The following is a 57,671-nucleotide window of genomic DNA, read 5'->3' as shown; positions in this document are numbered from 1 at the left end:
CATTCTATTGAGATTCCTCGAGCGAGCGCGAGCGCATCCAACAATGCTTGATTCGCACCCTGTCCTTTAAACGGACTCATTGGGTGAGCTGCATCTCCAATCAGAGTTACTGGACCTCCTTTTTGCAGCAATTCTGATTGCAGTAAATCGCGGTCATATACGGGATAGCCAGAAATGTGGGCTTCCGGAGTTGCCACTAAAATCTGCGGGATGGGATCGTGCCACGGCGTTCTGCGACACGCTTCTTCCTTGAGTGCTTGTCGTCCTTGAGCACTTAACGCCTTAGCTTCTTCCTCGGGCAACGGGAAGCTAAGTTGCCACATCACAGAGTCTGATGTATAAGGCATTATGTAGATTCGCTCATTACCATTGGCGGTTTGAAATACAGTGGCCGAATCCAGTAGAGCATTGTTAACATTTACTACAGCATTCAAAGGACAAATACCCAAGATCACAATGCAACCTAAGTATCGTAAAGGGGTAATATCTTCACCAATCAGCAACGTTCGCACCGAACTGCGTATGCCATCGGCTCCAACCACGAGATCTGCTTTGCAGCTTTTCATCTTTCCATCTACTTGAAAGTTTAGTGCAACACTTTCATCCTCACATTTGTTAAAATCTATTAACTGGTGTCCCCATTGTACCGCATCATGTCCACCGAGTTGCTCCAGTAATGCTAATCGCAAAGATTGTCGTGCGATATGGACATTAGAATGTTTCGGAGACGTTTTCGCTACTGACGGCATCCACTTTCTCATTCCCCACTCCCCAATCACTTTTCCTTCTGCAGTATGCACCAAATGTCTTGTTGAAATCACTCCATCTTCTAATGAAAAAATACCAAATCCCTCAATCGCTTTGCTACCTTGTTGCAAAGTGAGTCCGTAGCCCTGAGATCGGGCATCGAAATTGCTGTCCCGCTCAAATAAGGTAAAAGGAATCTCGCGGTGCAAACAAGCCACAGCCAAAGCTATTCCGCCTATACCGCCACCTATAATAGCAACGTGAGGATAATTTTCTTTATCCGCTGTTGGAGAAATGATAGAAAGAACCAAACCGGATCCGGCACAGTTCAAGCAGGAGTAAAGATGGCCCTTCGGTTGCACAGGAGCTGTTCCTCTGCCTTCATTTTTATTAAATTGATCTAATGCCTGTTGGTAATGGAGTCGTACTTTCTTGCTGAGACCTCGACTCTTTTTGCCACGTCCCTGACAATCGGGACAAAATATCAAGCTTGCTTCTTCATTTTTCAATTTTTTCACTTCCTGTTTTATTTAAACTTTCTTTTGAGTGTTCATCGCCAAAAAAAACTCCACCGAAATAACTGATGCAGGATCTATTAGTAATGTAGTGATTATGATTTTCACTTCTTATATGTAATTTGTCGTATGAAATTTACATTTTTCGATGTTATGCAGCTTATGGAAATTACACAACTGTACTACAAAACGTAAAAGCGCAAAACTACTTTTTTCAAATAAAAATAAAAAGAATTGCGCATCGCTATTTTTTGAAATATTTTTTAAATCCTGAATAGAATAATTTGAGACTTGTTCTTTACAAATATAAAAACGGTAAATTATTAGAATATTTTTTAGTCTAAAGTGGCACTAATCCAATGTCAAAGCTCCTAAAATTTCTTCAGACATGAAAGGTCCGCCTGGATATTTCGCGGTGTAATCCAGATTCAACCATATTTGACCGCGTTCGTCCACGTGGTAATGAAGTTTGTTTTCATTGCTTTCATTTACAAATAGTATGTTTTTAATTAGAAAATTGACTTTTTCTAAATCAGTCAGAGATCCTATCAATATTTCTGGATAAATATGTCCAGTAGTATGAATTAATCTGGGAGTTCCACCAATAGATTTAATTGCGGCGGCCATTAGAATCGAATGATCATCACAATCTCCAGAGAAATAAAGTAAAGATTCCGTAGCCGTAGCGATATAATCACGTGCTTTTGGGTCACTTACATAGTTCCATCTGCTGTTGATTTCTTTAAAAACGGCAAAGCATTGTATTATGGTTCTATAATCCGAATATCCTTTTATGTCTTTAAAATGTTTGGTGGTGGCCATAACCGCAAAATTCCTGATTTTTGGATTTTGATATTCTATAGCATTGATAATTTTTGATTTATTGGGAAACGGAAGCAACTTTGCAATAATAATATCTTGCGGATATGGATTGTCTGACATGGTGTACATAATTGAATTGTAATCTTCAAAAACGCTGTTAAAGCCATAGTTACCAATTGTAGAACCGTAAACTAAAACCAAGAAATATAGAATGATACAAAATAAAATAATCGTTCTCAAGAAACGAAGGATGATTTGAATAACAACAATCATTGCCAAAAATAAAATTACTCTATCAATGTTCAGAAACCAATTGGGATTGATTAAATTCTGGTGAACAATGATAAATAATGGAATAGCAATTAATATGTTAAGGATAAAAATCATAACGTCATCCCAAGGTTTTTTAACCCGGAATCGCTGTTTAATACCCTGAAAATTAATTTCTTTTATTTTTATCATAGTAAAAATAAAAACAGTATTCTAGACTGTTTTCACAATGTCCTCAAAAGTACCTTTTTTATCGATAATTTTAAGTTGAAAAAGTTGATTTTGAACTTTGTTTAACATTTCAACTGATAATGATTTTTGTGACCAATGCGTTAACGACAACCATTCTTGGATATCTTCTATTTTTTGATGGTACCTTAAAGCCAAAGTTTTTTCAATACTGGGAATATCTTTGAATTCCTCTGTAGTTTGATTAATGATTGCTAAAATTTTTGAAATAAGGACTGGATTTTTTTCCAAAACTTCCTCACGAACCGCAATTACAAAACAAGGCCAAGGCGTTGGGCAATCAGCAATTCTTCTAAAAATGCCTTTATCGACTAATGGTTTGGTCATAAAACGTTCCCACATAAAATAATCGGCAGTTCCGTTTGTTAAAGCTTCAACAGCTCCATCTATGGTATTAACAATTTCGAATTGAAGATTATCTGTTTTCCAACCCTGATTATCGGCGTTGACATACGCCATTAATTGCGAACCGGAACCCAATCTGGAAATAGCCACTTTTTTATTTTCTAAATCAGATAATGTTTTGAAATTTGACTGTGCCGCCACGTGAATTCCCCAAATCAAGGGACTTTCTACATAAACTTGAACTATTTTACTTGGGTTTCCTGCAACGATATCTTTGACAATTCCTTCGGTTAAGATTACGGCAATATCTGTCTCTCCATCACGAAGCATTTGGCACATTTTGCCGGTTCCTTCTGGAACATCAGTCCATTGTAAATCAATATTGTCTTTTTCAAAATCTTCGTTCTCTATGGCTAAATGCCAAGGAAGATTGAAATGTTCCGGAACTCCGGCTATTTTTATAGTTGTCATTATAGGTTAGGATTTTTTAATTCATACCAATTCCAAGAAACGCCGTCCTCCATATATTGTTCGGTCATTTTCAGTCCAATTTTTTGTAATATTCTGTTTGAAGCGATATTTTCCGTATGCGCTGCTGCTTCCATAACTTTAATTTTCATTACATTAAAACCATAATTCAACCAAGCAAAACTGGCCTCACTAGCATATCCTTTGCCCCAGAATTTTTCGTTTAATCGATAACCAATATCGTAGAAATCAACTTTATTATTTACCATTTCGATGTTGTATTTTAACCCGGCCCAACCAATTAATTCATTAGTTTCTTTCAAAATAACAACAAATCGTCCAATGTTATTTTGAATGTATTGTGCTCTGACAAATTCAATGGAGGAATGTACTTCACTAATATCGGTTAATGGTTTGTTCCAAAGATATTGATGTACCTTAGGATTACTGTCCATTTTAAATAAAGCTTTAGCATCTAAAAGTAGCATTTCTCTCAAAATCAATCGGTCAGTTTCTAAAATAAGTTTCATGTTTTTACTAAAAATTTGATGGTTCACTAATTAGCCCTGATGGAAATCGGAAATCCTATTGTGCCGGGGTTCGGTGCAATAGATTGTAGTGTACAGCAGGAAATAGCTCCTAAAATTACACATTAATATCTTTGAAATTATTTAATCTCGCATACCGAATCATACTGGTGAACGCCTCCTGATCCAATTTTGGTATTTCCAGAATAGAGTTCAGCAAAGTGGTGTCATATTCATTGGCAGCTGTAGTGAAATATGGGTTTAAATGTTTTCCAATACTTTCATAATACAATTTTTCAATCGAATTTTTATATTTAAAATCTAACGAATTTTGTATTAAAGTGAAATTAGTATAACCAACTTCTTTCATAATCAACTTCAATCCATTCACCATATTGAAACTTTTATAATGTACAATATTAAGCTGTTCAATATCGTCTCTTTCGAATATATTTATTATCACTTTCGCCACATAATCTACTGGAATAATGTTCAAAACAGTGTCTTCATTGACGATAAAACGTACATTTTCTTGATCTCCTTTTCGTTGGGAAGTAAAGTGAAAGAATTTTGCCAAAAGATAAAAAACCATATATTTTGAAATAAAATACGGATTTTCTGTTCCTAACATTTTGCCTCCAATCACACTTGGACGCAGAATTTGGAACGGTAAACCAATTTTTTTGCATTCCTGAGCTATAAAATTTTCAGAATGAAATTTGGCATTCTCGTAGGCATTGCGATGCTCTGGTTTGAATCCTAAACGATGAAAATCATTGTCAATTAATCCTTTTCGGTTTCCAGATGAAAAAGCAGTTCCGATGTAAATAAACTTTTTTATGAAAGGATGAAACAGGTGGAAAAGGGATTTTGTGATTTTGGTATTTTCATCAAAAATCTTTTCGCGTTGTTCTTCATCGGTAGATAAATTCACGAATCCAGCAGAGTGAATTAAATAAGCATCTTTTATTTGGCTTGAAAATGTGTCCTGAATGACAGCCAAATCAACATCGATGATTTCAATGTATTCTTGCAGTTTTACTATGCCTTTGTCTTTTATGATTTTAGGCGTATAACTGCTGGATAAAAGTTCGTTTATTCGATCTAAAGCGGAATTTTTACCTTTATTTCGTGCAATAATAAAGAGTTTTCCATCAATTTTAGTGTTGATGAAAAGCTCCAGAATTTCATACATAATATGAGATCCCAAAACTCCTGTTGCACCTGTAAGTATTATTTTCATTATCAATTTGTTCTAAAAACAAATGTAGTTTTAAAAAAATTAAACAGCACTTTTTTAAAACTACAAATGGAAAAGATTTTGAAAATTATTTTCTCTATCCTAAAGCAATTTTTTCTAATGTATACCTAATCAATTCATCAACGGCTTTGTAAGGATCTTCACTAAAAGTTCCCGAAGCACGGTTGGCAATGATTGCGTTTAATGACAATGCTTGATGTCCTAAAAGGGCGGAAAGTCCGTAAATTGCTGCTGTTTCCATTTCTAAATTTGTGATTTGGTTGTCACCAAATGTAAAATTATCCATCTTAGAATTTAATGCTTCATCCTGAATATTTAAACGCAATACACGTCCTTGTGGACCGTAAAAACCACCTGCAGTTGCGGTAATTCCTTTTTGCATTTTGTCGCTCTCTATCATATTTTCCAGTTTTTCGGAACAAGCGATTACGTATGGTTTTCCTTTTTTTAAATCCCAATTGGTGTGTTTCACAAAGGCGTCTTCCATTTCAAGATCTGAGACTTCGTCAATCAAATAGGAGCGGAGCATGTTGTCCAGTCCCAGACCAAATTTTGACAGCACAAAACTGTCAACGGGAATATCTGCCTGTAAAGACCCCGAAGTTCCAATACGGATAATGTTCAAGGAAGTCAAATTTTCTTTTGGTTGACGGGTTGTAAAATCAATATTGACTAAAGCATCCAATTCGTTCATTACAATATCAATGTTATCTGGACCAATTCCTGTTGACAGCACCGTAATTCGTTTGCCTTTAAAAATACCGGTTTGGGTTTTGAATTCTCTTTTTTGAGTCGAAAATTCGATAGTTTCAAAGAATTGTGTGATTTTCTCCACGCGATTTTGATCTCCTACAAAGATGATATCGTGTGCAATATGTTCTGGTTTTAAATTCAAATGGTATACGCTTCCGTCTGGATTTAAGATTAATTCTGATGCTTGTATCATTGTTTTTTTGTTTAAGGTTTAATATTTCAAGTTGTTCAACTGAATACTAATTATTGAACATTGAACACTTTTTCTACCCGCCAACACGTTTTACTTTAAATCCTTTTTCTTTTAAAATAGTCATTATTTTATCTCGATAATCACCTTGAATGATAATAGAATCATCTTTAAAAGTTCCGCCAACACTCAATTTAGTTTTGATTTCCTTGGCAAGAATTTTAAAATCTTCGTCGGTTCCTTCATAACCTTCAACTATAGTGGTCGCTTTTCCTTTTCGTTTTTCAAATTTGCAAATCATAGGCTCTTTTTGAACGTATAATTCATGTGCCACTTCTTCAATTTGCTCTTGAGGCAATGGTTCGTGATCCGGAAAAAGGTTTTTTAATTGGTCTTGTAAGTCCATATTATATTTAAATTATTTTTTATCATATAGAATCATAGCCATATTTTATAGAATGAGGCGTTTTACTTTTTTAAAGTAAAACATTGCTATGTAAATCCAAAAATGGTCTTTATTGTTCTCTTCTATCTCTGTTTCTATGTGGTTAAAATTATGCTGTTTTCTTTACGTCTTTACCATTAAAAAAAAACAAAAGACATTAAGTATACACTTAATGTCTTTTGGTATCTGAAGTAAATTTAAGTTTATTTTTTAATAAGTCCCAAATCTACTAAACGCTCGTATAAATAAGCTCCTGCAGTTATATCTTCGAATTTTTTTGGATTTTCTGCATCAATACAGTTTTCCAAACAATCCAATTTCATGTCGCTCACCGGATGCATAAAAAACGGAATAGAATAACGTGAAGTTCCCCATAATTCTTTTGGTGGATTTACCACTTGATGAATGGTCGATTTCAATTTGTTATTAGTGTGACGCGATAACATATCACCCACATTGATAACTAATTCATCCGGTTCTGCAATGGCATCAATCCATTCTCCATCGTGATTTTGTACTTGCAACCCTTTTCCTTGCGCACCCATCAATAAAGTGATCAAGTTAATATCCCCGTGAGCCGCTGCACGAATGGCGTTTGCTGGTTCAGAGGTAATCGGTGGATAATGAATAGGTCGTAAGATTGAATTTCCGTCTTTTGCATATTGGTCAAAATAAAATTCATCCAAACCAAGGTGTAAAGCCAAAGCTCTCAAAACATAAACGCCGGTTTTTTCAAGCATTTGGTACGCTTGTTTACCTACAATATTAAAACGGGGAAGTTCTTTAACTTCGACGTTTTCAGGATACTCAGATGCGTATTTTGAATCTTTAGACACGTATTGTCCAAAGTGCCAAAACTCCTTTAAATCGCCTTCTTTTCTGCCTTTAGCATGCTCTGTTCCAAAAGAAACATAGCCTCTTTGTCCGCCAATGCCAGGAATTTCATAACTGTGTTTTGTTTCTAAAGGTAAAGCGAAAAAATTTCTGATTTCACCATACAATTCATCAACCAACTGGTCGTCTAAAAAATGCCCTTTGAGTGCCACGAAGCCAATATCTTCAAATGCACTTCCGATTTCATTTACAAATTTTTGTTTACGTTTCGGGTCGTCCGAAAGGAAATCACGCAAGTCAACACTGGGAATGTTTTGCATACTTTTTAAATATTTTTTAATAACTTGAAGGCCTAAAACCTTGCAGATACAAATGTAAAGAATAATTTTATATCTTAATTTTAAACTTAGGAGTAACATAAAAATATATAACAAAATATAGCTAAACTGTTATATTTTTTTATCTTTGAACCATACCATAAAACTGAAAAAATGACTTTTGACAGAAAAAATCTCACTGACAATCAATTATTAGATTTATACAAACGGTTACTAAAACCAAGACTTATAGAAGAAAAAATGTTGATTCTTATTCGTCAGGGAAAAGTATCAAAATGGTTCTCTGGAATTGGCCAAGAGGCTATTTCTGTTGGTGTCACGGCAGTTTTAGATTCGGATGAGTACATTTTGCCTATGCATAGAAATCTTGGTGTTTTCACCGGAAGAGACATTCCTTTGTACCGCCTTTTTTCGCAATGGCAAGGCAAAGCCACTGGTTTTACCAAAGGTCGTGATCGAAGTTTTCACTTTGGAACACAACAATACAAGATTATAGGGATGATTTCACATTTAGGCCCGCAATTAGGCGTTGCTGATGGAATCGCATTGGCCAATAAACTAAAGAAAAACGGAAAAGTTACGGCAGTTTTTACCGGTGAAGGAGCAACAAGCGAAGGAGATTTTCATGAAGCGTTGAACATTGCTTCGGTTTGGGAATTGCCGGTTATGTTTGTCATAGAAAATAACGGTTATGGACTATCGACTCCAACGAATGAACAATACCGTTGCGAAAACCTAGCCGATAAAGGAAAAGGCTACGGAATGGAAAGTCATATTGTGGATGGAAATAATATTCTGGAAGTATATAATTTGTTATCTGACTTGAAGGCTTCGATGAAAGTAAATCCGCGTCCCGTTTTATTGGAATTCAAAACCTTCAGAATGCGTGGGCATGAAGAGGCGAGTGGCACCAAATACGTACCGCAGGAGCTAATGGATGTGTGGGCGATTAAAGATCCTGTAGAAAATTACAGAAAATATTTGGCAGAAAACGGAGTTCTTACAGCTGATTTTGATGCGGCTTTGAATGCTGAAATAAAAAAGGAAATTGATGAAAGTTTGGCTATTGCCAACGCCGAACCTGAGATTGAAGCTTCTTTAAGTGAAGAGCTTAATGATGTTTACAAATCGTATGTTTTTGAGCAAGTTAATCCTTCAGAAGAGAATGAAAATATCCGTTTTGTAGATGCGATTTCTAGCAGTTTGAGACAATCGATGGAACGCCATGAAAACTCAGTAATCATGGGTCAGGATATTGCTGAATATGGCGGTGCTTTTAAAATTACAGATGGTTTTGTAGCGCAGTTTGGAAAAGAGCGTGTCATCAATACACCCATTTGTGAAAGCGCAGTGGTTTCAGCCGGAATGGGATTGTCTATTAATGGCTTTAAAGCGATTGTGGAAATGCAGTTTGCTGATTTTGTTTCGACTGGTTTTAATCCTATTGTGAATTTATTAGCCAAATCACATTACCGATGGTTGGAAAAAGCCGATGTTGTGGTTCGGATGCCTTGTGGCGGCGGAACACAAGCGGGACCTTTTCATTCGCAAACCAATGAAGCTTGGTTTACCAAAACTCCGGGTTTAAAAGTAGTATATCCGGCATTTCCTTATGATGCAAAAGGACTTTTAAATGCGTCCATAAATGACCCGAATCCTGTATTGTTTTTTGAGCACAAGCAATTGTACAGAAGCGTTTACCAAGATGTACCAAAAGAATATTATACCATTCCATTAGGAAAAGCCGCTTTATTGAAAGAAGGGAATGATGTTACAATTATTTCGTTTGGTGCAGCGGTGCATTGGGCTCTGGATACTTTAGCAAAAAATCCTGAAATTTCAGCTGATTTGTTGGATTTAAGAACCTTGCAACCTTTGGATACGGAAGCTGTTTTTGCATCGGTAAAGAAAACGGGAAGAGTGATTATTTATCAAGAAGATTCTATGTTTGGTGGAATAGCCAGCGATCTTTCGGCAATGATAATGGAAAATTGTTTCAAATACCTCGATGCGCCAGTAAAACGAGTGGCAAGTTTAGACACTCCAATTCCATTTACAAAAGCATTGGAAGATCAATATTTACCAAAAAGCAGATTCGAGAGTGATCTGAAAAAACTATTGGCGTACTAATATTAAAATTGTAATTGGGTTGTTTTTTGCGTTTTAATTCTAAAAATAACCTAATATCCAATAGATAATTATAAAAATTAGAATTGTCCCAATACAACCGCCGCCTAGTTTTTTGGCACCGTAACCTGCGAGAATTGTTTTAAAAAATCCGTTCATAAGTTTATGATTTAATTATTACTAAATTTAAAATTTATTTTTTGAACTGCAAATTTTATTTTAAATAAAAAAAACTAGATGTAACGTATGATCAAATCTTTATAACAACTAGTACTGGTCGAAAAAGTGACAATCAGTGCAATACGTTGGATCATTAAATATTATTATAAATCAAATAATAGTGGTTTTTATTAAAACAAATACTTAGCAGATACTGAATTTTTCGGTAAGTAATTAGCAATAGGAAGCTGGAATTTATAATATGCATCGCGTTTAATATTATAATTACAGCAATAAAACACAGGAAAAAATATTTAAATTGTTGCAAATAATATTAATCTTTAAAATCTTATCGATTAATCAACTTGGCTTTTTCTTTAATAATATCGCTAATTTTTCGGTTTTCAATTTTGCTTTCCAGCCAGGAGATAATATCTAAGTATAAGAAGGCTCTTTTTTCGTAAGTGTTTTTTTCTAATTCGATAAATCGCGCTCTCATTTTTACAAATTCCTTTTTGATGTCTGTTGGATAAATGGAGTTTAAATTTTTCAAAAACTTAATGATTTCTTTTTGCACTTCATGCAAATCATTCATTTTGATTAGGAATTTATAAGTGTTTTTCAACTGATTTTCCAGATAATAATCTTTTCCTAATTCGTAATGAGCGATCAAACAGAGTAGTCTGGCAAAGCACATTAAATCTTCCCGCATCGAAAGATTTTTGTTGTTTATTATTTTCTCTAAATAGAAAATACATTCAACATATTTTTCGTTCCCGAAATAAATAGATGCAAATTTATAATAAAACAACATTTCGTGATGTTCATCAAGATGGTCCGTATGAATTTTTAATTTATTTAATACTTCAGGAATTAAGTATTCGCTTTCTGCAAAGGTTCCTTCCAGAATATGATAATTCAATTTATTATTGTAGACATATAAGAATGATAATGACGCAATATTATCATTTACTGGAAAATGAGCATCTTTTATGGTATCTTCCAAAAGCGATAAATACTTTTTGAATTTTGATTTATATTTTAACATGTATAAAGATTCTAATAAATAATGATTTCCTTTAAGGAAAAATACAGGATTTAAATGAATCATGCCGGGATTATCATAAAAAAGTGTTACCCATTTTAAAGAATATTTGTAGCATGATAAAAAATCCTGGACTAAAAAACTTCTCCAAAGATTGGCATTGTAAAACCAATATTTCTCTCGAAAACCAAATTTTTTCTCATCAAATTTAGAAATATGTTTTGTAAAATAATCATTAATATAAGTGTATTCCGTGTCACTTTTTACGTAACCCGTTTTTAGCATGATACCATACAATTGTAGCGACAAATTAGACAATTTACTGGAAATGGTATTGCGATAATTCAGTTCTTTGGCTTGAACAACTAACTCATCAGCACGTCCTTGAATACTTCGCGTGATATACTGTGATTCGATTAATTTTTCGAACTCTACAATTTCGTACGCCATCAATTTTTCGTCATTTTCTAAAGCGAGAATCTTTGTTTTATCTAAGATTTTTAAACTTTGCTTGTACAACCCCTTATTATAAAGAATTGCTGCAAAATCAATTTGTTCTCTAAGCTGATATCTGATGTTTTGACTCGGGATATTCAATCGTATACTGACCAAAATTTGTTTGTACAAATAGGATTTAAGATTTGATAATTGCACTTTTTTAATGATGCCACTTTTCAAAATGAGTTTCTCATCGTAGACTTCTGATTTGTCAAAAATATTGAATAGTTCGATGAACTTTGTATTGGAACTGGTTTCCAATCGGCTTGCAAAAATCTTGAATTGTCTTTTTTCAGATTTTGAAAGGGATTTAATTAATACAAACAAGAAATCTTTTTGATGGTTAGCCATTGTAGAATGTAGTCTCTTAATGTTATGTTTTTCAGTTTATTACAAAGTTTTTAATTGCTTTATAAGCAGTATATTTCATTAAATTGAGTTTTAGAATAAAGAAATGAAAGATATTTTTGTTGTCAAGTTGTGAAATTACATTAAATAAATGAAAATGAATAGAGAGAAAGTTCAAATTTTTGATACCACTTTGAGAGATGGCGAGCAGGTTCCAGGATGTAAATTGGATACCAATCAAAAACTTGTTATCGCAAATCGACTCGATGAAATGGGCGTTGACATTATTGAAGCTGGTTTTCCTGTTTCTAGTCCAGGTGATTTTTTATCTGTTTCAGAAATAAGTAAGGTTGTTAAAAATGCAATTGTTTGCGGATTAACAAGAGCAGTGAAAAATGATATTGATGTAGCCGCTCAAGCTTTAAAACATGCAAAAAGACCTCGTATACATACTGGAATTGGAACTTCTGATTCGCACATAATACACAAATTAAACACAACTAGAGAAGATATTATAGCCCGAGCAAAATTTGCCGTTTCACATGCTAAATCGTATGTTGAAGATGTAGAATTTTATGCGGAGGATGCAGGTAGAACGGATAATGAATTCTTGGCTCGAGTCTGTGAAGAAGCAATAAAATCAGGTGCAACCGTACTTAATATTCCAGATACAACTGGATATTGTTTACCGGAAGAATATGGTGCAAAGATTAAATATTTAAAAGAAAATGTTAAAGGCATTGAAAACGTAATCTTGTCTTGTCACTGTCATAATGATTTAGGAATGGCAACAGCAAATTCTATTGCAGGAGTTATAAATGGAGCCAGACAAATTGAATGTACGATAAACGGAATAGGGGAGAGAGCCGGAAATACAGCTCTTGAAGAAGTGGTAATGATTTTTAAACAGCATCCGCATTTGAATTTGGATACTAATATCAATACACGTCAGCTGAATGAAATGAGCCGATTGGTTTCTGAAAGTATGGGAATGATGGTGCAACCCAATAAAGCGATTGTTGGCGCGAACGCTTTTTCGCACAGCTCCGGAATTCATCAGGATGGAGTGATAAAAAATAGAGCAACATATGAAATCATGGATCCTCAAGAGGTAGGTGTCAATGAATCATCTATACTGCTTACCGCCAGAAGTGGTAGAGCAGCATTGGCCTACAGAGCCAAAAAAGTTGGGTACGAACTTACAAAAGTACAATTGGATGTGGTTTATGGTGAGTTTTTAAAGTTTGCCGATATTAAAAAAGAAGTGTTGGATGGTGATATTCATCAGATAATTGAAGCGTGTAAAATGAATAAGGAATTGATCCTTAATTAAAATATTTTAAATTCTATTACAAACTAAATCCTACTATTATGAATTTAAAAATAGCAGTACTTTCAGGAGACGGAATAGGTCCGGAAGTAATCTTACAAGCCAAAAAAGCATTGTATGCAGTTGGAGTGGTGTTTGACCACGAGTTTGTTTTTGAAGATGCTCTTATTGGTGCTGTTGCCATTAAGAAAACAGGAACTCCATTGCCGGAGCAAACATTAAACTTGTGTTTGAATACGGATGCAATATTATTTGGAGCAGTTGATGATTCCAATTATGATTTGGTTTCAAATTCAAAATTATGTCCCATCCAAGGATTGTTAAAATTAAGACAAGCATTAGGATTATATGCAAATATAAGACCTATAAAACCATACAATGACTTATTGGATTTATCTCCTTTGAAAAGAAAAATAATCGAAGGTGCTGATTTTGTAATCTTCAGGGAAATATCGGGAGGATCCTATTTCAGCGAAAAAAAGAGTAACGAACAAGGAACTTTAGCATCGGATTTATGTGAATATTCAGAAGAAGAGATCATTAGAATCAGTCATTTGGCTTTTAGAACGGCGCAAAAAAGACAAAAAAAATTGACTTTGGTTGACAAAGCCAGTATTCTTGAAACTTCAAGATTATGGAGAAAAGTGGTTACAGAAATTGCTGAAGAATATCCTGATGTAACCTTAGAATTTCTTTTAGTTGATAATGCTGCCATGCAAATTATTATTAATCCAAAACAATTTGATGTCATTTTAACTGAAAATTTATTTGGGGATATTTTGTCTGATGAAGCTAGTGTAATTACTGGTTCAGTAGGATTAATTCCATCGGCATCATTAGGAAATTCAACTGCGCTTTTTGAGCCTATTCATGGTTCTTATACTGATGCAAAAAGTAAAAACATTGCCAATCCTATTGCATCAATAGTATGTGCGGCGATGCTTTTGGAACATTTTGGCCTTTATGTAGAATCTCAGAAAGTATACGAAGCAGCACACAAAGCAATCGAGTTAAACGTCGTCACGGCAGATTTGAATCCGTATTCCAAATTTGGAACAAATGAAGTTGGAGATTTTATTTCGAATTATATTTTAAGCAAAGACGACCTATATTTTAAAAGTGACAATGTCTACATAGGGCAGTCTACAATTGTTTAAACTTTGAAATAAAATAATTTACACACAAACAATCATATAATGGAATTAAATAAATACAGCAAGACTATTACTCAAGATGAAACACAACCAGCTTCTCAGGCCATGTTGTACGGAATTGGATTAACGGAAGAAGATCTTAAAAAAGCACAAATCGGAATCGTGAGCATGGGTTATGACGGAAACCCTTGTAATATGCACTTAAACGATTTGGCTAAAGATATTAAAACAGGCGTCTGGGCAGCTGATTTAGTTGGTTTAATTTTTAATACTATTGGCGTCAGTGATGGAATTTCAAATGGTAATGATGGAATGCGTTTTTCTTTAGTTTCTCGCGATGTTATTGCCGATTCTATCGAAACTGTTATGGGAGCACAATGGTATGATGGAATGATTGCTGTTCCAGGTTGTGATAAAAATATGCCAGGAGCTGTAATGGCGATGGGTAGAGTAAATCGTCCTTCTATCATGGTTTATGGAGGATCTATTCACCCAGGGAAATGGAAAGGTGAAGATTTGAATATTGTTTCTGCTTTTGAAGCATTAGGAAAAAAATTTAACAACACCATTACACCTGAAGATTTTAAAGGCGTGATACAAAATGCTTGTCCTGGAGCAGGTGCTTGCGGCGGTATGTACACTGCTAACACCATGTCATCTGCGATTGAAGCTTTAGGGATGAGTTTACCTTACAGTTCTTCTAATCCTGCTTTGAGTCCAGAAAAGAAACAAGAATGTGCTGATGCTGGTGACGCTATCAAAATATTATTGGAAAAAGATATTAAGCCCAGAGATATTATGACTCGTAAAGCATTTGAAAATGCGATTACAATTGTGGCTGTTTTAGGAGGTTCTACTAATGCGGTTATGCACTTAATTGCAATGGCACATTCAGTAGGTGTTGATCTTACATTAAAAGATTTCCAAGATATTAGTGATAAAACACCATTGCTCGCTGACTTAAAACCAAGCGGTAAATACTTAATGGAAGATTTACATAATGTTGGTGGCGTTCCAGCAGTAATGAAATATTTATTGAAAGAAGGTTTTTTACATGGAGATTGTTTAACGGTAACCGGAAAAACAATTGCTGAAAACTTAGCTTCAGTTCCTGATTTAAACGATGGACAACAAGTAATTCATGAAATCCAAAAAGCATTAAAACCCACAGGAAATATTCAGATTTTATACGGAAACATAGCTTCAGAGGGTTGTGTGGCTAAAATTAGTGGAAAAGAAGGTGAGTTTTTTGAAGGTACAGCGGTAGTTTTTGAAAACGAACACGATGTAATAAAAGGTATTAAAGAAGGCGAAGTAAAACCAGGAAATGTGGTGGTTATTCGGTACTGTGGTCCAAAAGGCGGTCCGGGAATGCCCGAAATGCTTAAACCAACATCTGCAATTATGGGAGCTGGCTTAGGAACTACTGTTGCTTTAATTACTGACGGACGATTTTCTGGAGGGTCTCACGGTTTCGTAGTAGGACATGTCACTCCAGAAGCCTTTGAGGGTGGCGGAATTGCATTAATTGAAAATAGTGATTTGATTACTATTGATGCTGTGAAAAACACTATCAATCTAAAAATATCTGACGAAGAATTGGCAAAACGTAAAGCCAACTGGAAAAAACCGGAATCACCCATTAAACAAGGAGTGTTACTCAAATATATGCGTTCGGTCTCAAGTGCCTCTGAAGGATGTGTAACCGATAAATAGTCCTCCCCCCAACCCCCTCCGAAGGAGGGGGAGTCGAGACTGAAAATTCAGAAGTAAAAAAACAATTCCCTTGCGTTATCCCTCCCCCTCCTTCGGAGGGGGTTGGGGGGAGGAAAAAAAATAAATGTATATATGGAAAATAATAAAATATCTGGCGCTGAAGCCGTTATAAGATGCCTTTTAGAAGAAGGGGTAAATTTGGTTTATGGCTATCCAGGTGGAGCCATAATGCCAGTTTACGACGAATTATATAAATTTAAAGATCAATTGCACCACGTTTTAGTGCGTCATGAACAAGGTGCAACTCATGCAGCACAAGGTTTTGCGAGAGTAACAGGAAAAGTGGGAGTTGCGATTGCAACTTCGGGTCCGGGAGCAACAAATTTAGTCACCGGAATTGCTGATGCGCAAATCGATTCAACTCCAATGGTTTGCATTACGGGACAAGTTGGGAAGCATTTATTGGGTTCAGATGCGTTTCAAGAAACAGATATTATTGGAATTTCCACCCCGGTAACAAAATGGAATTATCAAATTACGGAAGCTTCAGAAATTCCTGAAATCATGGCTAAAGCTTTTTATATTGCTAAATCTGGTCGTCCAGGTCCCGTATTAATTGACATTACAAAAAATGCTCAGTTTGACGAAATTGAATTTAGCTATAAAAAATGTACCAGTATTAGAAGTTACAATCCAAAACCAATTTTGAATCTTGAAAAAGTGGCAGAAGCGGCAGAGATAATCAATACTGCAAAAAAACCATTTATCATATTTGGACAAGGAATTATTCTTAGTGAAGCGGAAGCGGAGTTAAAAGCTTTGGTAGAAAAATCAGGAATTCCGGCAGCTTGGACCATTTTGGGACTTTCGGCATTACCGACAGATCATCCACTAAATGTAGGAATGGTGGGTATGCACGGGAATTACGGCCCTAATGTTTTGACGAATGAATGTGATGTTTTAATTGCGCTCGGAATGCGTTTTGACGACCGTGTTACAGGAAATTTAGCTTCTTATGCAAAACAAGCCAAAGTAATTCACTTTGAAATTGATCCTTCTGAGATAGACAAGAATGTGAAAACTACCGTGGCAGTTTTGGCCGATCTAAAAGAATCTTTAACCGCTTTACTTCTTTTGATCGAAAGTAACACGCATGAATCTTGGCACAATGAATTCAAAGCTAAATATGAGATTGAATTAGAAGCAGTAATTAATGACGAGTTAAAACCCAAAAAAGAAGGCATTTCTATGGGCGAAACGATTGAAATGATTAACAAACATTCTAAAGGAGACGCGATTATGGTATCGGATGTGGGACAACATCAAATGTTTGCTTGTCGCTACGCTAAATTTAATTCGACAAAAAGTAATGTGACTTCAGGAGGTCTAGGAACTATGGGATTTGCATTGCCTGCGGCTATAGGTGCCAAAATGGGAATGCCAGATCGTGAAGTTGTCGCCATTATTGGTGATGGAGGTTTTCAAATGACGATTCAGGAATTAGGAACTATTTTTCAAACCAAAGTTCCCGTGAAAATTGTAGTGCTAAACAATGAATTTTTAGGGATGGTACGCCAATGGCAACAATTGTTTTTTGACAAAAGATACGCTTCTACGGAAATGAACAACCCTAATTTTATTGCCATTGCCGAAGGTTACTATATCAAAGCTAAAAAAGTAACAAAAAGGGAAGATTTAGATGCGGCCGTTGAAGAAATGATGGCTTCAAAAGAATCCTATTTTCTTGAAGTTATGGTAGAAAAAGAAAATAACGTATTCCCAATGATTCCAACAGGAGCTTCGGTTTCAGACATTCGTTTGTCCTAAAATAGTTATTATGGTTAATCGTTTAATCGATTAAACGGTTAACTAATCAAACAACAAAAAAATGGAAAATAAAACATTCACCATTTCTGTTTATTCAGAAAACAACGTTGGTTTACTAAACAGAATATCCGGAATATTCTTGAAACGCCACATCAATATTTTGAGTTTAAATGTATCCGAATCTGAAATTGAAAATGTTTCAAGATTTATCATTGTAGTCAATACAACCGAAAAATGGGTCCACAATATAGTTGGACAAATCGAAAAACAAATCGAAGTCATTAAAGCATTTTATCATATTGACGAAGAAACTATTTTCTTGGAAAATGCATTATTTAAAATTGAATCGAGCTTGCTTTTTGATGAGAAACAAATTCAGAATATAATAAAAGAAAGCCACTCCCAAATAGTCACGGTTGCAAGAGACTTTTTTGTGATTTCAAAATCCGGACAACGTGCTGAAATAGAATCGTTGCACGAAAAATTAAAACCTTATGGAATCATGCAATTTGTTCGCTCCGGAAGAATATCTGTTTCCAAAGCAAAAATGGAGATTTCAACATTATTAGAAGAACTTAAACAAGAACCAGTTTAATTTTCAATTAGTAAACCTATCAATTATTAAATTTTACAATCATTAAAAAATAAAAAATGGCAAATTATTTCAATTCCTTACCACTTAGATTACAACTAGAACAATTAGGCGTTTGTGAATTCATGGATCAATCTGAATTTGTAAATGGAATTAAAGCATTATCAGGAAAAAAAGTAGTCATCGTCGGTTGTGGAGCACAAGGTTTGAACCAAGGTTTGAACATGAGAGATTCTGGATTGGATATTTCTTATGCATTGCGCGCAGATGCAATTTCAGAACAAAGAGCTTCGTTTAAAAATGCCTCTGATAATGGTTTTAAAGTGGGAACGTATGAAGAATTAATTCCAACTGCTGATTTGGTTTGTAACCTTACGCCGGATAAACAACATACTGCTGTCGTTACGGCAATCATGCCTTTGATGAGAAAAGGTTCAACATTAGCGTATTCTCATGGATTTAATATTGTTGAAGAAGGAATGCAAATTCGTAAAGACATCACTGTAATTATGTGTGCGCCAAAATGTCCAGGATCAGAAGTGCGTGAAGAATATAAAAGAGGTTTTGGTGTACCAACTTTAATCGCGGTTCATCCTGAAAATGATCCTAACGGTGAAGGTTTCGAGCAAGCAAAAGCATACGTAGTTGCTACTGGTGGTCACAAAGCAGGAGTTTTAAACTCTTCTTTTGTAGCCGAAGTAAAATCGGATTTAATGGGAGAACAAACTATTCTTTGCGGAATGTTACAAACCGGTTCAATTTTATGTTTCGATAAAATGGTCGAAAAAGGAATCGAACCAGCGTATGCTTCAAAATTAATTCAATTCGGTTGGGAAACGGTTACAGAAGCATTGAAACACGGTGGGATTACAAATATGATGGATCGTTTGTCAAATCCTGCAAAAATTGAAGCTTACGAATTGGCAGATGAATTAAAAGACATCATGCGTCCGTTATTTCAAAAACACATGGATGACATCATATCTGGAGAATTTTCAAAAAACATGATGATTGACTGGGCAAATGATGATGTCAATTTATTGACTTGGAGAGCTGCAACTGCAGAAACAAACTTTGAAAAAACAGCGCCAACAGCTGCGCATATTTCAGAGCAAGAGTATTTTGACAATGGTGTTTTGATGATTGCAATGGTAAAAGCAGGTGTAGAATTGGCTTTTGAAACCATGACACAAACAGGAATTATTGAAGAATCAGCATATTATGAGTCTTTACACGAATTGCCTTTAATAGCCAATACAGTAGCCCGAAAAAAATTATATGAAATGAACAGAATCATTTCTGATACTGCAGAATATGGCTGTTATTTATTTGATCATGCTTGTAAACCGTTATTAACGGATTTCATGAAAAAGGTTGATACAAATGTAATAGGAAAACCTTTTTCAACTTCAAATGGAGTAGATAATGCGGTTCTTATTGCGGTTAACAAAAGTATTCGTCAGCATCCAATTGAAGAAGTAGGGGAATGGTTAAGAGAATCGATGATTGCAATGAAAAAACTAGGGTAAATATTACGTTTGGAATTATCACACGAAAAGGTGTGCCGGGATTAGCGCTATATCATTTAATTTCTTACTTTTTAAATTAGTTATAAAATGTTACAATGATAAATAGATATAGTTGCTTTTACATTCACTTAACTTTAAATTCGTTAGAGGTTAAGTGAAGTAATCCCAAATTAGTTACCAGGGAAGTACTTAATTCATGTCTGTTTATATTTTGCATCTCAGAAAAAAGCGTAGTAATGAATTTCTTGATTCAAGAAGAAAAGTTTTGGTTGATTATTTTTCAAAAAATCATCATTTGTAGCCTTAAAATAATTGTTGTTAAATTTTGTAAATACATAAGGTGAAGTAGATTTACATCTGTCTCGCCTTTTTGTGTATTACACATTTGGTCCAAAACAATAAAAATAAAAGAAATTACAATTAAAACAGCTTTTTTATTCACGAATCTGTTTTTTTTTGTAACTATTTATAATTTAAATAATTTTAAGAATAGGGAGAGATTTAATACTTTTATAAAAAATTATAACATGAGCTACTACAAAATTGAAAATCTAGAACAATATTTTAAACATTACAATAAATCAGTTCGTGAACCTAGAAAATTTTGGGGTAAAATAGCAGAAGAAAATTTCACTTGGTACCAACAATGGGATAAAGTGGTTGAATTTAATATGGCTGATGCCGACATCAAATGGTTTACGGAAGCAAAAGTCAATATTGTTAAAAATTGTATCGACAGACATCTTGCTAAAAGAGGAGAAAAAACAGCAATTATTTTTGAACCAAATGATCCTTCAGAAGCGACATTACACATTACTTATAATGAATTACACCAACGCGTTTGTAAAATGGCAAACGTATTGCGTGAACAAGGCATAAAAAAAGGAGATCGTGTGTGTATTTATTTGCCAATGATTCCTGAATTAGCCGTTTCAGTATTGGCTTGTGCCAGAATTGGAGCCATACATTCTGTTGTTTTTGCAGGATTTTCTGCATCGGCAGTCGCCAGTCGCATCAATGACAGCGAATGTAAAATGGTTATCACCTCAGATGGTGGGTATCGTGGCAATAAAACTATTAACTTAAAATCAATAATTGATGAAGCGTTAGAAAAATGCTCTTGTGTAGAAAAAGTTTTAGTAGCCAAACGAATTCATACCGAAATTTATATGAAAGAAGGTCGTGATCAATGGCTACAACCTCTTTTGGATCAAGCATCAGACAATAATGTTGCCGAAATTATGGATGCCGAAGATCCATTGTTTATTTTGTATACTTCTGGTTCAACTGGAAAACCTAAAGGAATGGTACATACTACGGCTGGCTACATGGTTTACACAGCGTATACTTTTAAGAATGTATTCAATTATGAAGAGAATGATGTTTTTTGGTGTACTGCCGATATTGGTTGGATCACGGGACATTCTTACATCCTTTATGGCCCATTATTGAACGGAGCGACAACTGTAATTTTTGAAGGAATACCTTCACATCCTGATTTTAGCCGTTTTTGGGAAGTAATCGAAAAACATAAAGTTACTCAATTTTACACAGCACCAACTGCTATTCGTGCTTTGGCAAAAGAAAATATAGCATTTGTACAAAAATATCCATTAAAGTCGCTTAAAGTAATTGGATCTGTTGGTGAACCAATCAATGAAGAAGCTTGGCATTGGTATAACGATCACGTGGGAGATAAAAGATGTCCTGTTGTAGATACGTGGTGGCAAACAGAAACTGGAGGAATTATGATTTCGCCAATTGCTTTTGTAACACCCACAAAACCTACATACGCTTCATTACCGTTACCGGGAATCCAACCTGTTTTGATGGACGAAAAGCGCAATGAAATTGAAGGAAATCAAGTTACAGGAAGTTTGTGTATTAAATTTCCTTGGCCGGGAATTGCCAGAACCATTTGGGGTGATCACCAGCGCTACAAAGACACTTATTTCTCTGCTTTTCCGGGTAAATATTTTACCGGAGACGGCGCTTTACGCGATGAGGTAGGGTATTACAGAATAACGGGCAGAGTAGATGATGTCGTAATTGTTTCGGGTCATAATCTTGGGACGGCACCCATAGAAGACGCGATTAATGAGCATCCAGCCGTTGCGGAATCAGCCATTGTAGGTTTCCCGCATGACATCAAAGGAAATGCTTTGTATGGTTTTGTAATTTTAAAAGAAAGCGGAGAATATCGTGATAGACAAAATCTTTGTAAAGAGATTAATCAGCACATATCGGATCATATTGGACCAATAGCCAAGTTAGATAAAATTCAGTTTGTTTCTGGTTTGCCAAAAACCCGTTCGGGAAAAATTATGAGACGAATCCTTCGAAGAATTGCCGAAGGAGATTATTCTAATTTTGGGGATATTTCAACTTTATTAAATCCAGAGATTGTCGAGGAAATAAAAGAAGGGAAAGTGTAAATAAATTAAATGCCGTTTTGTTACAAAGCGGCTTTTTTTTGAAAAAAAAACTAATGATTATTTAGAGTCTCATAATTATATAAGTTTATTTGTAAAAGTATAGCGAACATTCTCAAACAAATCCATAAATTTACTTCTATATGAAAGCTAAAGAAGTTTTAATTATTGGTGGTGGTTTAGCTGGATTGACTTCGGCAATTCATTTAATTAAATTAGGCCTACATGTTACGTTAGTAGAAAAAAATAGTTATCCCAAACATAAAGTTTGTGGCGAATATATATCCAATGAGGTTTTGCATTATTTAAATTGGCTGGATTTAAAACTAGACAATTTAAATCCTACAAAGATTACCAAACTTGAATTTTCAACAGCAAGCGGAAAAACGATTAAAAGTGTTCTTCCACTCGGAGGTTTTGGGATAAGTCGTTTTACTTTAGACGAATATTTGTACAAGAAAGCTCTTGAAAACGGTTGCATAATTCTTCAAGATAATGTTGAAAATATAGTCTTCGAAAACGATCAATTTATAGTTACGACTACTAATAATAATATTTTAAAATCAGAAATTGTTATTGGCGCTTTTGGAAAACGTTCAAATGTAGACCTAAAAATGAATCGGGATTTTATTAATAAAAAATCATATTGGTTAGCGGTTAAAGCACATTATTCGGGAGGTTTCCCAAATGATTTAGTTGGTTTACATAATTTTAAAGGCGGATATTGCGGTGTTTCTAAAGTAGAAAAAGACAGAATTAATATCTGTTATCTAGCAGATTACGAAACTTTTAAACAGTTTAAAAATATTGAGGAATATCAAAATAATGTCGTTTCAAAAAACCCGCATTTAAAAGTAATTTTCGAAAAAAGTAATTTACTTTTTGAAAAACCGTTGACCATAAGCCAAATCTCTTTTGAAAAAAAACAAGCGGTTGAAAATCATATTTTGATGATTGGCGATACTGCAGGACTGATACATCCTTTGTGTGGTAACGGAATGGCAATAGCAATTCATAGCGCAAAAATTGTTTCAGAATTAATTCATAAATATTATACAAATGAAATAAAATCCCGAAATGAACTGGAAGAAAAATACATTCACGAATGGAATTTAAACTTTAGAGAAAGACTTAAAATGGGGCGATTTTTATCCAATATTTTGCAAAAGCAAAAACTTTCAGTCGTATTGATGCGTTTATTAATTATATTTCCGTTTTTATTGCCTAAAATCATTAAAAAAACGCATGGAAAACCAATCATTTTAGACTCATAAATGGCGCTAAATACCAAATATAGAACTGACAAACCGGAAATCATGGATGATTTTGCCATGGAAGGTGAAATTTTGCGTGATGCTTTGGATAAAATAGCGAAAATTAATCAACTTTTAGGTGGAAATCAATTAACTTTAAAAGGAGTACAGGAACTGATTCAGGATTTTTCCAAAACAAGAGAAATTGTAATTTTGGATGTGGGTTGTGGCAATGGGGATATGTTGCGAACTTTAGCTGATTTTGGACTGAAAAATAATTTGAAATTCAAGTTAATAGGTATAGATGCCAACAATTTCACAATCTCTCACGCATTAAAATTATCAGAAAAATATCCGAATATCAGTTATCATTGTGAAGATATTTTTGATAAATCATTTAATGATTTAAAGTATGATATTGTTTTATGCACTTTGACGTTACATCATTTCAAAGACGATGAAATCATACAGTTATTGAATGTTTTTCATACTAATGCATCCATCGGAATTGTAATCAACGATTTGCATCGAAGTGCGGTTGCTTATCGTTTATTTCAAGCTTTATGTTTCGTGTTTCAATTGAATGATATGTCCAGAGAAGACGGCTTGACTTCAATTTTAAGAGGTTTTAAAAAAGAAGAATTAGTTGATTTCTCTAAAAAATTAAATTTTAAAAACTATAAAATTCATTGGAAGTGGGCTTTTAGATACCAATGGATAATTTCAAAAATATGAGTGTAAAAATCAAAACCGTTACCAAACAGTTACCAAAATATTCCAGAAATACAGATGAAATTATTCCTTTTTTGGATACATGGCTCGTTGGGCAAGACGAACGTTTCATTAGAAAAGTAAAAAAAATTTTTGAAGGAGCAGCAGTCGATAAACGCTATTCCATTATGGATCCGATTGAAGTATTTACAAAAACGTCATTCGAAGAAAGAAACGATATTTATATTCGTGAAGTTATCGATTTAGGTGAAAAAGTTTTAGAAAAAGCGTTAAAAAAAGCCAATTGGAACCCTGAAGATTTAGATTATATTATTACGGTAAGCTGCACCGGAATCATGATTCCGTCACTGGATGCTTATCTGATAAACAGATTAAAATTACGCCAGGATATTGTGCGTCTTCCTGTCACTGAAATGGGTTGTGCCGCCGGTATTTCAGGAATTATTTATGCGAAAAACTTTTTGCAGGCCAATCCGGGGAAACGCGCTGCTGTAATTGCAGTTGAAAGCCCAACAGCTACATTTCAATTAGATGATTTTTCAATGGCAAATATTGTAAGCGCGGCAATTTTTGGTGATGGAGCAGCTTGCGTTTTACTTTCTTCACATGAAAATGATGAAGGTCCGGAAATTTTGGCGGAAGAGATGTATCATTTCTATGATAATATTCACATGATGGGTTTTAAACTTACGAATTCTGGATTACAAATGGTATTGGATATTGAAGTTCCAGAAACGATTGCTTCTCATTTCCCGGATATTATTCATCCTTTTTTAGAAAAAAACAATTTAAAAATGGAGGACATTAATCATTTGATTTTTCACCCTGGTGGAAAAAAGATTGTTCAAACGGTTGAAAGTTTGTTTTCTAGTTTGGGTAAAAATATAGACGACACGAAAGAAGTTTTGCGTTTGTACGGAAATATGTCAAGTGCAACAGTTTTATATGTTTTAGAGCGAATAATGGACAATCAGCCTAAAAAGGGAGAGAAAGGCTTAATGTTAAGTTTTGGCCCGGGTTTTTCAGCACAACGCGTTTTATTGCAGTTTTAAATTAGTTTAACACAAATGTCAAATATTTACACAAATTAAGTAATTTCATCTTATTTTTTATTAGTATGTGAAATCTGTATATAAAAATATGACTAACCAAGAAATAATATCAAAATTACCGTATTCAAAACCGTTTTTGTTTGTGGACGAAATTCTTCAAATCAATGAAAATGGAGTAGAAGGAACCTATACTTTTGACGAAAATCTTGACTTTTATAAAGGACATTTTAAAGATAATCCCGTGACTCCAGGTATCATTTTAACGGAAGTTATGGCGCAAATTGGTTTGGTTTGTCTGGGGATTTTTTTATTAGATAATTCGTTGAATAAAAATGCTTCAATTGCCTTAACATCAACAGAAATTGAATTTTTAAAACCTGTTTTTCCAAATGAAAAAGTTACCGTAATTTCAGAAAAAGTTTACTTTAGATTTGGAAAACTGAAATGTAAAGTCATCATGAAAAATGAAAAAGGAGATGTAGTTTGTACAGGTATAATCGCAGGCATGATAATCTCTAAATAAATGAAAAAAAGAGTAGTTATAACTGGTCTTGGTGTTGTTGCTCCAAATGGAGTAGGACTTGAAGCGTTCACTCATGCCATCAAAAATGGAATTTCTGGAATCAAGCATGACGCTGAGCTGGAACGATTGCAATTTTCTTGTCAAATAGCAGGGAAACCAGTAATTTCTACCGAATTAGCATTAAAATATTTCTCTGAACTGGAATTAAGAAACTTTAATTCAACGGGGATTTTGTACGGTGTAATTGCAGGAATTGATGCGTGGAAAGATGCCGGTTTATCAATGGAAATCAACAAAGAACCGGATTGGGATAGCGGTACTATTTTTGGCACAGGAACATCAGGAATTGATAAATTTCGCGAAAGTATTTATAAAATAGATGATTTTCAAACGAGAAAATTAGGTAGTACCGCTGTAGCTCAAACTATGAATAGTGGCGTAAGTGCTTATCTGGGCGGAAAATTAGGATTAGGAAACCAGGTCTCCACTAATTCCTCAGCGTGTACAACTGGAACCGAAAGTATTTTGATGGCGTATGAAAGGATTAAATCAGGTCAGGCAAAACGCATTTTAGCAGGAAGCACCAGCGATTCCGGACCTTATATTTGGGGTGGCTTTGATGCTATGAAAGTCTGTACTTTTAAGCATAATGAAAATCCCGAAAAAGGATCAAGGCCAATGTCTTCAAGTGCTTCAGGATTTGTTCCCGGAAGTGGAGCAGGAGCTTTAGTTCTCGAAGATTTAGAAAGTGCATCGGAGCGAGGTGCTACAATTTATGCCGAAGTTTTGGGTGGAAATATAAATTCTGGCGGGCAACGTGGTTTAGGAACGATGACTGCGCCAAATCCTATTGCAGTGCAGAAATGCATTCAAGATGCTTTAAAAAATTCAGGAATCAACGCCAATGATGTAGACGCAATCAACGGACATTTGACAGCAACTTCAAAAGACAGTCTTGAAATTCAAAATTGGAGTGAGGCTTTGGGTCGAAAAGGAAAAGAATTTCCATACATAAACTCCTTGAAATCGATGGTAGGCCATTGTTTATCTGGTGCAGGAAGTATTGAAAGTGTGGCTTCGATATTACAATTGCATCATGGATTTATTTTCCCAAATATCAATTGTGCCGATTTGCATCCTGAAATTTCAGCAATAATTGATGAATTTTGTATACCACAACAACTGATTGAACAGGATTTAAATATAATCGCAAAAGCCAGTTTTGGTTTTGGAGATGTGAATGGCTGCGTAATTTTTAAGAAATACATTTAGTCTCGTATTGGAAGATAATTTTAAATTCAGTACATCAATAAAAAGAAAAAAAATATGAATAAAGAACAAACAATTGAAGAGTTAAAAAACATAGTTAAGCCGTATATTCAAAATAAGGAAGCTTTTGACTCCCTTACGGAAAACACTGATTTCATCAATGATTTAAAGATTAATTCTGCTAGTTTAGTAGATGTAATTTTAGATATTGAGGAGAAATATGATATTGTAATTGACAATGAAGCGATGGAACGGATGTTAAATGTAAAAGCAGCAATGGAGATTATTGAAACTAAATTATCAGAGAAAAACTAGTAAATTATTAGTAAAAAATGATTGGAAATGACATCGTAGATTTGGCTTTAGCCAGAAAAGCAAGCAATTGGAAACGAAACCGGTTTTTAAATAAAATCTTTACTGTAAAAGAGCAATTATTAATTTCTGCCAGTGAAAATCCAGAAATAATGGTTTGGAATTTATGGTCTCGAAAGGAAGCAGCTTACAAAATCTATAATCGGGAAACAGGAATTCGTGGTTTTTTTCCATTACAATTAGAATGTTTTTACGAAAATGCAACTTTGGGAACCGTTTTCATAAAAGGAAAAATTTATTTTACTCAAAGCAAAATTGAAAACGATTCTATTTACACGATTGCTGTTGTCGAGAAAGAGCATTTCAAAAAAATTAAAAGTATTGATTCCGCTGCGGAAATTTTTAAAAAAAATGGAATTCCATTTATAATAGATTCCAGTACAAAAATAGAAAAACCAATTTCCATAAGTCATCACGGACGATTTTGGGAAGGAATTATTCTTAATGATTAGAATAAGAATTACTTTATTCCCAGTCTTGATTTTAATTTTAAAAATAATAATGCCGTTTTGTAAGCATCTTCTGAAGAAGAATTTCGGTCACTTTTAGGAATGTTATAGGCGGTACAAAGTTCATCCAACGAAAATTGTTTATCATTAACATCGTGAAGTTTCCGATGCATAACATCAACATCCAACGCCTCATTTTTTAAACGTCCACAACCTAATCGTTCCAAGGCTGCATTAATCATTTCCACATCAAAGTCAATGTGATGACCAACTAAAACGGAGTTCCCTATAAACTCTATAAATAATTTTATGGCATCAGGTTCTCCTAGTTTTTTCATTTTGCTTTCTACTAAAAATTCATGAGAAAGTCCATTTTCATGGAAAAATTTATATTGTAACAAAACCGTTTCAAAACCATCTCCAATAACAATACTATTGTCAATAATAGCGAAAGAGCCAATTGATAAAATCACATCCTTATCTGGATTTAAACCGGATGTTTCAGTCGATAAAATCACAAAACGAGACGATTTTTTATCAAATTTAGAAATATAGGTTTTCCAAAATTCCGGATATTCTTTATTAATATTTTTTAACCAGTCCAACATAATTATGAAAATTGAGTAAGTTGAAATTTATTTTTTATTAATTCTTCCAATTCTCTCATGGGAGCTAGAGCATTTTTTAATTTTTCCTTGTCAATTTTTGATAATTCATTCAAATTTATAAATTGACCTGAATTGTCATTTTTTAAACCTTCTAAGGCTCGGAATTTAGATAAAATTAAAAAGGCTTCAGCACAACTAAGATAAATTTCCGCATGTTTTGGATCGGTAATCGACAGTTGTTTGAATCGTTGAAAAGTGTTATTGATTCCTCGAATATCAAAACTTAAAGTGAATAGACGAGCACCATCAATCAAAGGCATCAACGCACGTGTTTTTATGTCAAATTTGTCTTTATTAACTCCTTCTTCTTCAACAATAAAATTTTTGAAAAATGTCAATGAAGAATTCTTTCTCAAAGCATCATTTCCTAAAAAGTCAAAGAACAAAGTATTGTTTTTGGCATTTTTAAAAACAACATTTCCTATGGCATCTTCGATTCTTTGTTCTCCGAATGTGATTTCGTAATCAAAAAAAATACTGCTTAAATCATTGCTGTTTTCACCGGGAGTATTCATCCAGCTGTCATATTGTTTTGTCCAATCAGTCAGTGACTTACACCAAAGCATATTGCTTCCCATGTGTCCGTTTGGACATAACTCATAACCAATTTTTTCGAGTGTAGAAGTTATTCTTTTTCCTAGTTTAAGGAAATAATCTTTTACCTCACGATATTTATCTGCAGATACATCTTCAAAAATTAAAATACTATCCTGATCCGTTAATAATAATTGCTCTTTTCTTCCTTGACTTCCAATACTTAGCCAAGCAAAACGCGCAGGAGGAGAACCTAAATCTAAAATCGACAACTCTACAGAACGTTTAATAATTGCTAAATTTATTTCACTGGCAATATTGAAAACATGAGAAAGCGGTATGTTTTTAGAAATTGATGTTTGAACCAAATCTGTTAAACGTTCTCGTATTTGTTTTAATTCTTTTGGATTTTGCGAACGCTTAACCTCTTTGATTAAAACACCGGGATTGTTAGCTTGAGCAACGATCAAATCATGTTCAGAAATGATACCTCTTAAGTCCGATTTATCGGTTCCATCTTCTGTTACACATAAATGAGTTACATTATGTTTTAGCATTAGTAATTGAGCTTCGGCCAGGGAGACGTTCTCCACGACCGTAATGACAGGAGAAGACATTATTTTATCGACAGTAACAGTGACGGGATATCTGCCAGTGGCAATTTTAGAACGCATATCACTATCGGTTACAATTCCGATAGGCAGATTATTTTCACAAATGACAATATTATTTTTTAATGTTTCTGTCATTAATTGAGCAGCTTCTTGTACAATTGCTGTAATCGTCGTTTTTAATGGTGAAATATTATAGGACAAAGATTGAAAATATTGCATTTCTGAATGCTGATCCGAATAAAAAACATTATCGGAAATCAACTTTCCAATTAAATTTTCTTTGTCTTTTGGATTCCGCGTGTTTACGGCAAAACTTTCCAATAAGAAATTTAAAACTTCCGAATTATCAGCTACGAAAGGACGAAATGTGGCTATGGGAATGGCATAAACAATACTTTCTTCTCTGGCTTTGGCCGTCATCATGTAGTTGTTTTTGGCAAAAAACGGACGTAAACCAAAAATGTCTCCTTCAGTACATTTATTCAAAAGTGTTTCTTCAGCATCTGCGATAATGGATAAATTGATAACCCCTGAGGCTACAACGTAGAAACTGTCATGTAAGACATCATTGATTTGGAATAATGTTTTATGTTTTTCTAAATTTACAACGCGAATGCTCATGGCTATTTCAGATAACTCTCCAAAAGTCAAGTGATTAAATGGCGGATATTCCTTTAAAAAATCAGCAATATGTTCAGCAATTGTATTCATGGTTGGTCAAATAAATAATGTATTGTTTGTAAAAATAATAAAATAATAAATTATAATACTGTCATTGTAATGCTAAAACAATTTAATTATTAAGTTCATAATTTTTTCTTAAAATTAAGAGGAAATATACTAAGTTGATCGAACTTATTTTAATTTTATGAAATAAACTAAATCTTTTTAAATTATGAGATTACTTAATAAAATACATCTTTTACTTGTTGCATTTTTGATTACAAATACAATAAATGCTCAAGAGAAACCAACGAGTACAAAGGAAGTGGCTTCAGGAAAAATAAATGGAGCGACTATCACTATCAATTACGGCAGTCCATCTGTTAGAGCCAGAGAAATTTGGGGTAAATTAGTTCCATTCAATCAAGTTTGGCGTGCCGGTGCAAATGATGCAACAACTTTTGAAACCGACAAAGAATTAACTGTTGAAGGATCAAAATTACCAGCAGGAAAATATTCTTTTTTTATAATTCCAAATGATAAGCAATGCACTGTTATCTTTAATAAAGAATCGAAACAATGGGGAGCTTATAAATACAAAGAAAAAGAAGATCAACTTCGAGTAACAGTAAAACAAAAAGTTGCGAAGTCAAAAGCTGAAAAATTAATTTATTCAATAAATAATAATTCTATTTCTTTGAGTTGGGATAATTGGATAATTCCAATTTCTGTAAAATAAAATTCATTTTTATTTATATCATTAAACAGCATCACCAGTCGGTGATGCTGTTTTTGTTTTATTCAAATTCCTATTTTGGGATGCTTACTTTTTGCCTATTATTTTTTTGAAGAGGTTTACAGTTGCCAAAACAAGTCCTCCTATTACAAGCCCCACTAAAAATTCGGTTACAATGGAAGGTAATTGGGGTAATACGCCATGTAAAAAATCGATATTATGTACAAATATACCACCAGCCACTAATAATAAAGCGATAGTTCCTATTACGGACAAACTTTTGATGACTTTTGGCAAGGCTTGTACCAGAATATTTCCTAAAGTTTTTGAAAAACTTTTTTCTTTAGAACTCAGTTGCATCAGTTTTAAACCTACCTCATCCATGCGGACTATTAGCGCAACAATGCCATAAACTCCAACGGTGGCTATGATTGCGATGATGGTAACAACCATTATTTGTGATGAAATGGGTTTTCCAATTACGGTGCCTAGCGCAATGATTACGATTTCTACAGACAAAATAAAATCAGTTACTATGGCTGATTTTATTTTATCTTTTTCAAAAGCTAAAATCTGTTCTTCAGTCAACGGTTCCAATGAAATTTCATGTTTGGAATGCTCATGAGGAAAGAAGTATTCAAATATTTTTTCGGCGCCCTCATAAGCTAAATATAGTCCGCCAAGCACTAAGATGATAACGACGGCTATGGGCAAAAAGGCACTTAGCAAAAAAGCAATAGGTAAAATAATTACTTTGTTTATAAAGGAACCTTTTGCAATGGCCCACAATACGGGAAGTTCTCTTGATGATATAAATCCGGAAGCTTTCTCGGCATTTACGGCTAAATCATCACCTAAAATGCCAGCTGTTTTCTTGGCTGCTAGTTTACTCATTACTGCAACATCATCCATGATTGCTGCGATATCATCTAATAGTGCGAAAAAACCTGATGCCATTTTGATTGTTTTTAGAAACTGAGTTGATTTTGGAATTGCTGTCCCAAAATTTAATCTGCGCGTTTTGTTTATTTAATAGTGCGAATTTAATACTTTTTTGATTTACTCAAATTATAAAATGGGCTTGAGAGACATAAATTTCTGGTATAGCCCTGATGGAAGTAAGTATCCTTTTTTTAAACGCTTCTTATCCTTATTGAGTTTTGAATTCTGGAAGGGTTGCGTTTAAAAAAAGATACTGCGGACAGCGGGACAACTCGTATTGAAAAGCAATAAGTGTTCTGCTCCTAAAAAACTATACGGCATAAAAAAACAGCAGCCTTTCGACTGATGTTTTTCATTTTTTGAAATTATTCCGATTAAGAAACTAATTCGGTTTGATTTCTAAAAACTAATTGTCCATTAAAAGCATCCAGCAAAATAATGCTATCGGTTGTGATTTTTCCGGCTAGAATTTCTTTGGATAATTGGTTCAAAACGTCTCTTTGAATCACGCGTTTCACTGGTCTGGCTCCAAATTGAGGATCATATCCTTTTTCGGACAAATAGGCGATAGCCTCTGGAGTAGCATCCATAGTGATGCCTTGCAGCGCTAACATTTTAGTCACGCTTTTTAGTTGTAAACCTACGATTTTGGTAATATTTTCATTAGTCAATGGCGTAAACATTACAATTTCATCTATCCGATTAATGAATTCCGGGCGAACGGTTTGTTTTAATAGTCCGAGAACTTCCACTTTTGCAGCCTCGGTCGCAGCTTCGACGCCTCCTTTTAAATTTTCAAATTTTTCTTGAATTATTTGGCTTCCCATATTAGAAGTCATGATGATAATCGTATTTTTAAAATCGGCTAGACGTCCTTTGTTATCTGTCAAACGTCCTTCATCAAGGACTTGTAACAAAATGTTGAAAGTATCTGGATGCGCTTTTTCAATTTCATCCAATAATATCACAGAATACGGTTTTCTACGAACTGCTTCGGTCAATTGTCCGCCTTCTTCATAACCTACATATCCTGGAGGCGCACCAACTAAACGGCTTACACTGTGGCGCTCCTGATATTCGCTCATGTCAATTCTAGTCATCGCATTTTCATCGTCAAACAAGTATTCTGCTAAAGCTTTTGCCAATTCTGTTTTACCAACTCCTGTAGTTCCGAGAAATAGAAAAGTTCCAACTGGTTTTTTCATGTCCTGCAATCCGGCGCGGCTTCTGCGCACGGCATCACTTACCGCCTGAATGGCTTCTTCCTGCCCAACTACTCTGTGATGTAATTCATCTTCCAGTTTCAATAATTTTTCTCTTTCTCCCTGAAGCATTTTCATAACTGGGATTCCGGTCCATTTTGCTACGACTTCGGCAATGTCTTCGCGGGTAACTTCTTCTTTTATCAACGATGTTCCTCCAGTTTGATCCTCGGCTAATTGTTTTTGAAATGTATCCAATCGTTCCTGGGCTTCTTTTATTTTTCCATAACGAATTTCGGCTACTTTTCCATAATCTCCATCACGTTCGGCACGTTCCGCTTCGTATTTAAAATCTTCAATTTCCGTTTTTACCGCTTGAATGTTATCCACCACATCTTTCTCTGATTTCCATTTGGCGTAAATCTCGTTTCTTTCTTCTTTTAGATTCGCCAAGTCCATTCCTAAAACTTTGAGTTTACTTTCGTCTTTTTCTCTTTTAATTGCCTCAATTTCTATTTCCAATTGCATTACTTTTCGATCCAGCACATCCAGTTCTTCGGGTTTTGAATTGATTTCCATACGTATTTTTGAAGCTGCCTCGTCCATTAAATCAATGGCTTTGTCTGGAAGAAAACGATTGGTAATATAGCGTTGAGACAATTCGACTGCAGCAATAATAGCTTCATCTTTTATCTGAACTTTATGGTGTGTTTCATATTTTTCTTTGATACCTCGTAGAATAGAAATTGCACTTTCCGTATCCGGTTCTTCGACCATTATTTTTTGGAAACGTCTTTCGAGTGCTTTGTCTTTTTCAAAATATTTTTGATATTCGTCTAAAGTTGTAGCTCCAATGGCGCGAAGTTCTCCACGAGCCAACGCTGGTTTCAAGATATTTGCCGCATCCATGGCTCCTTCGCCACCACCGGCACCAACAAGTGTGTGAATTTCGTCAATAAATAAAACAATATCTCCTTCAGCAGAAGTCACTTCTTTCACTACGGATTTTAAACGCTCTTCAAATTCACCTTTGTATTTCGCGCCTGCTATCAAGGCTCCCATATCAAGGGAATATACAATTTTATCTTTTAAATTGTCTGGAACATCACCATCTACAATTCGGTGTGCTAATCCCTCGGCGATGGCAGTTTTCCCCACTCCGGGTTCTCCCACGAGCATTGGATTGTTTTTGGTTCTGCGCGTTAATATTTGTAATACCCTACGAATTTCCTCATCACGACCGATAACTGGATCGAGTTTACCTGCGCGTGCCAATTCATTAAGATTTTTAGCGTATTTATTTAAAGAATTGTAGGTTTCCTCAGCCGATGCCGAAGTCACTCGTTCACCTCTTCGCAATTCATCGATAGCGGCTTTTAGTCCTTTTTCAGTTACGCCCTGGTCTTTTAGGATTTGTGCAACTTTACTTTTGGAACCAAATATGGCTAAAATTAAGTGCTCTACAGAAACGAATTCATCATTCATTTTTTTGGCAATAATTTCGGCTTCGTTTAGTGTTGAGTTTGCGGTTCTGGAAAGCATAATTTCGCCACCTGAAACGGTTGGGAAACTTCGTATCGTGCTGTCTATTATTTGTTCCAATAAACTCACATTTACATTGAGTTTTTTAAGCAGAAAAGGCGCCACATTTTCATCGACTTCAAAAATAGCCTTAAAAATATGTTCGTTTTCTATTTGTTGTTGTCCATTAGTTTGCGCTAATTGTTGCGAAAGCTGAATGGCTTCCTGAGATTTGATTGTGAATTTATTTATGTTCATGATGAGAGAGTGTTTTGGGGTAATTTGACTAACTTTGTAAATCTATATTCAATTTATATTCCAATACAATAGTACCGACAAATTGACAGAAATTTCATGATTTATATCATGTATAAAAGTCAAAATGTCTTAAAACAATAAAATTATGAGTTTTTTTAAAAATATTTTTAATAGTTCAAACGATGCAAATTCAAATGAAAACAAAATCATCTGGAACCAACTAACTGATTTGGCACAACTCAATGAAATTACCATCATTTCGAATGAAAAACCGGTGGCTATTTTTAAACACAGTACGCGATGCAGTATAAGTAGGATGGCGCTGAAACAATTTGAAAATGAGTTTAATAGCTCAGATAAAGTTACGCCTTATTTTTTAGATTTAATAGCACATCGCGATATTTCTAATGAAATTGCAACTCGTTTTGGAGTACATCATCAATCTCCCCAATTGATTTTAATCAAAGAAGGAAAAGCCATTTATAATGTTTCTCATAGTGATATTGATGCGGAAGAGTTGGGGAGAAAAGTTTAAAAAAAACTCAAGGAAATTTTAAAATTTAACAAGTTATTAATTAATTTAATGATAAAATGGAGGTAAGTAAATGGCTGATCGCCGGAATAGTAGTTGCTCAATTATTAGTTTCATGCGAAGTAGTTCGTATTAGTGAAAATTCAAATTATAAGGATTCAAAATTTGTTTTTGGTCCCAACAAAACTGCGGTACTTTTTGGTGATGACACAGTATTAATTAGTGAATTTTCCAAAACATTTAATAAAAAGTACAAACAAAAAAAGGATTTTGTGAAACAGTATGATAGTTTATGTGCTGTTACATTGAAACAAGAAAATATATTTGGTGATATAAAGTATGATAAATCATTTGAATTTATTTCAAATGATCAAGTGATTGTTACCCAAGATCAACAAAAGAAAGTAGATTCATTATTTACAAATACTAGCGCTGATTACTTGATAAGAATTTATGATCACGAAATTACAAACAGTATACAAGGAAATCCTGGTATGGGTATGGCTATGTCCGGAGGTATGGGTATGACTGCAGGTACTCAAAGTGAAAGTTGTATTATTAAATCTCATTTTCAGATTTATGATGTAAAGTCACGAAAAAAAGTATTGGATTTTATATCAAAAGGAAATGGTAGCGTTATGTTTTTTGCATTTGAGAAAGCCCTTACAGATGCAATTATCAGTTCGATTAAAAACTCAGCGATATATTTAAAAACTGGAAAATTAAAATTTTAAACTAATTTATAAATATTTAGTTTTTTATGAAAGTGGGAGATACAGTTTTGTTTCTGAATTTATTTTTTAAGTATTTAAAAAAGAACCTCGTTTAAAAATATTAAACGAGGTTTTTTTATTCTTAATAAGAATCGTTTATTTTCTTTTTCATGGGATCCAAGCACAAATTATTATTGCTTTCTTCATAAATGTGCTTGATTTCTTTTCGAGATTGAAATGTCCCATTTTCCAAATGTTAAGTAACCGCTTTTTAGGCATCTCTAAAAAGCATTTCTGCAACCACCATTTCGTTAAAGAAATTTACAGTTGACAAATAATCGTATTTTATTTCCCAAGATATACTCTTTTATCTCAACAACTTTTATCACAAAAACAGCAATATCCAAACACGCTTTCCGGTTTTGAATTGCTGAAAATAATCCTATTTCCAGTACTTAAAAATCTCTGTGGTAATAACTTTGATGGCTGTTTATGATTAGAGTAATTTTGTACCGCAACGCTTTAATTTTATTGCATCTAAAGCAAATTAATTCAAAAAAATCTGATTTTTCTTTTGTTTGAAATGCTATTAAAATTTATCTCTAAATCTTTCGGAAATTCGTTTTCATTCCTTTTTTGTAAACTAAATAGTCACAAGAAATCTTTACTATTTCCTCTTCCATTCGGTAAAAAATTTTAGATTTCCAAATGGTATCGGCTTTTTAGTAACCGCGTTATTCATTTTGGATTTAAGTCTTTTCATTTTTTCAATGATACTTCATTATTCGTTTTTTTTATATTGTAACAACTTTTAAGATCAAAATTCAAAATTGAAATCGTAATATTTAAGGTTTTAATTATAAAAATAATGAACTGTAATATGCTGTTTATCATGTTTTTAAGACAATATTACCTTTTATCGAATATATTGGTTATTGATAGTTAAAATTATTTGAAACCAATAATTATATTTAGATTTAGATCAAAATTGTAACCCCATTTGTAAATAAGAAAAATAATTATTACCCATAACATTTTTAATACTAATAAATAATTTTTTATCATGTAAGAAATTCAGACTGATAATATTCCTAATAAAAAAATTAGTCATTTGAGATTTTAAAGATGTATTAGATGAAGATTAATTGATTTTTTTATTATCAACAAATTTTTTACAAGAATAAAAAATTAAAAATAGACAGGAATTAATTAACAAAAGCAGATAGAAAAAGAAATTCTTTCATTGAATAAAATATTTTATAATAATAAAAAAATAAAAAAGATGTTACAAGAAATCATGTCTAATTTATCAGTGTTAAGTATAATGATAGTTATAATTTCGTTTTTATTAGTGTATGTTATTATACCAAATATACATCGGATAATAAAAGTTCGGAATTTAAACGATCAACCCAATAATCGTAGCTCTCATTTTTGTCCAACACCTACTATGGCTGGTGTAGCTTTTTATTTTACAATTATGATTTCACTTTTTTTTATTAAACATTTTGATATTGAAAATATTGGCAACAATTTAATTACAGCGATAACAATTGTATTTATAATAGGTTTAAAAGACGACTTGGTCGTTACATCTCCACGCGACAAATTAACAATGGAAACCATAGCTATCATTTTTTTATTACTATCAAATAGTATGCATGTGAAAACTTTGAATGGATTTTTAGGAATATATGAATTACCTGAATTATTAGAATATTGTGGAATTATTTTTATTTTATTGACGATTATTAATGCATTTAATTTTATCGATGGAATAGATGGTTTAGCTTCCACAATCGCAATTGTGATCTTTAGTGTGTTTTCTTTAATTTTTTACGCCTCTGATTTACACTTTTATTTTTTAATTAGTTTGAGTGTTATAGGAATGTTACTGGCCTATTTATATTATAATTTTTCGACGACACAGAAAATTTTCATGGGTGATACAGGTTCGTTGCTGATAGGATTTTTTATAGGATTTTGTACATTAAAATTTCTTTCTATGGATACTTCATTGTTAAGCAATTTTACGTTTAAAGCTGAAAATAAATTAGTAATAGTATTTGCGGTACTATTCATGCCTCTATTTGATATGTTTAGGGTGATTGGATTAAGAATGATGGAAGGAAAAAGTCCCTTTAAGGCAGATAGAAATCATATTCATCATATTTTAATTGATTCAGGTCTGTCACATTTTAAAGTTGCAATGACTTTAGGATTTCTAAACTATGTAATTATTATAATTACTTTATGGCTTTCATCATTTTTAGATAGTTTTCAAATGTCTGTTTTTTTAATATTTTTATATGTTATCATGTTACTTTTCTTCAGTCTATTAAAAGAACTAACAATGTATAGTGTAGGAGAAATCTTCATAATTAAATTCAATTATTTTCTTTTAAATAAAAATGAAAAGAGTGAATTGTGAAAAATATTATCTCCGTATAAAAATAAAATTTAAACAACAATTATATGAAAAATAAAAATATTAAATACTTATTGCTAGTATGGTTAACTATAATTTTCACCAGCTGTGTTTCTTCTAAAAAAATGGTGTATTTTCAAGACAATGGGAATGATTTAACTTTTGAGAATTATGAAATTTTTGAGCCTAAAATTCAAATAGGTGATATTTTAAGCATCAACGTATCAGCAATTGATAAAGGAGCAGCAGTTCCTTTTAATTTATATGAATCGATTAGTGCAGCGGATCCAGAACCCTTAACTTATATCGTTGATAATGAAGGTCAAATTAATTTTCCAGTTATTGGAGCTGTTAAAGTAGAAGGAATTACTACAAAATTATTAACAAAAAAATTAACTGTGACTTTAGCAGAATATCTTGCAAAACCTATTGTAAACATTCGATTAATAAATTTTAAAGTAGCTGTTTTAGGTGAAGTAAAAACTCCAGGTACTTATTTAATACCGAACGAGCGAGTTACCATAATAGAAGCCATTAGCTTAGCCGGTGATCTAACCATAAACGGTAAGCGAAAAAATGTAATGTTAATTAGAGAGCAGGCAGGAAAAAGAGCCATTATCAAACTAGATTTAACGGATAAAAAAATCTTTAGTTCTCCTTATTTTTATTTAGCGCAAAATGATGTGATTTATGTAGAACCTAATAAAACAAAGTTAAACTCATCAGCTGTTGGCGCTAATGCAGGTATAATACTTTCATCAATTTCATCATTAATTTCAATAATAGCCATTCTTACTCGCTAAAACTTTAAAATCTAAATTATGCAAAATGAGAACCCCTCCAATTATATGTTTGAAGACGAAGAACCCATTAATTATCGAGAAAAATTTGAAAAGTATGCCTACAATTGGAAATGGTTTTTAATTAGCATATTTATTTTTAGTTTAGGCGCATACGCATATTTAAAATTTATCCCTAAACAATATACTGTTACTTCAACAATTTTAATTAATGATGAAAACAGTAAGGGGTTGCCTTCTGAACTTTCAGCTTTTGAAGACTTAGGACTGACCACTCTTGGTAAAACATCTGTCGATAATGAAATTGGGATGCTAAAATCGTTTAGTTTGATGGAAAGTGTAATAAAAAAATTAGGTACAAACATTACTTTTTATGAAAAGGGAATGATTTCCAATAAAGAATTATACAAAAATGAAATTCCATTCATAATTAATTTTTTATTGAAGGATTCCTTAGTATATAGTAAAGACACTACTTTTTCCATTCTTGCTTTAACACCTGCAAAATTTGTTCTCAAAAACAGTAGGGGTACAGTTAGTAAAGTCTATTTATTTGGTGAAAATATGCAAACAGATTTTGGAAATATTACTATTACACCAGCTGCATTAAAAAACTTAAAAAAAAATGAAGAAATAGTAGTTAAGGTCGTTCCCATAAAAAATATTATTGAAGACTTAAGAACAAATATTGAAGTTAAAACAATGTACAAAAAGTCTAGTTTAATTCAATTAATTTTAAAAGCACCTGTTAAATTAAAGTCACAAGATATTTTAAATAATTTAGTACAACAATATAACAAAGATGCCGTGGATGATAAATTATTTATCGGTAAAAGCACAAATTTATTTATAAATGAACGTCTGGATCTTATTAAAAACGAATTGTCAAATGTAGATCAGGGAGTGGAAAATTTTAAAAAAAATAATCAATTAACTGACATTGACGATGAATCTTCACTAATACTACAAAACAATGCAGAATTAGAAAAAAAAATTGTTGATTTAAATACTCAGGTAAGAGTTGCTGAGTATGTTACAGATTATGTTAACAAAAACACTGAACAAATTATACCGTCAAATTTAGGGCTATCAGATGATGCGGTTAGTACAAATAGTGCTAGATACAATGAATTATTAATAGAACGCAATCGGATTTTAAAGAGTTCAAGCAAAAAGAACCCTGTTATTATAAATTTGGATGAGCAACTGAAACAATTGAGAACCGGAATATCACATGGTTTGCAAAATTTAAAAGCATCTCTGAATATCGCTTTAAATAATACTAAAAAAGAGGAAGATAAAGTATTTTCAAGAATTTATTCGGCGCCAAAACAAGAACGACAATTTAAAGAATTTCAACGTCAACAGCAAATTATTGAAACCTTATATTTGTTTCTGTTACAAAAAAGAGAAGAAAATGCTATCTCACTAGCAGTAACTGCACCTAAAGCAAAAATAATTGATTTTGCAGATGGGAGCAATAGACCTACAAGTCCAAAATTAATTCTTGTAATCATCACAGCGCTGTCATTAGGTTTATTAATACCATTTACAACTTTGTATATTATATATTTTTTTGATAATAAAGTCCAATCTATAAAAGACATTGAAAATATCATAAAAGCACCAATAATTGGAGAAATCCCTAAAACGATTAGAGGTAGTAAAATCGTAATTCACGACACTGATAAAGAGAATATTTCTGAATCTTTCAGGATGTTGCGAACCAATATTAATTTTATGCTTTCTAAAATAAAAGGTCGCGCAAAAATAATATTTATTATGTCGACAATTGTTGGAGAAGGTAAAACTTTTACCACATTAAATCTAGCATCGGTAATTGCCCTTTCTAATAAAAAAGTATTGTTAATAGGTGGAGATATTAGAAAAGCGAATAGTAATGAATATATTAATCAAAATATAGGAAATGGATTGTCCAATTTTTTAATGGATAATTTTCTAAAAGTTTCGGATGTGATTGAACGTTCTTTAGAAGGAAACTTTGACATTATAAATTCAGGGACAGTACCTCCTAATCCATCTGAGCTAATAATGAATGGTCGTTTTGATGAAATTTTCGATTACGCAAAAGATAATTATGATTACGTTGTTGTAGATACAGCTCCTGTAAAAATGGTTACTGACTCGCTATTGTTAAGTCATTATGCTGATTTATGTTTGTATGTAATTAGACTTAATAATTTAGACAAGAGGCTTTTAGAAATTCCAAAAAAAATGTTCAATGAAAAGCGATTGCCTAATATGGCGATTCTTATAAATGGTGTTGATTTAAAACGAGGCTACGGGTATGGGCAAAGTTATGGGTATGGTAGATCTATGCCAAAAAAAAACTGGTGGAAAAGGATCATAGTAGGATAATTCGATAAGGGAAATCAAAACATTTCAATAGTATTGTTGCTTATTGGCCTTTCAAAGTCAAACTGATAAATTTACTGAAATCATTACAAATCAAAATCATAAATTTTTCGAATTATTTTGATTAGTTAAAATTAAGATTTATTTTTTTAACTTTTTGTGATTCATAAATTAGTAATCTTACTTTTAAATGATTGATAAAATGTTTTTTATAATTGATTTGATTCTTTTTCAAATGAATTAATAGTGTTAAACACTTTTTATTGTTACTAAAAAAAAGGAATAAATCATAATTTTTATTAAACGTGGACTGTTCATTTATGTAACTTTCTACAGCGGAGCTGTAAAAAATTTGTTTGTGAATTAAATTTTTTTTAAAATATCTTATTCTTAAATAGCTAATCTAGATGATTTTTTCTAAAAACAAATTTGGTATTATATTTATTATAGCTATTGCACTTTTATTAATAGCGATGGTTGGATTTGTCATGTTTGTTTAAATTATAATAATATTCAATTTCAATCATCCGACCAACTTAATAATATACATCACGCATTTTAAGTTTTTAATTAAAATAAGTTCCATCGTCTTTTAAAAAATTAAATAATTTCTTTAAAGCATTGTTTAACTATAATTTAAGTTTAAAAAATCAAGTGATTTTACCAAAAAACTTTAGTTAAGAAATCTTCTTTTTTGAATTGAAAATTAAAGACATTAGATAATGATAAAAAAATTTAAGAGAGCGGAAAACAAAAAATTATATTCTAATTTTATATCATTGTCATTTTTACATGCTGCTAATTTAATATTACCATTAATTACATTTCCTTATATGGTTAGAACTCTTGGAATAGAAATTTACGGACTTGTTATCTTTGCACAAGCGCTTATTAGCTATTTTTCTATCATCTCGGAATATGGATTTAATTTTTCCGGAACCAGAGAAATATCATTAACCAAGAATAACATCGAAGAATTAACGACAGCCTATAATTCAATTATGACAGCTCGTTTTGTATTAGTAATAATCTGTTTTGTTGTAATGGCAATTATAGTTTTTAGTTTTGAAAAATTTTCAATTCACTGGGAGTTGTATTTTTTAACCTTTGGTATGGTCATAGGAACAATGTTATTTCCGACGTGGTTTTTTCAAGGAATGGAAAAGATGAAATACATCACAATTCTGTCTGTAAGTTCAAAAGCTATTTTTACTATTTCGATATTTATATTCGTGAAATCTCCAAGTGATTATTTATTAGTCCCAGTATTAAATTCTGGAGGATATATTTTTGTTGGTATTATTTCAATGATTATAATAAATGTAAATTTTAAAATTCCGTTTAAAATCCAAAAAAGTATAAATGTCTGGAGACATCTTAGAGAAGGATATTATATTTTTATTTCTACAATTTCTACTAATTTATACACAACGACAACTACAGTTGTTTTAGGATTGGTAACTAATACAACTATGGTTGGTTATTATGCAATCGCAGAAAAAGCTTTGAGAATAATTGTAGCCATATTTTCTCCCTTTACTCAAACAATTTATCCACATGTTATTCAATTGGCAAAAAACTCATTCGAAGAAACTGTAGTTTTTTTGCGGAGAATTTTAAATTTTACGATTTTAATTTCAATTTTTATTTGGATAATCGGATTCATTTTTGCAGAGCCAATATTTCATTTGTTGTTTAGTCAAAATGTTAACCATTCAATATTAATTTTTAGAATTTTATCTCCACTTATAATAATACTGCCCACTGCATCAATACTATTTAACGTTGTATTGTTACCTTTTAAAATGGATAAATATTTTTCTAGAATCTACATGACGGGTGCAATTTTAAATTTGTTTGTCTTAGGAATTTTACTTTTTGTATTCAAACTATCTACTGTTGGGGCAGCTATATCTTTATTAATTTGCGAGTTTACCATAACAATTTATGCCGCAATAGTTATTCAAAGAAACAATATAAAAGTATTTTCATTTTATAAATAAATCATGAAAAGATTTCTAAAATCTAATAAAAAAGATCTGACTTTCTGGTATACTGCCCTGCTATTGGTTCTTTCCCAAACAGCTTGGGACCAAGCTGTAGTTTTTTTATCAATTCCTTTATTAATTCATCTTGAACTTAATAGATCAGTAAATGCCTCTCTTGGATTAAAAAATATTTTTTTTTTAAAGATGATTATTTTTACAGGATTTTTAGTTGGGATAGTCCATTTAGCGGAATATGATTTGTATTATTTTTCTAGAGATATAATGTACTTTATTCAAGCTCCAATATTTATAATTATCGGGTTTTACATGTCTAAAAACATAATTGATTTTAGAGAGCTAATACGAATTGTTGTACTAAGTTCGCTTGTTATAACTGTTTATAAATTTGTAGAGTTAGTTTTAAATCCAGCATTATTGACCCAACTAGGTCTTGAAACAAGATATGAGTATAGCTTATCAAATGCAACAGCATTGTTAGCATTTACAATATTGTTTTACGCAAGAATATGTAAATTTAAAATATTTAAAAATTTTCAAGAATGGCTGATAATGGGTATTTCTCTGTTCTCAGTTGCGATATCATTTTCGAGAACAGATTATTTTTTATTATTGGTAATGATTTTAATTCCTTTAATAAACAAAGCTTTTTATATTTTAAAAATCTACTGGCTAACAGTGTTTGTAGTAGTAGTAATTATTTTTGGAGGCTTTTTCATAAAAGTTGAATCCAGTGCAATTGAAGAAGATACATTTCAATCAAAAATAAATCATTCTTTCAATGAAATTCTTGTTCAGGATTATGAAACATCATTTGAAATAAGTCAAAACTGGCGCGGATATGAAGCATTTTTAGGGTTAACAAAATTCAGTGAAGGTAATTTTATTGAGATATTAGTAGGCCAGGGCTTCGGTACTGTCGTTTATACTCCGAATTGGATTTTTAATGGTGAAATGGATTCATTAGATGTTTTACCTATGTTCCATAATGGTTTTATTACAGTATTATTAAAAACCGGATTACTTGGGTTATTTTTTTTCTTTCTTTTTTTATTTAAACTTTTAAAAGTGGCCTTGAAAGTTCCTATACTAAGTTTTAGTAAGCTAGAAAAATTAACGACCATGCTTTTACAGGCAGCTGTATTTACCGTCTTGCTTCTAACTTTTGTAGTTCATGGAATTTTTACAACAACAACGCCTGTACTGCTACTTATTACAATTGGCGCTACACTTAAAATGAAAACATTCAGAGGAAAAATTATAAAAATAAATTAATTGTAACCAACAATATGAAAGAAAAACTTACAGTTGGATATTTAACCGCAAAAAATCCAAAAGATAAAAGAAGTTGGTCCGGAACCCATTTTAAGATGTATGAATCCTTATTGAAAGAAGTTGATGAAGTTTATTTAATTGCGCCAATAAAGTATAATTTAATAATAAAATCGCTGCTTTTAATAAACACTTTTATAAATCAGATGTTTTTTATAAAAAAATATGATAGATCGCACAGTTTGGTATTAAGTAAATTTTATGCTTCTCAAATAAAAAAAAAACTCAAAAATAAAAAAATTGATGTAATTTTTGCTCCAGTAGCATCGACGGAAATAGCTTATTTGGACACATCGATACCAATATGTTATTTGTCAGATAGCTCTTTTGGACAATTAAACAATTATTATGATTATTTTTCAAATATTTCCAATTTTTCTTGTAAAGAGGGTAATTTAATCGAAAAATACGCACTAAAAAAGTCTGTCACTCATGTTTATTCTTCCACTTGGGCGGCTGAATATGTAATTAATAATTATAAAGTTGATAAAAGTTCTGTCTTTACAGTGCAATTTGGAGCCAATCTAGATTTTACACCGCAAAAAGCAAGTTTAAACAAACAATTCGATAGTACCATAAATTTTCTTTTTTTAGGAGTAGATTGGCAAAGAAAAGGTGGAGAAATTGTAGTAGAAACATTCAATCTTTTAATTAATAGAGGATATGATATAACTTTAACAATTTGTGGTTGTATTCCTGTTTTATTTAAAAATGATGATAAAATTAAAATAGTGCCATTTCTTGATAAGAACAAAAGTGAAGAATATGATGTTTTATTAAATATTTTATACAATACACATCTTCTATTTGTTCCTACCCGTGCTGATTGCACTCCTATAGTGTTTTGCGAAGCTAATGCTTTTGGAATACCGGTTATAACTACAGATACCGGTGGAGTTAGTTCAATTATTGAAAGTGGTGTAAACGGTTATACTTTGCCGTTTACAGCTACGTCACATGATTATGCGGCTACTATTCAATCGCTTTTAGATGATCGAGTCCAATTAAGTAATTTATCTTTAAACGCCCGCAAGAAATTTGAAAATGAATTAAATTGGGACATTTGGGGACAAAAAATGAGAGAAATACTTAAAATGACAAAGCTTCCAAATTACAAGAGCGAAAGTAATTAGGAATTTAGTATTTAACTGATAATTGTATTGTTTTTAATTTATAGAATTTTCTTTTATAACTAATTAAAGCTAAAATTTTTTTATTGCTGGAGCTATGTCAAATTAATTTAATCCGTTGGTTGTAATTTTTAATAATAAATTTTAGTCAATTTAAGTAATTTTCTCCCTAACCTCCAAGAAAAAAATTGTCAATACAACAAGAAAAATTTTGTTAAAAACGGTTCTTAATAAAATTGATGTTTTGCCTCGCTCCACAAATAAAAAACTTGAACTAATGTTTTGAACAACTACACCCAACAAGTTGATTTGTGGTGCTCTAAAAACAGTTTCTAAAACAAAACACTATTTGATGAAAAAAGCAAATAAATTAACGTCTATTGATGTAATCATCTTGAATTTTGAATCATATTTAGATACTATCAATTGTGTTAAGTACCTGCAAAAACAAGAAAAAATAGAGTTAAATATTCTAATAGTTGACAATTGCTCATCCAATAAATCATATGATATATTAAAAGATATATATCTAGAAATTAAAAATATTGAAGTAATTCTTAGCGAAAAAAATGGAGGTTATGCATATGGCAATAATTTTGGTTTACATCATTTAGAAAAAAAGAACATAGATTTTATTGTAATTAGCAATAATGATATTATGATAAAAGACACATTATTATTATTCAAAATGGCTGAACAATATAAAAAATTGAATAAACCGGCTTTTATCGCTCCTTTAATGCATGATAATGGAAAGATATCAAAGATGTCAGCATGGAAAATCCCCAAATTTATAGATGATTTAAAAGGCTCACTATTCACATTAGATTTTTTGTTTCGTGATGAAGACTTCTATAGGGGGAGGCAAATCTATAACACTGACCATCTTTCAAAAATGAAGCCTGTAGATTGTTTGGCGGGCTCTTTTTTCATGGGTGTTAAAAAAGTGTTTTTTGATATGGGGTTGTTAGATGAAAATACTTTTTTGTATATGGAAGAATCTATTATAGGTATCAAAGTTAAAAGATTGGGACTTAACAATTACCTTTTGTATAACTTAAATTATAATCATTTATCCTCACAAACTATTTCAAATCATTTGAGTTTTATTAAAATGCACAAATACGCTTTCAAAAGTAAAATCTATTTTCATAAAGCATATCTTAAGTCGAGCAACTCAAAAATCTTTTTATTAAAATCTTTATTTGAAGTATGGAAAATTGAAAGTTATTTTGTCAGAAAAATAAAGATATATTTGAGTGTAAAGAAGTAACAGAATGCCGGTAGTAAATTTTTTAAAAGCAGTATATGTATGAAAAACTATAAAATTTTTGTTGATGCACATATATTTGACGGGGAATTTCAAGGTACATTGACTTACGTTAAAGAATTGTATTTAAAGATTTTATTTTTAAACCCTACTATTACCTTGTATTTTGGTGCAAATAAAATTGAAAATATTAAGGAATATTTTGGAAATCATCCTAATGTAAAATACATTCAGTATTCTTCGAGAATAAGTTTTAATAGGATTTTTATAGAAATACCTAAAATAATCAATGAATTAGGTTGCACACATGCTCATTTTCAATATGTTATTCCTTTTTTTAAAAATAGAAACTGCAAATATATCGTCACAATTCATGATATTCTTTTTAATGATTTTTTTAATGATTTTTCTTTTTTCTACCGATTACAACGCAACATATTATTTTTTTTAAGTGCTAAACGCTGTGATTATTTATTGACGGTCTCAGATTATTCCAAACAAAAAATTGCCAAACAATTCAATATTAAAGCAAATAAAATAATAATTACCCCAAATGCTGTTTCAGATGATTACTTTCATTTTAAAACCTCAAAAGATGTTTCAAAAATATACATCAATGATCGATATGCCGTCCAAAATTTTATTTTATATGTAAGCCGTATAGAACCGAGAAAAAATCAAAATTTATTAGTTACAGCTTTTGTGAAGGAAAAACTTTGGAAAAAAGGTTTTGCTCTCGTATTAATTGGAGACAATACATTGCACAGTGGACTTTTTGACAATATAAGTAGTTTAAAAAAAGAAATTAAAAAATCTATTTTCTGGTTTGAGAAAGTTAGTGATTTAGATTTGAAGAATTTTTTAAATGCAGCAGAATTTTTTGTCTATCCTTCTAAAGCTGAGGGATTTGGTATCCCTCCATTAGAAGCTGGAGCATTGTGTACACCTGTTATTTGCTCTAATACTACCGCAATGGCTGATTTTGATTTTTTTAATCCCTATTTTTTTGATCCAAATAATTACGAAGAATTCGCTAAAATCATTAATCAGATGACACAAAATATAAAAAGTATAGATTTAAGCGCAATACAATCAACTATCAAAGGGCAATACTCTTGGGAAGAAAGCGCTAGAATAATGCTTGAAAAAGTGATTTTAGTATGAGACAAAAAAAAATAGCCATTATCGGTGTTGTTGGTCTTCCTGCTAAATATGGTGGCTTTGAAACCCTTACTGAATATTTAACGAAGCACTTAACCAATTCATTTGATGTTACTGTTTATTGTAGTAGTGTTTTTTATTCTAAAAAGTTAAAAAGGTATAATAATGCCAATTTAAAATATATTCCATTAAATGCAAATGGTGTTCAAAGTATTTTGTACGATATAATTTCCATTTTTAACGCCGTATTTTATGCAGATGTACTATTAATATTGGGAGTTTCGGGTTGTATTGTTTTGCCATTTATTAAATTGATATCTAATAAATTAATTATTGTTAATATCGATGGGTTAGAGTGGAAACGTGCAAAATGGGGGAGAGTAGCTAAAATGTTTTTAAAATATTCTGAAAAAATAGCAGTAAACTATGCTGACAGTGTTGTTTCTGATAATAAAGTAATCCAAGATTATGTAAAACATGTTTATAATATCAATAGTGAGTTAATTGCATATGGTGCTAATCACACAAAGAAAGAAGCGTTAAGTGTCAAAGTTTTATCTGAATATCCTTTCTTAGCTGAAAAATACGCATTTAAAGTTTGTAGAATAGAACCCGAAAACAACATTTATTTAATATTGCATACCTTTTCACAACATCCAAGTTTAAGTATTGTTGTCATAGGGAATTGGAACAATAGTAATTATGGTAAAGAAATGAAATTAAAATTCAATAATTTTGAAAACATCCATTTATTAGACCCCATTTATGAGCAAAATATATTAAATCAAATTAGAAGTAATTGTTATGTTTATGTCCATGGTCATAGTGCAGGAGGAACTAATCCTTCATTAGTGGAAGCAATGTTTCTAGAATTGCCTATCATAACTTATGGTGTAAATTATAATGTGGAAACTACAGCTAATAAAGCCAAGTATTTTGCAAATAAAAATGAATTATTTAAAATATTATCAAATATTAATCAAGAAGAGTTAAATGTGGTTGCTAAGGATATGAAAAATGTGGCTAATAAAATTTACACTTGGGAAGCCGTTACAGCCGATTATGCTAATCTATTCCTACAAAATTCAAAATAATTTTAGTATCAGAAATCTATTTTAAGATATAAAGATTAGTTTGCAATATGTGAAAAAAATAAGAAAATTCGTATCAAAAAATCAACAAAAAAGGGGTTATCGAAAAACAGTGTTTTAGAAATCAAGAGGTTACTCGCTAAAGTTATATAATCCTAGGTCAATATTTTTAAAATAAATAAAATAGCGCCATATTTTTGAAATCAAAAAATCAAAATAAGAGCGGTAGAAAATTTTAAAATAAAAAAATAAATTAAATGTAAAAAGGATTTCGAATTAAGACAATGTTTGTAATAATAAAAAGCTGTCTTTATGGGACAGCTTCTGTACTCTTAGTAATATGTTTATATTTTAGTTTCTTCTTGCAATTGAACCTTTTTGACTTCATCTTTGCGTTCTAAAAGAGCCATGTAAAATCCATCGAAACCTGACTCCGAAGCCAAGATTTTTTGGTCTTTTATAAAATTGAAATGTTTACCAATATCTGTAGTCAAAAAACGAGCAATTTGATCTTGATTCTCGGATGGTAAAATAGAACAAGTAGCATACACTAATTTCCCTCCCGGTTTTACAATTTTAGAATAACTTTCTAAAACTTCCGATTGTACTTTACGGATGTTGTCAATGAATTCCGGTTTCAATTTCCATTTAGCGTCAGGATTTCTTTTCAAAACTCCTAAACCGCTACATGGTGCGTCAATCAAAACACGGTCTGCTTTTTCATGTAATTTTTTTATGATTTTTGTCGAGTCAATAATACGGTATTCAATATTGAAAGCACCGTCTCTTTTGGCTCTGATTTTTAATTGCTTTAATTTGCTTTCATACAGATCCATAGCGATTAACTGTCCTTTGTTTTCCATTAAAGAAGCAATGTGAAGCGTTTTCCCTCCGGCGCCAGCGCAGGTATCAACTACACGCATTCCTGGTTTTACATCAAGGAAAGCAGCAACTAATTGTGAGTTGGCATCCTGAACTTCAAAAAAACCTTGTTTGAATGCATCAGTCAAGAAAACATTAGCTCTTTCTTTCAGCACTAAAGCGTCAGGCTGACTTTTCAGCGTTTCTGTTTCAATGTTCAAATCCATCAAAATAGCACGCAACGCTTCTCTTGTTGTCTTAAGAGTATTTACCCTCAAGATTACTTTAGCTGGTTGGTTTTGAGCTGTGATTTCGGTAGTCCAAACTTTCTCGCCTAATTCTTTTACGCCTAATTCATCCATCCAGTCCGGAATAGATTCTTTTAAAGCTCTTACTTTTGAAAGTTCGTCAAAACGCCCTTTTATTTTTCGTTCTGGAGTTCCTTCCAGTTGACGCCAATCCGGAATTGGATAACCTCTTAATACTGCCCAAACAGAAAACATTCTCCAAAGATTTTCTCGGTCAAATGGCTCTTTTACTTCGGCTATTTCTGCGTATAATCTTTTCCAACGTACAATTTCGTAGATGGTTTCGGCAACAAACTTTCTGTCAGAACTTCCCCAACGTTTGTCTTTTTTTAAGGATCTTGCCACTACTTTATCCGCATATTCGCCTTCGTTAAAAATGGCATTCAAGGCGTCTATTGTTGTGTAAACTAAATTTCTGTGTAATCTCATTTTAAATAATTGAGGTGCAAAGGTACTATTAATTGATCGAATGTTATATTTTAAACAATGAATGTTATTGATTTTAATTTTTTTGCATAAAAAAACACTGCATTTAAAACAGTGTTTTTCTATATTTTAAAATGAAAAAAGTTTATTTTACCCTTGTTAATGCGATCTTCTCAGGCGCGTGAAGCACCATTGGAAACTTTTCGATTTTAACGGAACTGCTGTCTAAACCAAAGGCTCTTTCTTCGGATAAACTTAATTTTTTAATTAAGAAATAAGAGTTCATAATTATTTTTTCATGCCATCTTAAGTCACTGTCGTTAGAAAGGAACTTTTCAGACAATACAAATTTGAAATCACCGATGATGTTATTTTTGTTCAAAGATTCGTAACGGCTGGTAATATCAACTTCTCCTTTTTGGACCATATCCTTGATAACTTCCTTAAACATCAGGTTGATTTTAGTAGGTTCTCTAAAGCCTAAATTGAAGTCTACACGGTACAAATCATCTTTTACTATTTCAGTTACCTTATATTCTGTTTTGTAAGGTTCCGTTAATATATTAACATGAACAAACCAGTAAATATCAGCTCTTTTTGGTCTTTTTTGTAAAATAGAATACATTACTTTTTCTTCTATTTCATCCACTCTTCCGGCATTGGTCATGTAAACTAAATGTGTTGCATATTTTGGTATAGTTAAGTCAGTACTTAATTCACCAAGAACTTTTTTATAATCCTCAATTTTAACAATTTTAGTGTAGCTTTTATTAATTTGCTTCGCTAAATACCAAATGGTCATTATACTAATTAAAGCGATTGCTATTAAAAGCGTTACATATCCACCTTCAGCGAACTTAGTAATATTAGCTACCAAAAAACTAAATTCGATTATTAAATAAATAGTAATCAATGGTACAATGAAATATAATTTTACTCTTTTCAATATTAAATAAAAATTAAGTAAAATAGTGGTCATAATCATACACAAGATAATGGCCAGACCGTAAGCATGTTCCATATTACTGGATTCTTCAAAGTGCAAAACTATTCCAACACAACCGATAAACAACAACCAGTTGATTGATGGAATGTACAATTGGCCTTTCAATTCGGTAGGATATTTGATTTTTACTTTTGGCCAAAAATTCAATCGCATCGCTTCATTTATCAAAGTAAAAGATCCGCTAATTAATGCTTGCGACGCAATTACAGCAGCAAGTGTAGCGATTACAATTCCGATAGGTTGAAACCAGTCTGGCATTATTAGGTAAAAAGGATTTCCGTTTTCTCCACCCAAACTTTGTAATGTTTTTCCCTCGTGTTGAATTAAATAAGCTGCTTGACCAAAATAATTAAGCACTAAAGCAGTCTTTACAAAAATCCAGCTGATTCTAATATTTTTTCTGCCGCAATGTCCCATATCAGAATATAATGCTTCAGCTCCCGTTGTACAAAGAAATACAAACCCTAAAACAAAAAAGCCTTCCGGATGAATCGTCAACAAATGATAAGCATAATACGGGTTGATTGCTTTAAAAACCTCAGCATGTTGAGAAATCTGTGTAATTCCCAAAACAGCAAGCATACTAAACCAAATTAGCATCATAGGTGCAAAAAATTTACCGACTAATTTGCTTCCAAATTGCTGAATTGTAAACAACACAAATAAAATACCTATCACAATTGGGATTGTATTTATTTGTGGATAAAATGTTTTTATCCCCTCTATTGCAGACGATACTGAAATCGGGGGTGTTATAATTCCGTCAGCGAGTAAGGCACTTCCACCGATTATTGCTGGGACAATCAGCCATTTAATTTTTGTTTTTTTGACTAAAGCATATAAAGCAAAGATTCCACCCTCGCCATTGTTGTCAGCACTTAAAGTGATGATGACGTACTTTATGGTGGTCTGTAAAGTAAGTGTCCAAAAAACTGCTGAAACGCCTCCTAAAACAATATCTGCATTAATGATATGATCCCCAAGTATAGCTTTCATTACGTATAAAGGCGAAGTTCCGATATCGCCATAAATTATTCCCAATGAAATTAATAAACCTCCTAATGTCAATTTGCTATGCAAGTCCTTGTGCGCTGTGCTCATGTATAATTTTTAAAAAACTGGTTCAAATTTACACTTTTATAATAAATTAGCGCTTTTTATTTCATAAAAAAAACACGGCTAAATGAGCCGTGTTTTTTTACTTTTCTGATACCGTTTTTTAAAATCTTCCGTTGTCATTTCTGGAAGAACTGCCTCTGCTTTGCGATTCTCTTCTTTGTGATTCTCCTCTTTGTGGTTCAGCTTGACTAGAAGGATTGCTTCTGCCTTGTGATTCTCCTCTTTGAGAATTTCCTCTTTCTGGCGATGCCTGACCAGAAGAACTGGTTCTGCTTTGAGAATAATCTCTTTGAGAATTACCTCTTTGTGGTTCAGCTTGACTAGAACGATTGATTCTGCCTTGTGATTCTCCTCTTTCCGAATTTCCTCTCTCTGGCGATGTCTGAGTAGAAGGACTGGTTCTGTTTTGAGAATACCCTCTCTGAGAATTTCCTCTTTGTGGCGTTCCCTGAGTAGAAGAATTAGTTCTGTTTTGAGAATACTCTCTTTGAGAATTTCTTCTTTCTGGCGATGCCTGAGTAGAAGGATTGGTTCTGTTTTGAGAATACTCTCTTTGAGAATTTCCTCTTTCTGGCGATGCCTGAGTAGAAGGATTGGTTCTGTTTTGTGAATACTTTCTTTGAGAATTTCCTCTTTCTGGCGATTCCTGAATAGAAGGATTGGTTCTGTTTTGAGAATAATCCCTGGACGAACCTGACCTTTGTGCTGAAACTCCACCTCTTGTAGTGTTCATTCTGTTTTGCGAATTGTCTCTTTGAGTTTCAGTTCTTCTGTTTGAGTAACCAACTTCATTTCTAGAAGCTCTTCTCTGATCTAATTCATAACGGTTTGTTACATTAACATTTCTTCTTGAAAACGAATAATTCGGATTTTGTCTTTCGTAACCATTTGAACGTCTTGAATTGTGTAAAACTACAGCACGATTACTTCTTCTGTTGTTAACATAATTATAATTGTTATTGATGTTCAGACTAATGTTAATATTATTTCTATAACGGAATACAGGAAATGGATTCCATGCATAATAATAGGAAGGATAATATCCCCAATTCCAAGTAGAGTAATAAGGATGATAATTAGGTGACCAGAATGAAGCATATATTAAAGGAGTGGTATAATAGTCGGGCTCATAAATATAATTTTCACCATACATGAAAACATCTCCAACCACTTGAACGTGAATTTTATTGTTTCTGTCTTTTTCAACATCAATTGTAGCAACATCTTGGTAAAAATCATCATCAAGGACAGATTGAATAATGATTAAATGCGTTCTATTTTCGACGGTTTCAATAACCCGTAAATAGTCAACTTGATTGTCGTCGTTTAAATCTAAATTTGATATTTGAAGTTCAGGATCATTTAGGCGTCTTTCAAAATCCTGTAAGTCTTTAGAATCCCCAAAAATAGAAGCAACAGCTCTTAGATCAAGATTATCGCTGATTTCGGCATTCATTGCATTTACTGATGTTCTATCTTGCGCTTGTGTTTGTGTTGCGAAAACAGAGGTCAATAGACTCAATAATAGTAATTTCGTTTTCATAATTAAATGGATTAAGTTTTCCCTTTTTTTTCAAGATCCAATTATTATGCCAATTAATTTTAGTCTCTATTTGTGTTTTGATTATTAATTGTAAATTAGCCCGAAAATGTATGAAAATTAAAAATATTTTTTTAATTATAGTGGTTGTAATTGTTCTGGTGTCTTGTAAAACAGCTGATTATAAATTAGTGAATTTAAATAGAATTAGTTTTCAATCTGTTGTAATTGATACGATTTTTCAAGATAAAATAAGTATTAGAGCGATTCTAATTGATAAAAATAAAATTTGGTATGCTGCAGATAAAGGAAGATATGGTTTTTACAATTTAAATACCGGTCAAAAATTGGAGAACACCATTATCAAGGATTCTTTAAAACTTGAATTCAGAAGTATTGCCCAAACAGCGCAGCATATATTTATTTTAAATGTTGCAAATCCGGCGTTGTTACACCGAATTTCAAAAGATGGAAAAGAAACAAAAATAGTGTACCAAGAAAATCATGAGAAAGTTTTTTATGACAGTATGCAGTTTTGGGATGATAAAGATGGTATTGCCATGGGAGATCCAATCGCTGGCTGTCTGAACATCATTACGACCCGTGACGGAGGAAATTCATGGAATAAAATTCCGTGTGATAAATTACCAAAAGTGATGGATGGCGAAGCCGCTTTTGCCGCAAGTAATACTAATATTGTCATTAGAGAAAATAATACATGGATTGTTTCCGGTGGAAAAAAATCGAGGGTTTTTTATTCTTCCAATAGAGGAAATAACTGGACTGTTTATAATTCTCCTATTGTGCAAGGCAAAACGATGACCGGAATTTTTACGGCTGATTTTTATGATGCAGATAACGGATTTGTAGCCGGAGGTGATTACGAAAACAGAAATCAGAACTTCTCCAATAAAGCCATTACAGCAGATGGTGGAAAAACATGGACGCTTACAGCTGAAAATCAAGGTTTCGGATATGCTTCGTGCGTACAATATGTTCCTAAAAGTAACGGTAAAGGTCTTGTTGCTGTTGGTTTTTCAGGAATTTATTATTCTTCTGACAGCGGCGTTTCATGGAAACAATTGTCAACCGATTCAACTCTGAACACAATTCGTTTTACAGATGAAAAAACCGCTATCGCAGCGGGACAAAATAAAATGATTCGGATTAATTTTAAGTAAAGAAAAACCTAAGTTCCCAAATAACATGGTATTTGCGGTATTTTTTTTAAACTGAGAAAATAAAAAAGCGATTATTTCTTCTGGCCTTTATTGCGGTATTGATGTAATAATTTTCTATTGAAATCTTCCTCTGCTTTTCGGAGTTTAATAATTTTTACTGAAGGCAGTATTTTTCTCAAATTTTGAGTGAATTTTTTTCGAAGTAAAAATAATTCCTCTTCTGTATCTTCCATTTGAACTAAAAAATTATTAGCTTCTTTTTCGGTTATTTTATCTAATGAACCGTCACTCATTCTTTTCATAAAAGCTCTCATTTTTTGATGTCTTAATTCAAATTGTTTATCATCAAAAGTGTTGTAAAGAGGCCAGAATTTCTCTGCTTCATTTGTTGTTAAGTCTAGTTCTGTCGTAAAAAAAGCGACCTTTAACGTTTTTATTTTCTCTTTTTTTTCTTGCATACTTTCACCTTGAGCGTAAAAGCTGACTGAAACAAACAGCAATAATAGGGGTAATAATTTTCTAAAGTTCATTTTATGTTTTTTTTTAAATTTTAGCTTAAAGGATATTTGTTATTTATTCTAAAATTAGATTTTCCAAATTTGAATTGGCTGATAAAACGTCCTCTATAGCTTCATCTTCTAAAACAATACTTGTATTCATGTTATTAATATCCTCGGTTTCCAAAACACGTATCAAGTCATATTGGTTCACGTTCGATTGATAATTAATGTAATTTTCCAGTGCAATTCTATCCAATGCTTGAGAACTGGCGGTTGAATAATTTAAATATGGAATCATCAAGGCAATTACTAAAACTGCTGCAACCATCAGTAATATATTTTTTCTTTTTTGAAAAATGGAAATTACTTTTGGTTCACTCGCAGGTAATTGTTCCATCATTTTGACCGAAAAATTTTCAAAATAATCATCCGGTGTTTTAAATCCGGTTTCAATTTTAGGCTCGTTTTCTAATTTAAATGCTTTCATATTTTTTTAGACATGATTATTGCAAAAAGGTTTAATTGGTCGATACATAAGTTTCTATTTTTTTTACTGCTATGTGATAGGATGCTTTTAATCCT

The 57,671-nt window shown here is 32.4% G+C and carries 47 protein-coding genes (2 of these 47 running past the window's edge); 28 read left to right on the top strand and 19 right to left on the bottom strand.

Translation table 11 applies throughout. The features are described 5' to 3' along the window. The 8 genes from ACP7AV_RS06695 to ACP7AV_RS06660 all read right to left on the bottom strand — a co-directional run. A protein-coding gene (locus tag ACP7AV_RS06695) for an FAD-dependent monooxygenase (protein WP_426091273.1) crosses the window boundary here: on the bottom strand, nucleotides 1-1,265 show its 5' portion. 187 nt of this gene lie to the left of the window's left edge; the window shows 1,265 of its 1,452 coding nt (coding positions 1-1,265); the start codon lies at nucleotides 1,263-1,265; its stop codon lies off the left edge, out of view. A 348-nt stretch (nucleotides 1,266-1,613) separates the two neighbouring features. Next, the gene (locus tag ACP7AV_RS06690; RefSeq protein WP_426091272.1) at nucleotides 1,614-2,546 is read right to left on the bottom strand and encodes a transglutaminase; all 933 of its coding nucleotides are present in this window, start codon (nucleotides 2,544-2,546) and stop codon (nucleotides 1,614-1,616) included. 21 nt (nucleotides 2,547-2,567) lie between these two features. Continuing rightward, complete coding sequence (locus ACP7AV_RS06685; protein ID WP_426091271.1) at nucleotides 2,568-3,419, bottom strand: substrate-binding domain-containing protein; 852 nt, start codon at nucleotides 3,417-3,419, stop codon at nucleotides 2,568-2,570. Further along, entirely contained in the window at nucleotides 3,419-3,946 is a 528-nt protein-coding gene (locus ACP7AV_RS06680; protein ID WP_426091270.1) for a GNAT family N-acetyltransferase, read from the bottom strand. Before ACP7AV_RS06680 ends, ACP7AV_RS06685 begins: the two co-directional genes overlap by 1 nt. A gap of 115 nt (nucleotides 3,947-4,061) precedes the next feature. Then, entirely contained in the window at nucleotides 4,062-5,186 is a 1,125-nt protein-coding gene (locus ACP7AV_RS06675) for an SDR family oxidoreductase (RefSeq protein WP_426091269.1), read from the bottom strand. A gap of 94 nt (nucleotides 5,187-5,280) precedes the next feature. Next, nucleotides 5,281-6,150 (bottom strand): nucleoside phosphorylase, encoded by an 870-nt coding sequence (locus ACP7AV_RS06670; RefSeq protein ID WP_426091268.1) that lies wholly within the window; start codon nucleotides 6,148-6,150, stop codon nucleotides 5,281-5,283. A gap of 73 nt (nucleotides 6,151-6,223) precedes the next feature. Beyond that, nucleotides 6,224-6,553, bottom strand: coding sequence for a translation initiation factor (locus tag ACP7AV_RS06665; RefSeq protein WP_426091267.1), 330 nt, complete (start codon nucleotides 6,551-6,553; stop codon nucleotides 6,224-6,226). A 242-nt stretch (nucleotides 6,554-6,795) separates the two neighbouring features. Continuing rightward, nucleotides 6,796-7,746, bottom strand: coding sequence for an isopenicillin N synthase family dioxygenase (locus tag ACP7AV_RS06660; RefSeq protein WP_426091266.1), 951 nt, complete (start codon nucleotides 7,744-7,746; stop codon nucleotides 6,796-6,798). Nucleotides 7,747-7,917: 171 nt separating this feature from the next. On the opposite strand from ACP7AV_RS06660, the gene ACP7AV_RS06655 reads away from it, so the two are divergent. Beyond that, nucleotides 7,918-9,894: an alpha-ketoacid dehydrogenase subunit alpha/beta gene (locus ACP7AV_RS06655; RefSeq protein WP_426091265.1), complete on the top strand. Its 1,977-nt coding sequence runs from the start codon at nucleotides 7,918-7,920 to the stop codon at nucleotides 9,892-9,894. Between the two features lie 505 nt (nucleotides 9,895-10,399). On the opposite strand, the gene ACP7AV_RS06650 is transcribed toward ACP7AV_RS06655, so the two are convergent. Further along, entirely contained in the window at nucleotides 10,400-11,944 is a 1,545-nt protein-coding gene (locus ACP7AV_RS06650; protein WP_426091264.1) for a hypothetical protein, read from the bottom strand. A gap of 154 nt (nucleotides 11,945-12,098) precedes the next feature. On the opposite strand from ACP7AV_RS06650, the gene ACP7AV_RS06645 reads away from it, so the two are divergent. The 14 genes from ACP7AV_RS06645 to ACP7AV_RS06580 all read left to right on the top strand — a co-directional run bounded on the left by ACP7AV_RS06645 (nucleotide 12,099) and on the right by ACP7AV_RS06580 (nucleotide 28,174). Continuing rightward, nucleotides 12,099-13,274 (top strand): 2-isopropylmalate synthase, encoded by a 1,176-nt coding sequence (locus ACP7AV_RS06645; RefSeq protein WP_426091263.1) that lies wholly within the window; start codon nucleotides 12,099-12,101, stop codon nucleotides 13,272-13,274. A gap of 38 nt (nucleotides 13,275-13,312) precedes the next feature. Further along, a complete protein-coding gene (gene leuB, locus ACP7AV_RS06640; protein WP_426091262.1) occupies nucleotides 13,313-14,428 on the top strand; it encodes a 3-isopropylmalate dehydrogenase in 1,116 nt (371 codons plus the stop codon). Between the two features lie 39 nt (nucleotides 14,429-14,467). Next, the gene (gene ilvD / locus ACP7AV_RS06635) at nucleotides 14,468-16,141 is read left to right on the top strand and encodes a dihydroxy-acid dehydratase (protein WP_426091261.1); all 1,674 of its coding nucleotides are present in this window, start codon (nucleotides 14,468-14,470) and stop codon (nucleotides 16,139-16,141) included. Between the two features lie 132 nt (nucleotides 16,142-16,273). Beyond that, entirely contained in the window at nucleotides 16,274-17,968 is a 1,695-nt protein-coding gene (gene ilvB, locus ACP7AV_RS06630) for a biosynthetic-type acetolactate synthase large subunit (protein WP_426091260.1), read from the top strand. 61 nt (nucleotides 17,969-18,029) lie between these two features. Further along, nucleotides 18,030-18,563 (top strand): acetolactate synthase small subunit, encoded by a 534-nt coding sequence (gene ilvN, locus ACP7AV_RS06625; protein WP_426091259.1) that lies wholly within the window; start codon nucleotides 18,030-18,032, stop codon nucleotides 18,561-18,563. Nucleotides 18,564-18,619: 56 nt separating this feature from the next. Further along, complete coding sequence (ilvC, locus tag ACP7AV_RS06620; protein ID WP_426091258.1) at nucleotides 18,620-20,089, top strand: ketol-acid reductoisomerase; 1,470 nt, start codon at nucleotides 18,620-18,622, stop codon at nucleotides 20,087-20,089. Between the two features lie 527 nt (nucleotides 20,090-20,616). Continuing rightward, on the top strand, nucleotides 20,617-22,524 hold the full coding sequence (gene acs, locus ACP7AV_RS06615; RefSeq protein ID WP_426091257.1) for an acetate--CoA ligase: 1,908 nt from the start codon (nucleotides 20,617-20,619) through the stop codon (nucleotides 22,522-22,524). A gap of 140 nt (nucleotides 22,525-22,664) precedes the next feature. After that, nucleotides 22,665-23,795, top strand: a complete 1,131-nt coding sequence (locus ACP7AV_RS06610) for an NAD(P)/FAD-dependent oxidoreductase (RefSeq protein WP_426091256.1) — start codon at nucleotides 22,665-22,667, stop codon at nucleotides 23,793-23,795. Beyond that, nucleotides 23,796-24,509 (top strand): methyltransferase domain-containing protein, encoded by a 714-nt coding sequence (locus ACP7AV_RS06605; RefSeq protein WP_426091255.1) that lies wholly within the window; start codon nucleotides 23,796-23,798, stop codon nucleotides 24,507-24,509. Further along, on the top strand, nucleotides 24,506-25,558 hold the full coding sequence (locus tag ACP7AV_RS06600; protein ID WP_426063801.1) for a type III polyketide synthase: 1,053 nt from the start codon (nucleotides 24,506-24,508) through the stop codon (nucleotides 25,556-25,558). The genes ACP7AV_RS06605 and ACP7AV_RS06600 overlap by 4 nt, the downstream gene beginning before the upstream one ends. An 88-nt stretch (nucleotides 25,559-25,646) precedes the next feature. Beyond that, the gene (locus ACP7AV_RS06595) at nucleotides 25,647-26,081 is read left to right on the top strand and encodes a 3-hydroxyacyl-ACP dehydratase FabZ family protein (RefSeq protein WP_426091254.1); all 435 of its coding nucleotides are present in this window, start codon (nucleotides 25,647-25,649) and stop codon (nucleotides 26,079-26,081) included. Then, nucleotides 26,082-27,353 carry a beta-ketoacyl-[acyl-carrier-protein] synthase family protein gene (locus ACP7AV_RS06590; protein WP_426091253.1) on the top strand — a complete coding sequence of 424 codons (1,272 nt, stop codon included), beginning with the start codon at nucleotides 26,082-26,084 and terminating at the stop codon, nucleotides 27,351-27,353. It abuts the gene before it with no gap. 54 nt (nucleotides 27,354-27,407) lie between these two features. Further along, on the top strand, nucleotides 27,408-27,665 hold the full coding sequence (locus tag ACP7AV_RS06585; protein ID WP_426091252.1) for an acyl carrier protein: 258 nt from the start codon (nucleotides 27,408-27,410) through the stop codon (nucleotides 27,663-27,665). A gap of 17 nt (nucleotides 27,666-27,682) precedes the next feature. Beyond that, nucleotides 27,683-28,174, top strand: coding sequence for a 4'-phosphopantetheinyl transferase family protein (locus ACP7AV_RS06580; protein ID WP_426091251.1), 492 nt, complete (start codon nucleotides 27,683-27,685; stop codon nucleotides 28,172-28,174). Nucleotides 28,175-28,182: 8 nt separating this feature from the next. Here ACP7AV_RS06580 and ACP7AV_RS06575 read toward each other — a convergent pair whose 3' ends face one another. Beyond that, nucleotides 28,183-28,779, bottom strand: a complete 597-nt coding sequence (locus tag ACP7AV_RS06575; protein WP_426063796.1) for an exonuclease domain-containing protein — start codon at nucleotides 28,777-28,779, stop codon at nucleotides 28,183-28,185. 2 nt (nucleotides 28,780-28,781) lie between these two features. Continuing rightward, entirely contained in the window at nucleotides 28,782-30,698 is a 1,917-nt protein-coding gene (locus ACP7AV_RS06570) for a DUF294 nucleotidyltransferase-like domain-containing protein (protein ID WP_426091250.1), read from the bottom strand. A 184-nt stretch (nucleotides 30,699-30,882) separates the two neighbouring features. Between ACP7AV_RS06570 and ACP7AV_RS06565 the strand changes: the two genes are divergently transcribed. Further along, nucleotides 30,883-31,389, top strand: coding sequence for a DUF2911 domain-containing protein (locus tag ACP7AV_RS06565; protein WP_426091249.1), 507 nt, complete (start codon nucleotides 30,883-30,885; stop codon nucleotides 31,387-31,389). An 84-nt stretch (nucleotides 31,390-31,473) separates the two neighbouring features. Here the strand turns inward: ACP7AV_RS06565 and ACP7AV_RS06560 are convergent, their stop codons facing one another. Together ACP7AV_RS06560 and clpB are read right to left on the bottom strand one after the other, a co-directional pair. Then, nucleotides 31,474-32,343 (bottom strand): DUF808 domain-containing protein, encoded by an 870-nt coding sequence (locus ACP7AV_RS06560; RefSeq protein ID WP_426091248.1) that lies wholly within the window; start codon nucleotides 32,341-32,343, stop codon nucleotides 31,474-31,476. A 359-nt stretch (nucleotides 32,344-32,702) separates the two neighbouring features. After that, nucleotides 32,703-35,309: an ATP-dependent chaperone ClpB gene (clpB, locus tag ACP7AV_RS06555; protein WP_426091247.1), complete on the bottom strand. Its 2,607-nt coding sequence runs from the start codon at nucleotides 35,307-35,309 to the stop codon at nucleotides 32,703-32,705. 145 nt (nucleotides 35,310-35,454) lie between these two features. On the opposite strand from clpB, the gene ytxJ reads away from it, so the two are divergent. From ytxJ to ACP7AV_RS06500, 11 genes are all read left to right on the top strand, one after another. Then, complete coding sequence (ytxJ, locus tag ACP7AV_RS06550) at nucleotides 35,455-35,844, top strand: bacillithiol system redox-active protein YtxJ (RefSeq protein WP_426063791.1); 390 nt, start codon at nucleotides 35,455-35,457, stop codon at nucleotides 35,842-35,844. A gap of 56 nt (nucleotides 35,845-35,900) precedes the next feature. Further along, nucleotides 35,901-36,575 (top strand): hypothetical protein, encoded by a 675-nt coding sequence (locus ACP7AV_RS06545; RefSeq protein WP_426091246.1) that lies wholly within the window; start codon nucleotides 35,901-35,903, stop codon nucleotides 36,573-36,575. A 1,261-nt stretch (nucleotides 36,576-37,836) separates the two neighbouring features. Beyond that, nucleotides 37,837-38,985: an MraY family glycosyltransferase gene (locus tag ACP7AV_RS06540; protein WP_426091245.1), complete on the top strand. Its 1,149-nt coding sequence runs from the start codon at nucleotides 37,837-37,839 to the stop codon at nucleotides 38,983-38,985. Between the two features lie 44 nt (nucleotides 38,986-39,029). After that, nucleotides 39,030-39,785 carry a polysaccharide biosynthesis/export family protein gene (locus tag ACP7AV_RS06535; protein ID WP_426091244.1) on the top strand — a complete coding sequence of 252 codons (756 nt, stop codon included), beginning with the start codon at nucleotides 39,030-39,032 and terminating at the stop codon, nucleotides 39,783-39,785. An 18-nt stretch (nucleotides 39,786-39,803) separates the two neighbouring features. Further along, the gene (locus ACP7AV_RS06530) at nucleotides 39,804-42,161 is read left to right on the top strand and encodes a GumC family protein (RefSeq protein ID WP_426091243.1); all 2,358 of its coding nucleotides are present in this window, start codon (nucleotides 39,804-39,806) and stop codon (nucleotides 42,159-42,161) included. Between the two features lie 719 nt (nucleotides 42,162-42,880). Further along, the gene (locus tag ACP7AV_RS06525; RefSeq protein WP_426091242.1) at nucleotides 42,881-44,161 is read left to right on the top strand and encodes an oligosaccharide flippase family protein; all 1,281 of its coding nucleotides are present in this window, start codon (nucleotides 42,881-42,883) and stop codon (nucleotides 44,159-44,161) included. A 3-nt stretch (nucleotides 44,162-44,164) separates the two neighbouring features. Beyond that, complete coding sequence (locus tag ACP7AV_RS06520) at nucleotides 44,165-45,439, top strand: hypothetical protein (RefSeq protein WP_426091241.1); 1,275 nt, start codon at nucleotides 44,165-44,167, stop codon at nucleotides 45,437-45,439. A gap of 110 nt (nucleotides 45,440-45,549) precedes the next feature. Then, nucleotides 45,550-46,629 (top strand): glycosyltransferase family 4 protein, encoded by a 1,080-nt coding sequence (locus tag ACP7AV_RS06515; RefSeq protein ID WP_426091240.1) that lies wholly within the window; start codon nucleotides 45,550-45,552, stop codon nucleotides 46,627-46,629. Between the two features lie 349 nt (nucleotides 46,630-46,978). Further along, complete coding sequence (locus ACP7AV_RS06510; RefSeq protein WP_426091239.1) at nucleotides 46,979-47,899, top strand: glycosyltransferase; 921 nt, start codon at nucleotides 46,979-46,981, stop codon at nucleotides 47,897-47,899. A gap of 39 nt (nucleotides 47,900-47,938) precedes the next feature. Further along, nucleotides 47,939-49,060 carry a glycosyltransferase family 4 protein gene (locus ACP7AV_RS06505; protein WP_426091238.1) on the top strand — a complete coding sequence of 374 codons (1,122 nt, stop codon included), beginning with the start codon at nucleotides 47,939-47,941 and terminating at the stop codon, nucleotides 49,058-49,060. Continuing rightward, on the top strand, nucleotides 49,057-50,151 hold the full coding sequence (locus ACP7AV_RS06500; RefSeq protein ID WP_426091237.1) for a DUF1972 domain-containing protein: 1,095 nt from the start codon (nucleotides 49,057-49,059) through the stop codon (nucleotides 50,149-50,151). Before ACP7AV_RS06505 ends, ACP7AV_RS06500 begins: the two co-directional genes overlap by 4 nt. A 341-nt stretch (nucleotides 50,152-50,492) precedes the next feature. Here ACP7AV_RS06500 and ACP7AV_RS06495 read toward each other — a convergent pair whose 3' ends face one another. From ACP7AV_RS06495 to ACP7AV_RS06485, 3 genes are all read right to left on the bottom strand, one after another. Further along, nucleotides 50,493-51,746 carry an RsmB/NOP family class I SAM-dependent RNA methyltransferase gene (locus ACP7AV_RS06495; protein ID WP_426091236.1) on the bottom strand — a complete coding sequence of 418 codons (1,254 nt, stop codon included), beginning with the start codon at nucleotides 51,744-51,746 and terminating at the stop codon, nucleotides 50,493-50,495. Between the two features lie 142 nt (nucleotides 51,747-51,888). Beyond that, complete coding sequence (locus ACP7AV_RS06490; protein ID WP_426091235.1) at nucleotides 51,889-53,850, bottom strand: KUP/HAK/KT family potassium transporter; 1,962 nt, start codon at nucleotides 53,848-53,850, stop codon at nucleotides 51,889-51,891. A 118-nt stretch (nucleotides 53,851-53,968) separates the two neighbouring features. Continuing rightward, nucleotides 53,969-55,411 carry a hypothetical protein gene (locus tag ACP7AV_RS06485; RefSeq protein ID WP_426091234.1) on the bottom strand — a complete coding sequence of 481 codons (1,443 nt, stop codon included), beginning with the start codon at nucleotides 55,409-55,411 and terminating at the stop codon, nucleotides 53,969-53,971. A gap of 110 nt (nucleotides 55,412-55,521) precedes the next feature. On the opposite strand from ACP7AV_RS06485, the gene ACP7AV_RS06480 reads away from it, so the two are divergent. After that, the gene (locus ACP7AV_RS06480) at nucleotides 55,522-56,589 is read left to right on the top strand and encodes an oxidoreductase (protein ID WP_426091233.1); all 1,068 of its coding nucleotides are present in this window, start codon (nucleotides 55,522-55,524) and stop codon (nucleotides 56,587-56,589) included. 71 nt (nucleotides 56,590-56,660) lie between these two features. Here the strand turns inward: ACP7AV_RS06480 and ACP7AV_RS06475 are convergent, their stop codons facing one another. The 3 genes in view from ACP7AV_RS06475 to ACP7AV_RS06465 are tightly spaced (at most 43 nt apart) and all read right to left on the bottom strand, a layout consistent with a single transcriptional unit that may run on beyond the window. Continuing rightward, nucleotides 56,661-57,119, bottom strand: coding sequence for a sensor of ECF-type sigma factor (locus ACP7AV_RS06475; RefSeq protein ID WP_426091232.1), 459 nt, complete (start codon nucleotides 57,117-57,119; stop codon nucleotides 56,661-56,663). A gap of 43 nt (nucleotides 57,120-57,162) precedes the next feature. Next, nucleotides 57,163-57,576 carry a hypothetical protein gene (locus ACP7AV_RS06470; protein ID WP_426091231.1) on the bottom strand — a complete coding sequence of 138 codons (414 nt, stop codon included), beginning with the start codon at nucleotides 57,574-57,576 and terminating at the stop codon, nucleotides 57,163-57,165. Between the two features lie 31 nt (nucleotides 57,577-57,607). Further along, nucleotides 57,608-57,671, bottom strand: the 3' end of a protein-coding gene (locus ACP7AV_RS06465) for an RNA polymerase sigma factor (protein WP_426091230.1). Its footprint extends 479 nt past the window's final position; 64 of the gene's 543 nt are visible here — the last part of the coding sequence; its start codon lies beyond the right edge, outside the window; it ends in the stop codon at nucleotides 57,608-57,610.

Origin of the sequence: Flavobacterium sp. DSR3-2, assembly GCF_049896525.1 — a bacterium.
In the GTDB taxonomy this organism is placed as follows: Bacteria; Bacteroidota; Bacteroidia; order Flavobacteriales; family Flavobacteriaceae; genus Flavobacterium.
This window is presented reverse-complemented; position numbering and strand designations above follow the sequence as displayed.

Excerpts from the sequence above, each read along its gene's own strand:
- ACP7AV_RS06580 (WP_426091251.1), top strand. The coding sequence starts at position 27,683 with ATGATTGGAAATGACATCGTAGATTTGGCTTTAGCCAGAAAAGCAAGC.
- ACP7AV_RS06485 (WP_426091234.1), bottom strand. The coding sequence starts at position 55,411 with ATGAAAACGAAATTACTATTATTGAGTCTATTGACCTCTGTTTTCGCA.
- ACP7AV_RS06605 (WP_426091255.1), top strand. The coding sequence starts at position 23,796 with ATGGCGCTAAATACCAAATATAGAACTGACAAACCGGAAATCATGGAT.
- ilvC (WP_426091258.1), top strand. The coding sequence starts at position 18,620 with ATGGCAAATTATTTCAATTCCTTACCACTTAGATTACAACTAGAACAA.
- ACP7AV_RS06565 (WP_426091249.1), top strand. The coding sequence starts at position 30,883 with ATGAGATTACTTAATAAAATACATCTTTTACTTGTTGCATTTTTGATT.
- ACP7AV_RS06660 (WP_426091266.1), bottom strand. The coding sequence starts at position 7,746 with ATGCAAAACATTCCCAGTGTTGACTTGCGTGATTTCCTTTCGGACGAC.
- ACP7AV_RS06655 (WP_426091265.1), top strand. The coding sequence starts at position 7,918 with ATGACTTTTGACAGAAAAAATCTCACTGACAATCAATTATTAGATTTA.
- ilvB (WP_426091260.1), top strand. The coding sequence starts at position 16,274 with ATGGAAAATAATAAAATATCTGGCGCTGAAGCCGTTATAAGATGCCTT.
- ACP7AV_RS06685 (WP_426091271.1), bottom strand. The coding sequence starts at position 3,419 with ATGACAACTATAAAAATAGCCGGAGTTCCGGAACATTTCAATCTTCCT.
- ACP7AV_RS06540 (WP_426091245.1), top strand. The coding sequence starts at position 37,837 with ATGTTACAAGAAATCATGTCTAATTTATCAGTGTTAAGTATAATGATA.
- ilvD (WP_426091261.1), top strand. The coding sequence starts at position 14,468 with ATGGAATTAAATAAATACAGCAAGACTATTACTCAAGATGAAACACAA.
- clpB (WP_426091247.1), bottom strand. The coding sequence starts at position 35,309 with ATGAACATAAATAAATTCACAATCAAATCTCAGGAAGCCATTCAGCTT.
- ACP7AV_RS06495 (WP_426091236.1), bottom strand. The coding sequence starts at position 51,746 with ATGAGATTACACAGAAATTTAGTTTACACAACAATAGACGCCTTGAAT.
- ACP7AV_RS06480 (WP_426091233.1), top strand. The coding sequence starts at position 55,522 with ATGAAAATTAAAAATATTTTTTTAATTATAGTGGTTGTAATTGTTCTG.
- ACP7AV_RS06570 (WP_426091250.1), bottom strand. The coding sequence starts at position 30,698 with ATGAATACAATTGCTGAACATATTGCTGATTTTTTAAAGGAATATCCG.
- ACP7AV_RS06645 (WP_426091263.1), top strand. The coding sequence starts at position 12,099 with ATGAATAGAGAGAAAGTTCAAATTTTTGATACCACTTTGAGAGATGGC.
- ACP7AV_RS06475 (WP_426091232.1), bottom strand. The coding sequence starts at position 57,119 with ATGAACTTTAGAAAATTATTACCCCTATTATTGCTGTTTGTTTCAGTC.
- ACP7AV_RS06675 (WP_426091269.1), bottom strand. The coding sequence starts at position 5,186 with ATGAAAATAATACTTACAGGTGCAACAGGAGTTTTGGGATCTCATATT.
- ACP7AV_RS06560 (WP_426091248.1), bottom strand. The coding sequence starts at position 32,343 with ATGGCATCAGGTTTTTTCGCACTATTAGATGATATCGCAGCAATCATG.
- ACP7AV_RS06520 (WP_426091241.1), top strand. The coding sequence starts at position 44,165 with ATGAAAAGATTTCTAAAATCTAATAAAAAAGATCTGACTTTCTGGTAT.
- ACP7AV_RS06535 (WP_426091244.1), top strand. The coding sequence starts at position 39,030 with ATGAAAAATAAAAATATTAAATACTTATTGCTAGTATGGTTAACTATA.
- ACP7AV_RS06690 (WP_426091272.1), bottom strand. The coding sequence starts at position 2,546 with ATGATAAAAATAAAAGAAATTAATTTTCAGGGTATTAAACAGCGATTC.
- ACP7AV_RS06595 (WP_426091254.1), top strand. The coding sequence starts at position 25,647 with ATGACTAACCAAGAAATAATATCAAAATTACCGTATTCAAAACCGTTT.
- ACP7AV_RS06470 (WP_426091231.1), bottom strand. The coding sequence starts at position 57,576 with ATGAAAGCATTTAAATTAGAAAACGAGCCTAAAATTGAAACCGGATTT.
- ACP7AV_RS06510 (WP_426091239.1), top strand. The coding sequence starts at position 46,979 with ATGAAAAAAGCAAATAAATTAACGTCTATTGATGTAATCATCTTGAAT.
- ACP7AV_RS06505 (WP_426091238.1), top strand. The coding sequence starts at position 47,939 with ATGAAAAACTATAAAATTTTTGTTGATGCACATATATTTGACGGGGAA.
- ACP7AV_RS06525 (WP_426091242.1), top strand. The coding sequence starts at position 42,881 with ATGATAAAAAAATTTAAGAGAGCGGAAAACAAAAAATTATATTCTAAT.
- ACP7AV_RS06650 (WP_426091264.1), bottom strand. The coding sequence starts at position 11,944 with ATGGCTAACCATCAAAAAGATTTCTTGTTTGTATTAATTAAATCCCTT.
- acs (WP_426091257.1), top strand. The coding sequence starts at position 20,617 with ATGAGCTACTACAAAATTGAAAATCTAGAACAATATTTTAAACATTAC.
- ACP7AV_RS06665 (WP_426091267.1), bottom strand. The coding sequence starts at position 6,553 with ATGGACTTACAAGACCAATTAAAAAACCTTTTTCCGGATCACGAACCA.
- ACP7AV_RS06545 (WP_426091246.1), top strand. The coding sequence starts at position 35,901 with ATGGAGGTAAGTAAATGGCTGATCGCCGGAATAGTAGTTGCTCAATTA.
- ACP7AV_RS06575 (WP_426063796.1), bottom strand. The coding sequence starts at position 28,779 with ATGTTGGACTGGTTAAAAAATATTAATAAAGAATATCCGGAATTTTGG.
- ACP7AV_RS06530 (WP_426091243.1), top strand. The coding sequence starts at position 39,804 with ATGCAAAATGAGAACCCCTCCAATTATATGTTTGAAGACGAAGAACCC.
- ilvN (WP_426091259.1), top strand. The coding sequence starts at position 18,030 with ATGGAAAATAAAACATTCACCATTTCTGTTTATTCAGAAAACAACGTT.
- ACP7AV_RS06680 (WP_426091270.1), bottom strand. The coding sequence starts at position 3,946 with ATGAAACTTATTTTAGAAACTGACCGATTGATTTTGAGAGAAATGCTA.
- ACP7AV_RS06500 (WP_426091237.1), top strand. The coding sequence starts at position 49,057 with ATGAGACAAAAAAAAATAGCCATTATCGGTGTTGTTGGTCTTCCTGCT.
- ACP7AV_RS06585 (WP_426091252.1), top strand. The coding sequence starts at position 27,408 with ATGAATAAAGAACAAACAATTGAAGAGTTAAAAAACATAGTTAAGCCG.
- ACP7AV_RS06490 (WP_426091235.1), bottom strand. The coding sequence starts at position 53,850 with ATGAGCACAGCGCACAAGGACTTGCATAGCAAATTGACATTAGGAGGT.
- ACP7AV_RS06610 (WP_426091256.1), top strand. The coding sequence starts at position 22,665 with ATGAAAGCTAAAGAAGTTTTAATTATTGGTGGTGGTTTAGCTGGATTG.
- leuB (WP_426091262.1), top strand. The coding sequence starts at position 13,313 with ATGAATTTAAAAATAGCAGTACTTTCAGGAGACGGAATAGGTCCGGAA.
- ACP7AV_RS06600 (WP_426063801.1), top strand. The coding sequence starts at position 24,506 with ATGAGTGTAAAAATCAAAACCGTTACCAAACAGTTACCAAAATATTCC.
- ytxJ (WP_426063791.1), top strand. The coding sequence starts at position 35,455 with ATGAGTTTTTTTAAAAATATTTTTAATAGTTCAAACGATGCAAATTCA.
- ACP7AV_RS06670 (WP_426091268.1), bottom strand. The coding sequence starts at position 6,150 with ATGATACAAGCATCAGAATTAATCTTAAATCCAGACGGAAGCGTATAC.
- ACP7AV_RS06590 (WP_426091253.1), top strand. The coding sequence starts at position 26,082 with ATGAAAAAAAGAGTAGTTATAACTGGTCTTGGTGTTGTTGCTCCAAAT.